We start from the raw sequence: 55,977 nt of genomic DNA on the forward strand, positions 1-55,977 counted from the left end.
GCCCCACGAGGATGTAGACGGCACCGAAGATCGTCGCGACGATGCGGTTGGGTGACGTGCGCATGACGCGCCTCCAATCTCGAGCCCGGTGTCTCCGGGCTCCCAGGTGTTTCGGAGGTTAGCCGCCATCGGATTGGACGGCCCGGGGGTTGCGTCGGCACTGGCGCGCGCGGTATTGGCGATGATCAGGCATTCTCCCAGGCACCCCCGGGCGCGGCACGGCGCTACCCTGGGCGCATGATCATCGAGTTCGACGGCGACGTCTGGCAGTGGGATGCCCGTGAGGACTCGTCGTGGTTCTTCGTCTCGGTGCCGCCAGAATTGAGCGCCGACATCCGCGAGATCCCGCGCCCCGCGCGCGGCTTCGGCTCGGTGCGCGTGCGGGCAACGATCGGCGGGTCGACGTGGTCGACGTCGATCTTTCCGTCTGCGCAGGAGGGCACGTACGTGCTTCCGCTCAAAAGGGCGGTGCGGGATGCCGAGGGCCTCTCGCTCGGCGACGTCGCCCGCGTGCGGCTCGAGATCATCGACGCCTGAGGCCGTCGGCCTCTCATTCTCACGCGCGGGTTCCTCAGGCTGACCTCAAGATCACCGCAGTGGATGCTGTGATCCATGCGCGCTCATGGATACCGAATGCACGTCCGACCAGGTTTTAAGGCGAATCTGGGACGCTGAAGGACTTTCCACAGCGGATGAGAGGCAGTTGACATCTAGATGAGAGACGTCTCATGATCATCTCGGGGAGGGGATCTCACGAGTGGGATTCCCAAGGACCCAGCTCTGGAAGGCTGGGATATCTGGGGAAACAAGGGATATCCGAGCGCGTCAGTGCTGACCTGTTCATTTATTCCACTGGGGAGATACGCACATGCGTGCATCGATTCGCAATTACATCACCGCCGCCAAGAAGCGCCGCGAAGAGACCGGTGAGGGCGGATTCTCGCTCATCGAGCTCATCGTCGTCGTCGTCATCCTCGGCGTTCTGGCCGCCGTGGCCATCCCGATCTTCTCCGGCATTCAGGACCGCGCCGAGGAGAGCTCGCTCGCAACGATCGCCGCAAACGGCGCGTCGCAGGTGGCGTCGGCCGTCGCACTCGGCGAAGACGCGCCGGCTGAAGAGGCCGTTCTCGGCAACCTGTCTGACGACGAGGTGACCGTCACGGTCACGTCGCTCGACGGCACCGACCTCGATAGCATCTGTGTCGAGGCCACCAAGAGCGGCGTTGAGCCGCAGACGGCCGGACCCGGCTGCTAAGCAGCCACACGAACTGACGGGGCCGCGCGGCGACACAGCCGCCGCCGGCTCCGGCCAGAGCCCCTGAGCGGACTGGGGAAGACCGCTCGGGGGTGCAACTTGGGGAAAGTCCCTTCGGGGACAACAGCTCGCACCTGGGGAGGGTGGGCGACATGGGAACGTCGCAGAAGCGGCAGCACGGGGGAGGCGCACGGCGCACCGCCGACGGGGGTTTCAGCCTCGTCGAGATCGTCGTCGCGGTGTTGCTGCTGATGGTGATCTCGCTGGCGGTCGTACCGCTGCTGATCACCGCGACGGCATCGAGTGCGGACAACCGCGATCTGGCCACGGCGAACGCTTTGGCGAACGCCGAGATCGCAGAGATCCGTGCCCGGTTCCCGGACTCGTCCACGACGACGAGCTGCGGCTCCGTGCTCGCATCGACTGGGGGAGTCGATGTGAGCACGGGGCTCACCACCGCCTACGGGTTCGGCGCCTGCCCGGCGCAATACCCGGGCACCGTGACCGTCACGGTCACCGTCCGCGAGGAGCCCGGTTCGCCGGTGCTCACGTCGGTGCCCACCAAGATCCTGGTGAGCACCTCGTGACCGCCGCATCGCGCCGATCGACCGCCGCGCACCGCCGCTCCGCCGGCGCCACGACCGCCGCCTCGACGGGCGAGGGCGGGGCGACGCTGATCGAGCTGATCATGTACGGCGCGCTCACGGCACTGCTGCTCGGCATCCTGGCGGTGCTCTTCACCACCGGGCTGTCATCGGGGGCGGCGGCCACCGAACGCGATCAGGCCACCGGCAAAGCGCAGGTGATCGCGAACTCGGTGCAGACCAGCATCCGCAATTCCACCGACTTCCGCGTCGACGGGCTCGTGCTGCGGGCGCGGGTCGCCACCGGCACGACGTCGGCGCGCTGCGAGGCCTGGGCGCTCACGCCTACCGGCTCGCTCATGCACCGCACCGCGGCGACCGCGATCGCGCTGCCGACCGCGGGCTACTCCGGCTGGACGCAGCTCTCGACCGGCGTCGAGGGCACCGGCCCGGGCGGCGCCGCCTTCACGACGTCGGGCAAGAGCCTGACCCTCACCCTCGCGGTCACGACCGGCGAGTCCACGATTCCGATCTCGGGCGGCACGCTCGCCCAGGCCACGCAGGAAGGAACGACCGCCTCATGCTGGTGAACCGCCTGCGCACCCGCGCCCACACCGCGCGCACCCGCGCGCACGCCCGCCACACCGCTCGCGCCCGCGCCGACGACCAGGGCTCGGCCCTCGTCTCTGTCGTCGTGATCATGCTCGTGCTGAGCCTCGTCGCGATGACCGCGGCGGCCGTCGTCACCGGCACCGCCTCCTCGATCGTGCAGACGCGCGGCGGGGTGCAGGCCAAGGCCGCGGCCGACGCCGGAATCTCGGCCGCGTTGGCCCAGGCACGCCGCACCTCGGACTTCTGCGCGCTGTCGCTGACAGCATCCACCCCCTCGTATTCCGTCACGAGCACATGCACGACCGACCGCGTGACCTTCACCTCGACCGGGCGCGGCACCGACGGCGGAACGACCGTCACCCAGGCCGTGTACGCGTATGAGACGGCGCCCTCGTTCGGCGGCGCCGCCGAGCTGGTGTTCTTCAATCCGGCGGGGGAGAGCGTCTACTTCACCAACCACGTCATGCCCAAGTCGACGGGCCTGACCGCCGTCGAGTTCCCGGCGGGCGGCGGCTTCGAATGCAAGACCGTGATCCCGGGCGATGTGCGCATCAAGGGCTCGTTCCAGGGACAGTCGGGCTGCACCATCACCGGCAGCCTGCACGCGGGCGGGAGCAATCCGTTCGGTGCCTGGTCGGTGTATCTCAACAACAGCGATGTCGTGCAGGGCAGTGTCACCTCGGGCGGCAGCACGGCGATCGGCGGCAGCATCTCGAAGGTCGGCGGCACGCTGACGCTGCCGCAGAGCGCCAAGCTGCAGATCCAGTGGGCGGATGTCACCGCCGCCAAGCCGACGAGCCACGCGAAGGTCGCGAACGGAGCCGCGAACGGCATCCGCTGGCAGCCGAGCGTCACCGCGCCGACCTTCGACCCGTGGTTCGACTACGCCTACAAGGCCGCGGACTGGCCGGGCTACGACATCGTCACCATCACCCCGACGTCGGCGCCGTACAGCTGCAGCACCATCAACGGCAAGACCACGACATTCTGGAACACCTTCGTCACGGGTCTGGCAAAGAACACCGTCGTCGACACGACGGCGTGCACGAACGGCATCGACACGGCATTCGGAGCCGATGCCAAGGCGCAGCTGGGCGTCAACCTCGTGCTCGTGGCCAACAGCTTCTCGTTCGGCAAGTTCACGCTCACGCCCAAGTCCGGGACCGACCCGCAGGCATGGTTCGTCGTGCCCGACCTCGTCGCCGACGGACAGCCCACGTGCGTGCCCGGCCGCACGATCGAGACGGATGCCTACATCGACATCCGGGTGAAGTCCATGGCCTACACCCCCTGCACGCTGCGGGTCGGCAACGGCGGCACCTGGACCGGCTCGATGTACGCCGGCACGCTCGACGACGGCGGCAGCATCAACATCTACGCGCACTCGATGGCGCTGCCCGGACAGTGGGGCGCGGGTCCCGGCGGCTCGGGCGCCACCGGCGGTGGCACCACGACACTCGGCGCCCTCCTCTCGCAGCGGGACATCTCGTGACCGCGCTCGCTCCCGCCACGATCGCCGCCCTCGCAGGGGTCGCGGCCGTGTTCGGTCTGGTGATCGGCTCGTTCCTGAACGTCGTCGTCTCCCGCGTGCCCGCCGGCATCCCGCTGACGCGTGAGAGCCGTTGCCCGGCGTGCGATGCTCCGGTGCGGCCGTGGCAGAACGTGCCGGTGCTGTCGTGGATGCTGCTGCGCGGTCGTTGCGCGACGTGCCGCACCGCGATCTCGGCCCGCTACCCGCTGGTCGAGCTCGCGACGGGCGTCGCGTTCGCGGGCGTCACCGCCGCGACCCTCGCGACCACGACCCTGCCGGCCGCCGCGACCGCTGTGGTGCTCGTCGCCTATCTCTACTTCGTGTCGATCGCGATCGCGCTGACGCTGATCGATCTCGACACGCATCGCCTGCCGAACGCGATCGTGCTGCCGAGTTATCTCGTGGCGGGAGCGCTGTTCGCGCTCGCGTGCCTGCTCGGGGCCGACTGGTCGGCGCTTCTGCGCGCCGGGATCGGTGCCGCGGTGCTGTACGGGTTCTACGCCGTGCTCCGCCTCGTCCGGCCCGACGGCATGGGCGGCGGCGACGTCAAGCTCGCCGGCGTCATCGGTCTGTACCTCGGGTGGCTCGGCTGGGGCGCGCTCGCGGTCGGAGCCTTCGCGGCCTTCGTGCTGGGCGGGGTCTTCGGCCTCGCGCTCATGGGGCTGCAGCGGGCGGGGCGCCGCACGGCGATCCCGTTCGGCCCCTGGATGCTGCTGGGCGCCCTCGGCGGCATCGCCGCGGGTGAGTGGCTGGCGGGGTGGTACACGGGCACGGTCTTCACGACGTGATGCAACAGCGTGCGCGCACCGGGTGGAAGCGGGGCGCGTGCGAGTCGAGGCGGCGGGGGCCGCACTGGGGAATCAAGGGAGGGGACACCATGGCGAGAACGCTCGTGGGACTGGAGATCACCGAAGAGAGCGTGCGCGCGGTCGAGATCACGACCGGACGCACGCCCAAGCTCGTCGCCAGCGGCGAGGTCGCATTGCCGCCCGGAGCCGCGAAGGACTCCGAGGTGCTCGATGTGGATGCTGTCGCCGTCGCGATCCGGCAGCTGTGGAGCCGCGCGGGCATCAAGGGGCGCCGGGTCGTGCTCGGCATCGGCAGCCGGCGCGTGCTCGTGCGCGAGTACACGACGCAGGCGATGCGCCCGGAGCTGCTGCGCCAGGCGCTGCCCTTCCAGGTGCAGGATCTGCTGCCGGTGCCGGCGCACCAGGCGGTGCTGGACTTCTTCCCGGTGTCGGAGCACGACGGCCAGGTCACGGGCCTGCTCGTGGCGGCCGTCGCCGAGACCGTCGAGCAGCTGGTGGCGACGCTCGCCAAGGCGGGACTTCGTACCGACCTCGTCGACCTCGTGCCCTTCGGGCTCGCGCGCCTGGCCGGTCGGCTCTCGCCCGGTGAGAGCGTGGCGATGGTGCACGTGGGCGACCACACCACGCACGTCGTGATCGCCGTCGACGGGGTGCCGCGCTTCGTGCGCGTGATCCCGATCGACGTGCCCACGGCAGCGACCGCCCTGCGCGCTGCGGCCGAGCGCACCGACGCCCCGGCCGCCCTCGATCCCGTCGTCGCCGACCTCGCCCACCGGGTGCGCTCGACGATCGCGTTCTACGGCGATCGCCCCGACGGCACCTCGATCTCCGGCATCCACCTGAGCGGTGCGGGGGCGGCCCTGCCGGGCCTGCGTTCGGCGCTCGTCGGCGGGCTTGACATCACGGTGCACGAGGCGACCATCGGCGATCTCGTCACCCTGGAGCAGGCGCAGGTGCCCGGCGAAAGCGCCCTGAACCTCGTCAGCACCATCGGCGTCGCGCTGGGGGAGGCGGCCTGATGCGCGCTCCGATCCTCGCCACCCCGCGCACGCCGCGGGTCAACCTCATGCCGCGCGCCGAGATCGAGCGCCGCCGCCGCGCGGCCCTCGTGCGCACGTGGGCGTGGGTGCTCGTCGCGGCTCTCGCGGCGGTCGCTGTCACCGCGGGCGCCGCGTTCGTGGTCAAGCTCGCCGCCGACCAGCGGCTGGCGCTCGAGCAGGCGCGCACCGCCGAGCTGCTGACCGAGCTCGCCGCACTCACCGAGGTCAGCTCGGCGCTGACCTCGGTGGGCGAGCTCGGCGCCTTCCGCGCCGACGCGATGGGCACCGACATCCTCTGGCGCGACACCGTCTCGGGCCTTGCCGGCGCGCTGCCGGCGGGCGTCTCGATCACGGGCTTCGACGTCGTCGTCGGCGCGGCACCCGTCGTGGCGGCCGACACCGACAGCGACGTGGCGGCCGACACGGCCGTCGCGAGCGCCGCCGCGAGCGGGCTCACCGGCACGCTCACGCTCACCAGCGCAACGCCGCTCGACATGGCCGGCACGATCCGCGGCCTGCGCGACGTCGCGGGCGTAAAGGCGGTCGATGGCCGCGACGTCACCTCGACCGACACCGACGGCGCGACCGTCTACACCTACCTGCTCGAGCTCGATCTCGACCAGTCCATCTACAGCGGCCGCTACGCCGCGGGGGAGACGGAGTGATGGCCCAGTTCCCGAAGCAGTTCATCAACCTGATCGGCGCGATCCTCGTGATCGCGGTGATCGTCGCCGGCATCCTGCTGCTGGCCGTGCCGCTGTTCGTCAACGCCTCGCAGACGGGTGAGAGCGCGCAGAGCGTCGCGGCCTCCAACGCCGCCTACGCCGTGCGGGTCGCAACGCTCGAGGCCGAGAGCGAGCGGCTCGACGAGATCGAGAGCGACCTCGCCGAGCTGCGCGCCGAGATCCCCGCCGCGAGCGACCTCGACGACGTGTTCGAGCTCGTCGCGACCGCCGCCCAGCAGGCCGGGGTCACCGTCGTCAGCGCCACGGCGTCGACGTCCGAGCCCTGGGCCGCCCGCACCGCGGCGGTCTCGACCGACGCGGCGGTCGCGCCGGACGCCCCCGCCGACGCGCAGGCGCCCGCCGACGGCACGACGGATGCTGCCGCCTCCGGCACCGAGACGTCCGAGACCGCGGGGGGTGCAGCATCCACCGATTCGGGTCGGGTGCAGGTGCCCTTCACGATCATCGTGGAAGCCGCCGACCCCGATGCGGCGGCGCGGTTCCTCGACGCGCTCGCGCAGGGCCCGCGTCTCATCGCCGTCGTCCAGTCGTCGCTCGTCGACGACGCCGAGTCGCCGCGGCTGACCGTCAACGCGCTGACCTTCGTGCAGCCGGGTGCCGCATCCGCGGCGGGGGAGTGAGAGCGATCATGACGCAGACAACCGCCCTCGATCGGCTGATCGAGACCGCCGCGCTCGCCGGGGCCTCCGACATCCATCTCACCGCCGGCCAGGTGCCGCTCATGCGGGTCGACGGTGACCTCGTCGCCGTGCCCGCGCACGCGGAGCCGACCTCGGCCGTGTGGGTCGAATCCGCCGTGCTGGGGTTCATGAGCCCCGACCAGAGCGACCAGTTCTACGCCGCGGGCGAGGTCGACCTCTCGTACGCCGTGCCCGAGGTCGGGCGCCTCCGCGTGAACGTGTTCCGCCAGGCGGGCGAGGTCGCGGCGGCGTTGCGACTGATCCCCAACCGCGTGTTCTCGCTCGAAGAGCTCGGCGCGCCGGCGATCGCCCGCGACCTGGCGCTCAAGCCCCGGGGTCTCGTGCTCGTGACGGGGCCGACCGGGTCGGGCAAGTCGACGACGCTGACGGCGATGGTCGACATCATCAACCGCACGCTGCCGGCCCACATCGTCACGATCGAGGACCCGATCGAGTTCACCCACCGCAGTCGGCGCGCGCTCGTGCACCAGCGCGAGATCGGCTCCGACACGGCGTCGTTCGCCGAGGCGCTGCGGCGGGTGCTGCGGCAGGACCCCGACGTGATCCTCATCGGCGAGCTGCGCGACCGCGAGTCGATCGCGACGGCGCTCTCCGCCGCCGAGACGGGTCACCTGGTGCTCTCGACGCTGCACACGCAGGGCGCGGCGAAGAGCATCAACCGCATCGTGGATGTCTTTCCCTCGCATCAGCAGGATCAGATTCGCACGCAGCTCGGCGACACGCTGCAGGGCATCATCAGCCAGACGCTGCTGCCGGTGGCGCAGGATGCCGGTCGCACGATCGCGACCGAGGTGCTCGTGAACACCCCCGCCGTGGCGAACATGATCCGCGAGGGTCAGGTGGCGCAGCTCTCCTCCGCCATGCAGGCGGGTGCGGGCCTCGGCATGCACACCCTCGATCAGGACCTCAAGCGCCTGGTCGAGAACGGCACCGTCGCCGCGCACGTCGCGCGGGCGATGGCCGCCGATCCGCAGACCCTCGACGACGTGCGCGTGCGCCCCGCGGATCTCGACGCCGAGGCCTGGACGCTCAACGCCGGCGATCGCCAGCTCGAGCAGTGGGGAGCACGTCGATGAGCATCGTGCAGGAGTACAGCTACCGGGCGATCGACGCCGACGGCAGCGCCGTCGTCAAGGGCAGCATCGAGGCGGCGAGCGAGAGCGCCGTCGCGGCCAAGCTGCGCGCCCAGGGCCTGACGACACTCGACGTGTCGCCCGTGCGCAAGACGGGACTGCAGCGCGAGATCACCCTGCCCGGGCGGCAGAAGCGCGTGGGCGTCAAGGCGCTCGCCGTGTTCGCCAAGCAGCTCGCGGGCCTGATCAACGCGGGGCTGCCGCTCATGCGCGCCCTGTCGATCATGATCGAGCAGACCGACGACAGGGCGCTGCAGGCGGCGCTCGTGCTGGCGCAGGCCGATGTGCAGTCGGGGTCGTCGCTCTCGAGCGCGCTCGCCCGGCAGCCGCTGGCGTTCCCGCCGCTGATGGTCAACCTCATCCGGGTCGGCGAGAGCGGCGGGTTCCTCGGTCGCTCGCTCACCTCGGTCGCCAAGACCTACGCGGGCGAGGCGCAGCTGCGCGACAAGATCCGCGCGGCGACGACGTACCCCGTCATCGTGCTCGTGATCGCGGTCGTCGCGCTGCTGGCGATGGTGACCTTCGTCGTGCCGATCTTCGAGGGCATGTTCTCGGGGATGGGCGGGGATCTGCCGCTGCCGACGCTCATCCTGGTGGCGATCAGCGACAACATGATCTGGATCCTGCCGCTGCTCGCCGTGCTCGTCGTGGGTGTCGGCATCTGGTGGCTGCGCGCCAAGGACAGCGACCGGGTGCGCGCGGTGGTCGATCCGCTGAAGCTGCGGATGCCGGTGTTCGGTCCTCTGGCGACCAAGATCGCCGTCGCACGCTTCGCCCGGAGCCTTGCGATGATGCTCGACGCCGGTGTTCCGCTGCTGCAGGCCCTGTCGGTGGTGGGGGAGGCCGCGCACAACAGCGTCGTCGCCCGCGCTGTGCGCGACATCCAGGACTCCGTGCGACAGGGGCGCTCGTTCGCCGCGCCGCTGGCAGCATCCGGGGTGTTCCCGCCGATGGTGGCGCAGATGGTGTCGGTCGGCGAGGAGTCGGGGACCCTCGCCGAGATGCTCGCGAGCATCGCCGATCTCTACGAGGGTGAGGTCGAGACCGCGACCGAGCAGCTGACCTCGACGATCGAGCCGATCCTCATCGTCGTGATCGGCATCCTCATCGGCGGCATGGTCGTCGCCCTCTACATGCCGATCTTCGGCATCTACGGACAGCTCAGCCAGACCGGCTGAGACACAGGATCCGGCGCCCCACCCCCTCCCCCTTCCACGGGGGCGTCCGGATACCCGCCCTCGGCCAGCGCTCCGCGCGGCCGGGGGCGGTTCTTTTGCTTGCTTTGCTTTGCGCGCCCGCTCGCTTGCCGGCTCGTTCTGGTGGGATGGTGTCCCACTTTCTGTCGGCATGGGCGTCGCCAGCCGACAGATTCTGGGACATCCATGCGGGGATGCGGCGCTCGGGGGCCGTGCGCCGGCACGGTGTCCCATTTTCTGTCGGTCTGGGGGCCGCTAGGCGACAGTTATTGGGACATGCAGGGGGCAAGGGGATACCGATATATGAGAGGGCTCTCATTGTTGGGTGAGATGCCTCTCATCTTTGCTCTCATGTTTCCGTCGGTGGGATGCTGCGCCGCGGGCTCTCGGTGGATGTCAGTTCGGGCGCGGCACATGAGGGGTCACCGTTGCTGCCGCGGAAATCCGCGATTCTCCTCAAGGTTTGCTCAAGATATGCCTCAGTGATCATGTTACGGCGGCGTGTCGAATTGACGAACTTGCCTCCTCTGGGTTGACACGAAGATGAGAAGTGTCTAATGATTCTCACCGGAGGGAAGCGCAGGAAGGGCGCCAACTCCGGCCCCGGCGACGGGGTCTCACCCATTCGGCACCACACACGGGAGACCACCATGCGCGCATTCGTCCGCAGCTACATCCAGGCCGAGAAGGCCCGCCGCGAAGAGAACGGCGACAAGGGCTTCTCGCTCATCGAGCTGATCGTCGTCGTTGTCATCCTCGGCGTCCTCGCCGCCGTCGCCATTCCGGTATTCAGCGGTATTCAGCGCAATGCTCAGCAGGCCGCCCTGGATTCAGTGACCGCAAACGGGGCGAGCCAGGCGGCAGCAACTTTCGCGAGTCCCGGAGTGGACGACCCAGCGACCGCGGATGTCGATGAGTCGACCGATCCATCTGACGCAGGGTTCTTCGACAACCTTGAAGCGGGCACGGATCCGGAGATCACCCTGAGCATCAGCGGTTCGACTCTCGACGACTTCTGCGTGACGGGCACGGCAGGGGACCTCGATCCGGCCGAGTCCGGCCCCGGCTGCTAACCCCAAAATCGTCGGGGTGTGCGGCGCCCTCGGGGGAGGATGGCTCGCACACCCCGATTCGTTCCCCCCGGGAGGTTCGCGATGACTCGCAGAATCACCGCCGCGGACGATTCCCCCCGAAGCACGCACCCCCGAGGCACGCACCCCCGAAGCGCGCACCACGCAAGCCGCAGCATCCACACCGATGACGGGTTCAGCATCGTCGAACTCGTGATCGCGATGTTCCTCGTCGCGATCCTCGCCATGGCGGTGCTGCCCCTGCTGGTGCAGGGCACCCGCGCCAGCGCATCCAACACCTCGCTGGTCGCCGCGACCACGTTCGCGGGGGAGCGGCTCGCGTTTTTCCGCGACCAGTTCCCCAGCGACACCCTCACCACCACCTGCACCGCCGTCCAGGCGCACCGGGCCACCGGCATACCGGACCCGGCAGGCAGCGGACTCTCGGCCGACATCCTCGTCTCCGAGTGCCCCGCCGACCTGCCGGGCACGGTCACCGTGACCGCGCGCGTCTACGAAAGCGCAGATCCCACGGCGGTGCTCGCCACCGTCCCCACCCGCATCGTCGTCTCATCCCCCTGATCGGAAAGCCATGAAGCCCCACCCGCACCCGCAGCCAGGGCGCGGCGCGGGCGGCAGCCGAGCGGACGATGCCGGCATCACGATGGTCGAACTCATCATCGGGGCGGCACTCGCGGCCCTGTTCCTCGGCCTGATGGTCTCGATCTTCATCACCGGCATGCGTACCGAGGCCTCGACCCGCGAGCGCGACTCCGCCACCGGGCAGGCGCAGGTCATCACCGAGTCGATCCAGGCATCGGTGCGCAACGCCGACCTCTTCACCATCGACGGGGCCGTGCTGCGGGCACGCGTCGCGACCGGCGCCAGCGACTGGGAGTGCCGCGCGTGGGCGCTGACCCCTGACGGGGCCCTCATGTACACCACGTCGACCGCCGCGATCGGCACCGATCCCGCGGGCTGGGCGGTCATCGCGACGGGCGTCACGGGCACCGAACCCGGCGGGGTGCCGTTCACGGCAGACGGCCTGCTGCTGACGGTCGGACTCTCGGTCGCCGTCGGCGACGAGAGCGTCGCGGTCACGTCGGGCGTCACGGCACAGGCGCTCACCGATACGCAGGCACTGGGGTGCTGGTGATGACCCGCTCCCGCCGCCAGCCCGTGCCGTCGGCCGACGAGCGCGGATCCACTCTCGTCGTCGTCCTCATCATCATGCTGGTGCTGAGCCTCGGCGGCCTCACCGCCGCCACGGTCGTGACCAACACGACAGCATCCCTCGTCGGCAGTCGCTTGAACGCCGAGGCGCGCGCGGCCGCCGACGCGGGATTGGCGGATGCTGTCGCCCACGTCCGCCGCACCGACGTCGTCTGCAACCTCAGCCTCACCAACGCCACCGCCCCCCGCTACGACGTCGCCTCGACGTGCGAGGGCGGTCGCGCAACGTTCGTCTCCACCGGCTACGGCGTGAGCGGCGGAGCGGTCACGCTCTCGGCGGTCTACGACTACAGCGTGGAGAACATCGGCGGCGAGGGCGACATGGTCTTCTTCGGAAAGACGACGTTCACCGACGAGGTGCTGGCCCACACGCTCGATGACGAGCTGCTCTCGATCGTGATCCCGACGGGAGACTTCACCTGCCAGTCCGTGATCCCGGCCAACATCGTGCTGAGCGGAAGCTTCGCCACGAAGGGCGGCTGCGACGTGCAGGGATCGGTTGTGGCCGGCGGCACGCTCGACATGTCGAACGGCGGCGACACCATCCGCGGCACGGTCTCGGTCTCGGGCTCGGGCAGCAACAACATCCAGGGCACGATCGGCGGCGACCTGCTCGCGGGCGGTACCGTCGACTTCGGCTGGAACGCCAAGACCGTGGGGGGCGATGTCGTCACGGCCGGCAGCGCGTACCTCGGCAGCCAGCGCCTGCTCGGGTCGCTGACCCTGCCGCTGAGCGCCACGCTGCAGATGGAGAGCGGCTCGGTGGCGGGGGGCATCAACGAACCGGAGTCCGTGACGACCCCGGCGGCCGCGCCGACCTTCGATCCGTGGTTCGACTACCGCTACCAGCAGTCCGACTGGCAGGGCTTCGACGTGGTGACCCTGACAGATGTCAGAGGCAGCACCGCGGTCGGAACCTGCGGGTACTTCAACGCCAGCCCGGGCACCGGATGGGGGAGTCTCGGCACTCTCACCACTCCGACGATCGTCGACGCACGCGCGTGCAGCGAACTGAGCTCGAACAACGGATCGCACCCCGAGGTGTTCCTGAACACCGATCTTGTGCTGCTGGCGGACGATTTCGACCTCACGATGCTGACCGTCCGCGCGGCGGGCGGGGCCTCCCCGAGTGTGTGGGTCGTCGTCGAAGACACGCTCGCCGACGGCAAGCCGACGTGTGTGCGCGGCAGCGACATCCTGATCAACGGCACGATCATGGCGACGGGGGTCACCGCCATGGCTTACACGCCGTGCATCATCGACGTCGCGGGCATGGGGCACGACGAGTGGAGCGGGGCCTTCTACGGCGGGTCGTTCGACTATGGCGGAGGCCTGTCGTTCTACGGCGACCAGATCCTGCTGCCGAACATGCCCGAGAGCGCGACATCCGTCGGCGCCGAGACCATCGAGGCGCTCGGCACGCTCGTCAGTCAGAGAGACCTCCGATGACCCCCGCCGCTCTCGTATACACGCTCGTGCTCGCGGCCGTCTTCGGCCTCGTCATCGGGTCGTTCCTCAATGTCGTCGTCTATCGCGTGCCCGCGGGCATTCCGCTGACGCGTGAGAGCCGTTGCCCGGCGTGCGATGCTCCGGTGCGGGCGTGGCAGAACGTGCCGGTGCTGTCGTGGATGCTGCTGCGCGGTCGTTGCGCGACGTGCCGCACCGCGATCTCGGCCCGCTACCCGCTGGTCGAGGTCGCGACGGCGCTCGCGTTCCTGGGTGTCGTGTGGGCCGCGACCGAGAGGGTCGCGATCGCGGGCGTGGACGCGTCGAGCATCGGGGTGCTGCTGGCGTACCTGTGGCTGGCTGCCGTCAGCGTCGCGTTGACGCTCATCGACCTCGACACCCAGCGGCTGCCGAATGCCATCGTGCTGCCGAGCTACGTCGTCGCGTTCGGCCTGTTCGCGGTCGCCGCCTCTCTCGGCGCCGACCCCATGGGCCTCGTGCGCGCCGCCGTCGGGGCCGCCGCGATGTACGGGTTCTATGCGCTCCTTCGCCTCATCCGGCCCGACGGCATGGGCGGCGGCGACGTCAAGCTCGCCGGGGTCCTCGGCATGTATCTCGGCTGGGTCGGCTGGGGCGCGCTGGCCGTCGGCGGGTTCGCGGCCTTCGTGCTCGGCGGGTTGTACGGCGTCGCGGTGATCATCGCGCGACGTGCCGGCAGGCGTGACGCGATCCCCTTCGGGCCGTGGATGCTGGCGGGTGCCTGGCTGGGCATCGCCGCCGGCGAACCGCTCGCGCAGGCGTACGTGCGATGGGCGATCGGCGCATGAGGGCGCGGGAGAGGGGAGAGAGCTGATGGCGAAGACCCAGGTTGCACTCGAGATCACCGAGGAGAGCGTTCGCGCCGTCGAGATCTCGACGGGCCGGACGCCCACCGTCGTCGCGGCGGGCGAGGTGCTGCTGCCCCCGGGCTCGGCGAGAGATTCCGAGATCCTCGACCCCGACGCGGTCGCGATCGCGATCAAGCAGCTGTGGGCTCGCGCCGGGATCAAGGGGCGCCGTGTTGTCCTCGCGATCGCGAGCCGTCGCATCCTGGTGCGTGAATACGTCACCCCCGCGATGAAGCCGGAGCTGCTGCGCCAGGCGCTGCCGTTCCAGGTGCAGGACCTGTTGCCGGTACCGGTGACGCAGGCGGTGCTCGACTTCTATCCCACGCTCGAGCACGAGGGCAAGATCCACGGGCTGCTCGTGGCCGCCGTGTCCGAGACGGTCGAGGCGCTCATCTCGACCCTCGGCAAGGCCCGGCTGCGGGTCGACGTGGTGGATCTTGCACCCTTCGGACTCGCGCGGGCGGCGCAACGACTGGCCCCGAGCGAGTGCGTCGCGATGCTGCACCTCGGCGATCACACGAGCTACGTCGTTGTCACCGAGTTCGGGGTGCCGCGTTTCGTGCGCATCATCCCGGCGACGCTTCCCACCGCGGCCGTGCGGGCGAGGACCGCGGCGACGGTCGAGGCGACCGTGGCACCCGTCGAGGCCCCGGTCCGCGAACTCGCTCTCGTGGGCGCTGGCGTCGGCGTGCCCGACGAGGCGGTCGCCCTACCCGCCTCGCTGCCCACCCTCCGCGGCCGCGCGGCGGCGCGGCACGGCGCGATGGACCCGGCCGTGGCCGACATGATGTCGCGGGTGCGCGACACGATCGCCTTCTACGACGCGCGCCCGGGTACCGAGCGGCCCGTGAGCTCCGTGCTCGTCAGCGGTGCCGGCGCCGCCGCACCCGGCATGACAGAAGCGCTGGATGCTGCGCTCGATGTGCCCGTGCGGGCGATCGCGGCGAGCGACCTGCTCCCGTCCGCGGGTGATGCCGCACCCGCCGACGACCTCGCCCGCAACCTGGTGCCGACCATCGGCGTCGTACTCGGGGAGGTGCCCGGATGGGGCCGCGCCTGAGTCCTCGCGCGCGCACCTCGCGGCTCTCGCTCACCCGGGGTGCGGCGACCGCGGCCTCGGCCGCGTCGCCGCGGGTGAATCTTCTTCCCCGCGCCGAGACGGAGCGACGCGAGCGGGCGGCGATGATCCGCCGCTGGGGATGGGGGCTGGTGGGCGCGCTCGCCGCCGTGCTGGTACTGAGCGGCGGCTCCTACGCGCTCACCCTCGCGGCCGAGCAGCGTCTCGCGGCGGCCGGGTCGCGTACCACCGACCTTTTGGCTCAGCTGGCCACGCTGCAGGACGTGCGTCAGGCCCTGGCCACCGAGACGGAGCTGACGGCCTTCCGCGCCGAGGCGATGGCCACCGACTTGCGCTGGGAGGACATGCTCGACACCCTCGTGCGCACACTGCCCCCGGGCGTCACGCTCTCCGGCTTCGATCTCGCCGTGGGAGCCGCGCCCGCGGCGGGTTCGCCCGAGAGCGCCTCCGCGCCCGGCCTGTCGGGTGCGCTCACCCTCGAATCGCCCACGCCGATCGACATCGCCCCCGCGGTGCGCGCGCTGCGCGCGATCCCCGGCGCCCTGTCGGCCGATGCCCGCGAGGTGATGGCCGAGACGGGAGAGGGTGATGCGCGCACGTACACGTATCAGCTCACCCTCGTTCTCGACCAATCGCTCTACACCGGCGTCTACGCCGATCCCGACGAAAGCGCAGGGCAGTGATGGCCAAGCAGCTCATCAATCTCGTCGGCGGGCTCGCCGTCGTCGCGGCGCTCCTGGGCGGGGTGTTCCTCATCGCCCTGCCGCTGTTCTCCGCCGCCGAGAAGGTCTCAGCCGACGCCCAGCGCGTCGAGGGCGACAACATCGTGTTCGATGCGCAGCTGGCCGCGCTGCGGGCCGACGCCGAGCGGTTCGACGAGATCGAAGCCGACGTCGCCGAGCTGCGCGCACAGATCCCCGCCGACACCAGGGCCGACGACGTGTTCGAGATCGTCGGTGCGGCCGCGGCCGAGAGCGGTGTGACGGTCGTGAGCGTCACCGCCGCCGAGGTCGAGGCATGGGCGCCCCGCGTGGGCGGTACCGACGAGGACGGCGCCGCAGAGACGGCACCCGCGCAGGCTCCGGCATCCGACCCCGCGGCCGCGGCGGCACCCGCCCAGACCCCCGCACCCTCCGCCGACGCCGCCGACCCCGCCGCACAGGCGCCGGAGGCGACCGCCGCGAGCCTGCGCACCCAGGTGTCGTTCTCGATCGCCGTCGAGGCGGCCGACCCGGCGCAGGCCGTCGCGTTCGTCGACGCCCTGGGGCGCGGGCCCCGACTGATCGCGATCGTCCACTCCGGCCTGACCGCCACCGACGACGCCTACGACGTGACCGTCAGCGCCCTGACCTTCGTGCGCGCCGACAGCTGAGGAGAGAACGATGACCCCCACGCTCGACCCCATCCTGAACGCCGCGGCGGAGGGACGCGCCTCCGACGTGCACCTCACCGCGGGCGCCGCCGCGCAGATGCGCGTCGACGGCGATCTCGCCCCCGTGCCGGGTTTCGCCGAGCCCCTTCCGGCCGCGTGGCTCGAGGCCGCGATCGACCGCATCCTCTCCCCGGGTCAGCGCGAGGACTTCGCCGCCGCCGGCGAGGTCGACCTCTCCTATACCTCGCCGGGTCTCGGCCGCTTCCGCGTCAACGTATTCCGTCAGGTCGGGCAGATGGCGGTCGCGCTGCGCTTCATCTCGACGACCGTCTCGACGCTCGAGAAGCTCGGTGCCCCCGCCGTCTGTCGCGACCTCGCCCTCAAACCCCGCGGGCTCGTGCTCGTGACGGGACCGACGGGCTCGGGAAAGTCCACGACCCTGACGGCCATGGTCGACATCATCAACACGACCCTGCCCGCCCACATCATCACGGTCGAGGACCCGATCGAGTTCCAGCATCAGAGCAAGCGCTCGCTCATCCACCAGCGCGAGATCGGCAGCGACACGGCCTCGTTCGCCGAGGCACTGCGCCGCATCCTGCGTCAGGACCCCGACGTGATCCTCATCGGCGAGCTGCGCGATCAGGAGTCGATCCACACCGCACTCTCGGCCGCCGAGACGGGTCACCTGGTGCTCTCGACGCTGCACACGCAGGGCGCGGCGAAGAGCATCAACCGCATCGTGGATGTCTTTCCCTCGCATCAGCAGGATCAGATCCGCACGCAGCTCGGCGACACGCTGCAGGGCATCATCAGCCAGAGCCTGCTCCCACTGGCCCAGCGCAAGGGGCGCACGATCGCGACCGAGGTGCTCGTGAACACCCCCGCCGTGGCGAACCTCATCCGCGAGGCGCAGATCGGGCAGCTCTACTCGGCCATGCAGGCCGGGTCGGCGCTCGGCATGCACACCCTCGACCAGGACCTCAAGCGCCTCGTCGAGGCCGGCACCGTCTCGCAGGCCGTCGCCAAGACGTACGCCGCCGACCCCAAGAGCCTCGACGACGTGCGCGTGCGCCCTGCCGATCTCGACGCCGAGGCCTGGTCGATGCACGCGGGCGAGCGGCAGCTCTCGGGCTGGGGCAGCTGATGGCCGTCATCCAGGAGTACACCTACCGGGCCGTCGACCTCTCGGGCGGCGCGGTCGTCAAGGGCACGATGGAGGCCGCGGGTGAGGGCGCCGTCACCTCGAAGCTGCGGGCGCAGGGTCTCACCCCCCTCGAGGTCGCCGCGGTCGCGACGACCGGACTGAACGCCGAACTGCGCATCCCGGGGTTCGAGAAGCGCGTCAAGGTCGCGGAGCTGGCGACGTTCGCCAAGCAGATGGCCGGGCTGACCAACGCGGGTCTGCCGCTCATGCGCACGCTCTCCATCCTCACGGAGCAGACCAGCGACAAGGCGCTGCAGAGCGCCCTCGTCGCCGTGCACGCCGACGTCGAGACGGGGTCGTCGTTCTCCTCGGCGCTGTCGAAGCACCCCAAGGTGTTCCCGCCCCTGCTGGTGAGCATCGTCAAGGTCGGCGAGAGCGGCGGGTTCCTCGGCCAGTCGCTCGCCTCGATCGCCAAGACCTACGCCGGCGAGGCCGAGCTGCAGAACAAGATCAAGACCGCGACGACGTACCCGATGGTCGTGCTCTCGGTCGCGATGCTCGGCGTGCTCGCGATGGTGACCTTCATCGTGCCGATCTTCGAGGGCATGTTCGTCGGCATGGGCTCGGAGCTGCCGCTGCCCACGCAGATCCTCGTCACGCTGTCGAAGAACATGATGTGGATCATCCCGCTGCTCGTCATCGGCGCCGCCGGCGGCTGGGTGTGGTGGCGGCGCAATCGCACGACCGAGCGGGTGCGCCGCGTCGTCGATCCGCTCAAGCTCCGGATGCCGGTGTTCGGCACCCTGATGACCAAGATCGCCGTCGCGCGGTTCGCGCGCAGCCTGTCGATGATGCTCCACGCCGGTGTGCCACTCATCCAGGCGCTCGCCATCGTCGGCGAGGCCTCCAACAACTGGGCTGTCGAGAGGGCGGTGCAGGACATCCAGGAGTCGATCCGACAGGGCCGCTCGTTCTCGGGCCCGCTCGCCAAAGCGGGTGTCTTTCCCCCGATGGTGGCGCAGATGGTGTCGGTGGGGGAGGAGTCGGGAACCCTCGCCGACATGCTCGCGAGCATCGCCGACGTGTACGAGAACGAGGTCGACACCGCGACCGACCAGCTGGCGTCCACGATCGAACCGGTGCTGATCGTCGGCATCGGCATCATCATCGGCGGCATGGTCGTCTCGCTCTACATGCCGATCTTCAGCATCTACGGCGAGATGGGCGGCTGAGCCCCGGCATCCATGATCTGCGCGCAACTCCCGTCTTCCGGCGGGGTGGGGTGGGGTGGGGTGGGGTGGGGTGTCCCACTTTCTGTCGCTGAGGGGGCCCCATGGCGACACAAAGTGGGACACACACGAGCTGGGCGCACCCACAGCGACAGAAAGTGGGACACGCGGGCCGAGTGCGCCCGTGAACCGACTCCAGCGATGCCCGGGCGTCAGGCGGCGACGCGCAGCACCTCGTCGATCGTCGTGAGTCCCTGCGCTACCTTGGCGAAGCCGTCGTTGCGCAGCGACACCATGCCCTCCTCCAGCGCCTGCGCGCGGATCTCGGTGCCCGTGGCGCGGGTCACGACGAGCTGCTCGATGCGCTCCGACAGCGTCATGACCTCGTGCAGCGCGATCCGGCCGCGGTAGCCGGTGTGCGAGCACACGACGCACCCCACCGCGCGGAAGATCTGGGGCGGATGCTGGGGGTCGTACGGGAATCCGAGGGAGTCGAGCACCTCGACGGGCTCGTTCGCCGGCTGACGGCACCGATCGCAGAGGCGGCGCGCGAGGCGCTGCGCGACGACGGCCGAGAGGGCGGTGGCGACGAGGAAGGGTTCGCACCCGATCTCGATCATGCGGGTCACGGCGCTCGGGGCGTCGTTGGTGTGCAGCGTCGAGAGCACGAGGTGGCCGGTCAGCGAGGCCTCGATCGAGATGACGGCGGTCTCGTGGTCGCGGATCTCGCCGACGAGCACCACGTCGGGGTCGCTGCGCAGGATCGACCGCAGCGCCGATCCGAAGGTGAGACCCGCGCGGTTGTTGACCTGCACCTGGTTGACCCCGGCCATGCGGTACTCGACGGGATCCTCGACGGTGATCACGTTGACCCGGGGGTCGGCGACCTCCTGCAGCGCGGTGTACAGCGTCGTGGACTTGCCCGATCCCGTCGGCCCCGTCACCAGCACCATGCCGTGCGGCCGGGTGATGGCGCCGCGAAAGCGCCCGAGATTGTCGGCCGACATGCGCAGGTCGTCGAGCGACATGCGCTGGGCGGAGTTGTCGAGGATGCGCATGACGATCTTCTCGCCCCACACCGTCGGCAGGGTCGCCACGCGCAGGTCGATCTGGCGGCCCTCGTGATGCACCGAGAGGCGGCCGTCCTGCGGCCGGCGGCGCTCGGCGATGTCGATGGCCGACATGATCTTCAGGCGCGAGATGATGCCGTCCTGGATGCCGCGGTCCGCCCGCTGCATCTCGTGCAGCACGCCGTCGATCCGAAAGCGGACCGTCAGCTCGTGCTCGCCCGGCTCGACGTGGATGTCGCTGGCCCGGTCGTTGATGGCCTGGGCGATCAGCAGGTTGACGAAGCGGACGATCGGGGCATCGGCATCCTGCTCGTCGAGGGACTCGGTGAACACCGCGCCCTCGGAGGCGCTGGTCTCGCCGATCTGCTCGGAGAGGTCGCTGAGCTCCTCATCGGAGCGCAGGTAGCGGTCGAAGGCCTGCTGCAGCGCGTCGGCGGCGACGACGACCGGTTCGACGCTCAGATCGGTCAGGCTCGTGACGTCGTCGGTGGCGATGATGTCGGTCGGATCGAGCATGGCCACGGTGAGACGGCCCGAGATGCGCTCGAGCGGAATCAGCCGGTACCTGCGGCACAGGGCGCTCGGTACGAGCGCGACGATCTCGGGGTCGAGGGTCGCATCCTGCAGGTCGACCAGTCGGTGCCCCGTGTGCAGCGCGATGGCCTCGGCCAGCTGCAGCTCGGTGACCAGGCGCCGCTCGACGAGGTGACGCTCGAGCGCCGACGTTTCGCCGAACTGCGCGAGCGCCTCCGACATGTCGGCCGCCCGCACCGCCCCCGTCAGCACCAGCGTTTGAGCGATTCCGCGCACGCGCAGCCCTCCCTCTCTCCCGCGGTCATCCTATCCACGCGAGGTGGCGCCGAGTGTCAACCCCCCGGCGGGGCGGGGACGCAACGGCCTAGCCTGGGGCGATGGCAGAGTCCTCGGCATCCGGCACCCCGATCACCCGCGCCATCGCATGGGCGCTCACGCTCAAGCCCGTGCGCGCCTTCCTGCTCTACAGCGAGCACCGCGGTCCGATGCTCGCCGACAGCATCACCTACCGCATGCTCTTCGCCGTGTTCGCAGCCGTGCTGCTGGGCTTCTCGATCGCGGCCCTGTGGCTCTCCGGCAACCAGGTCGCATGGCAGGCGCTCATCGACGCCGTCAATCAGGTGATCCCGGGCCTCGTCGGCGAGGACGGCCTGGTCGACACGAACGACATCCAGGCCCCGGCGGGCCTGTCGATTGCGGGTGTGATCTCGTCGATCGGTCTTCTCGGCGCGGCGATCGGATCGGTCGGGCAGGCGCGCGCCGCGCTGCGCGCGCTGGCCGATCAGCCCAACACCGACATCTTCGTCGTGTGGGCGCTGCTGCGGAACCTGGGCGTCGCCGTCGGCGTCGCGGTGGCCCTGGGCGCTGCGGCCGCGGCGACGTTCCTCGGCACGGCGCTGGTCGACGTCGTCGCGTCGTGGTTCGGGCTTTCCTCCGACCATCCCTTCGCCTCGTGGGCGACCTGGCTGGTCTCGACGGTGGTCGTCTTCGTGCTCGACGCCGTCGTCGTCGCGGTGCTGTTCGTGGTGCTGTCGGGGGTCAAGGCCTCGCCGCGCGCGCTGATCCCGGGCGCGCTCATCGGCGCCGCCGGCCTGGTCGTGCTGCAGCAGCTGTCGGGGCTGTTCGTCGGCGGCGCCCGATCCAATCCGCTGCTCGCCTCGTTCGCGGCGCTCATCGCGTTGCTGCTGTGGTTCAACCTCTCCAGCCAGGTGGTGCTCATCGCCGCGTCCTATGTGCTCGTCGGCGTCGAAGAGGAGCAGGATCGGGTGCGCGCCCGCCACGGTGCCTCCACGTTCCTGCAGCGGCGCGTCCGCCGCGCCGAGCGCGCCGTCAGATTGGCTGCTGACGAACTCGACCGGGCGAGGCATGATGAGCAGAAGGAGCGTGAGAGCGCACTCGCATCGTCGAAGGAGACGAGCTGATGACAGTGGATGCCGGCACCCGGCAGGTGCCTCAGACCCAGACCCGTCGCATGCCCGCGTATACGGCCGCGGCCGTGCGTGCCGCCGAAGAGACCCTGCTCGCCGCCGGTGAGCCGCTCATGGAGCGGGCCGCCGAGGCGGTCGCCGACGCGGCGCGGGAGCTGCTGGGGGAGCGGCCCGGCCCCGTGCTCGTGCTGGCGGGTCGCGGAAACAACGGGGGCGACGCGCTGTATGCGGCGGCGCAGCTCGCCGCCGAGGGGCGCGACGTCGACCTGCTGCTGACCTCGGACGGGGCGCACAGCGAGGCTCTCGGGGCCGCGCGTCGTGCGGGAGTGACGTGTCGCGGGTTCGATGCGGTCAAGGCGGGCGCATCGGAGTACCGGCTCGTGATCGATGGGATCCTCGGCATCGGCACCTCGGCGAACCCCGCGCTGCGCGGCATCGCGCGCGCGGCCGTCGCCGCTCTGCTGCCCGCGACGTCCGTCGAGGACGGGCCCCGGGTGCTCGCCGTCGACCTGCCGAGCGGCCTGCACCCCGACATCGGCACCGCTGACGACACCGTGCTCGCCGCGGACGTCACCGTCACGATGGGTGCGCTCAAGGCGGGGCTCGTCACCGGGCGCGGTCCCGAACTCGCGGGGCGCATCCGCCTCGTCGACCTCGGCCTGGCTCCGGCGCTCGCCCGTCTGCAGCCGGCGCTCGAGGTGCCGGTCGAGCTGACGGTGACCGGGCGCTGAGCCCCGGCATCCCGGGTCAGCGCGCGTAGCGTGCCGCGAAGGTGGCCAGCAGCCGGCCGGGATGCACGACGGGTTCGGCCCGCACGGCCGCGAGCGTGAGGTCGAGTTCGTCGGCCGCGAAGTACCCGAACCCGGCGTACGCGCGGATGCGCGTCGTGATGCCTTCGACATCGAGCTCGGGGTGGAACTGCGTCGCGTACACGTTGCGCCCCACCCGGAAGGCCTGCACGGGGCAGGCCTCCGACGAGGCCAGCCGTACCGCGTGCGGCGGCAGTGCGTGCGCCGCCTCTTTGTGGCCGACGAAGGCGGCGAACCCGCGCGGCATGTGCGCGAACAGCGGATCGGCGGCTCCGGCATCCGTCAGCTCGACGCGGGTGACGCTGATCGGCTCGGAGTACGTGCGGTCGATCGTCGCGCCCTGGTGCGTGCCGAGCGTACCGATGCCGTAACACGCGCCGAGGAAAGGGAAGTCCCGGGCGACGACCTGGTCGAGAAGGGTGTGCATCTCGGCCTCGACGCGGCGCTGCACGGCCGACTTCGCGTCCGCGGGGTCGGAGGCGTTGAAGGGTCCGCCGCCGACGAAGATGCCGGACAGCTCGTCGAGGTCGAGCTCCGGCATGGGACCCGCCTCGAGGCGGATCCGGTGCAGGTCCCGCTCCTGAAGGCCCGTGAAGCGCAGAAAGAGGCGGTACTCCTCGTCGGCGGGCAGGTCTTCGGCGCGGGTCGCGAGCAGGACGAAGGGCTTCACCGCGCGCGCCTACGACGCATACGTGACAAGGCCCAGCTCGACGTCGCTGACCAGCTGCGGGTGGGTCGGTACGGCGCGCACGGTGTAGCCGAAGGTGCCGGTGACGGCGAGCGGCAGCGTTCCCGTGAACGTCGTCAGCCCGTCGACCGCGGCGCCCTGCGGCTCGAGGCGGATCACCTGGTGCGGGGCGCAGATCGCGTCGTCGGTGTCGGTGTTCCCGTAGACGAGCTGCACGGCGACGTCGTCGACGGAGAGGCCGTCGAGGGCGACCACCGCGCGCACCTCGAGCTCGTCGCCCGCCTGGGCCTGCTGCGGGATGCCGGTGCTGTCGACGTTCGCGATGTGCACCGCGCCCCACGCGGCCCGCACCCGCGTCGTGAACCCGGCGACCTCGCGCGCGAGGGCGAAATCATCGGCCCGCAGCGCCGCGTCGTGCGCCGCGGCGGGGGCGTAGAGCGTCGTGACGTAGTCGCGCACCATCCGGTCGCTCGTCGCCTTGGTGCCCAGCTCCGTGATGGTGTGGCGCACCATCGACAGCCAGCGCGGGGGCATGCCGTCCTCGCGCTCATAGAACGCGGGCACGAGCTGGTGCTCGATCAGGTCGTACATCGCGGCGGCCTCGATGTCGTCGCGCTCCTCGTCCGACGCCGAGGTGTCGGCCGTCGGGATCGCCCAGCCGTTGCGGCCGTCGAACCACTCGTCCCACCACCCGTCGAGGATCGACAGGTTCAGTGCTCCGTTCAGTGCGGCCTTCATGCCCGACGTGCCGCACGCCTCGAGCGGTCGCAGCGGGTTGTTCAGCCACACGTCGCAGCCCGGGTAGAGGGTCTTGGCCAGGGTGATGTCGTAGTCGGGCAGGAAGACGATGCGCCCGCGCACCTTCGGGTCGCGGCTGAAGCGCACGAGCTGCTGGATGAGGATCTTGCCGGAGTCGTCCGCGGGGTGCGATTTGCCCGCCACGACGATCTGCACCGGACGCTCGGGGTCGGTCAGCAGCTTCGTGAGGCGCTCCGGGTCGCGCAGCATGAGCGTGAGGCGCTTGTAGGTGGGTACCCGGCGGGCGAACCCGATCGTGAGAACCTCGGGATCGAGGATCGTGTCCTGGCCGAGCATGCGCCGCGCGTGCTCGACGAGCTCGCCCTTCATCGTCTGCTTGACATCCCACAGCTCGCGGTCCGAGACGAGCGCGGTGTCGGTCCAGTCGTGCGTCTCGACGTGCGCGTCGCCGAAGACCCGCTCGCTGACGGCCTTGAGCGCCGGATGCAGCCACGTCGGGGGGTGTACGCCGTTGGTGATCGAGGTGATCGGCACCTCGTCGGTGTCGACACCGGGCCACAGCTGACCGAACATGCCGCGGCTGACCGAGCCGTGCAGCAGCGAGACGCCGTTGGCGTGCTGGCCGAGATGCAGCCCGAGCACCGCCATGTTGAACACGCCGGGGTCGCCGCCCGGCCAGTCCTCGAGCCCCAGGGCCAGCGCCCGCTGCGGGTCGACGCCGGTGAGCAGGCCGCTCGCGAGGTAGCTGGCGATGAGGTCCTTCGGAAAGCGGTCGATGCCCGCGGGCACGGGGGTGTGCGTGGTGAACACCGTCGGTGCCCGCACCTGCGCCAGTGCAGCCTCGAACGTCAGGCCGTCGTGGGTGATCAGCTCCGACATCCGCTCGATGCCCTGGAACCCGGCGTGACCCTCATTGGTGTGGTACACATCCGGTGTCGGGCGCCCCGAGATACGGCACCACGCGCGCACCGCACGCACGCCGCCGACGCCCAGCAGCAGTTCCTGCAGCAGGCGGTGCTCGCCGCCGCCGCCGTAGAGGCGGTCGGTGACCCGGGCGAGGTCCTCGGTGTTGGAGGGGGTTTCCGAGTCCAGCAGCAGCAGCGGCACCCGACCGATGTCCGCGACCCAGACGCGTGCGTGCAGCACGCGCCCGCCGGGCACCTCGAGGACGATCTCGACCGGCGCGCCGTCGGCCTCGCGCAGCAGGGTCAGGCCGAGCCCGTACGGGTCGAGCAGGGGATAGCTCTCGCGCTGCCATCCGTCGTCGCCGATCGACTGACGGAAGTAGCCGGCGCGGTAGAACAGCCCCACTCCCGTGAGCGGCACGCCGAGGTCGGAGGCGCTCTTGAGGTGATCGCCCGCCAGGATGCCGAGACCGCCCGAGTACTGCGGAAGCGACCCGTCGACCCCGAACTCCGGCGAGAAGTAGGCGATGTGCGCGGGCTTCTCGCCGGTCACGCGCTGATACCAGCGGTCTCCCGTGAGGTAGGCGTCGAGTCGCTCCGCCTCCTCGCGCACGCGCTCGACGAACGCGTCATCGGCGGCGAGGGCATCGAGTCGCTCCTGGCCGAGGGCCCCCAGCATCCGCGCCGGGTTCTCGCCGACCGAGTCCCACAGCCCCGGATCCATCGACGCGAAGAGCGCGTGCGTGGCCCGGCTCCACGACCAGCGCCAGTTGGCGGCGAGCGTGTCGAGCGGGCGGATGCTGTCGGCGAGCACCGGGCGGACCGTGAACGTGCGGATGGCCTTCATGCGACGAATCATAGGGCCCCGGAGTGACGGCGCCGCACCGCGGGTCGACCGGCCCCGCGTCGGCGCTCGGGTCTAGGCTCGGGGCAGGAGGAAAACATGGCTATCGCACGTCTTTCCGGCGGGCCCCTGGACGGTCAGGTGGTGCCCCTCGAGGACCCTCAGCAGGATTCGCTCATCGTCGCCTACAGCGACGGTCAGGTCGTCTACCAGCGCGAGGGAGCGCCCGAGCACACCGGCGCGCACGACGGGCCCACGCAGGCCCGGTTCGTCTTCGTCGAGTCCACGCAAGAGATCGGGCCGACCGACGACTGAGCCGACCCGCTCGATCGAGGTCGAGCGCAAATACGACGTCGATGCCTCGACCCGGGTGCCCGACCTGAGCGGGATGCCGGGGGTCGTCGCCGTCGGCGACCGCGAGGTCCGGCTGCTCGACGCCGTCTACCTCGACACGCGGGGGCTTGCCCTGGCGACGGCCGCGGTGGCGCTGCGGCGCCGGTCCGGCGGTCCCGACGAGGGCTGGCACGTCAAGACCAGCGGGCCCGACGGGCGGCACGAATACGGCTGGCCGCTCGGCGCCGACCCGCTGCCCGACGACCTCGGGTCACTCGTCGTGCCGCCCGCGGTGCGCACCGCGGTCGCGGTGTGGTGCGCCGACGACGACCTGAGCCCGCTCGCGCGCGTGCAGAACGAGCGCCACGCCACCGCGCTCGTCGATGCGGACGGCGCGCTCGTGGCCGAGTTCGTCGATGATCACGTGACCGCGTCCGACCTGCGCGGCGGCACCTCGACCGCATGGCGCGAGTGGGAGGTCGAACTCGGCCCCGCCGCACCCGCGGATCCGGCCTGGCGCGAGCGGTTCTTCACCGCGGTCGACGATGCCGTGACGGCGGTCGGCGGCCGGCAGGCAGCATCCGGCTCGAAGCTCCAGCGCGCCCTCGGCCGCTGACCCGCCGCGCCTGCTCACCCCCCCCGGGGGCTGACCGCGTCAGAAGTTGATCATGTGACCCGCGAGTCCGTGGAAGCCCTCCTGCAGGGCCTCGGACAGCGTCGGGTGCGTGTGCACGTTGCGGGCGAGCTCGAGCGCCGTGAGGTCCCACTTCTGGGCCAGCGTCAGCTCGGGCAGCAGCTCCGACACGTCGGGGCCGATCATGTGCGCGCCCAGCAGCTCGAGGTGCTCGGCGTCCGCGATCAGCTTGACGAACCCGACGGGCTCACCCAGGCCGTGCGCCTTGCCGTTGGCCATGAACGGGAAGGTCGCGACCTTGATCTCGTGGCCCTCGTCCTTGGCCTGCTGCTCGGTCAGACCGAACGACGCGACCTGCGGTGAGCAGAACGTCGCTCGCGGCATCATGCGGTAGTCGCCCAGCGTCATGGTCTCGGCCTTGCCGATGGTCTCGGCGGCGACCACGCCCTGTGCCTCGGCCACGTGGGCCAGCTGCAGCTTGGCGGTCACATCGCCGATGGCGTAGATGTGCGGCACGTTGGTGCGCATGTGGTCATCGATCGCGATGGCACCGCGCTCGGTGAGCTGCACCCCGGTCGACTCGAGACCGAAGCCCTCGACCCGCGGCGCGAAGCCGATCGACATCATGACCTTGTCGGCCTCGATCGATCCGGCCGCGCCGTCCTTGCCCGTGTAGCTGACGACGACCTTGTCGCCCTGGTCGTCGATCTTCTCGACCTTGGTCGAGGTGAGGATGTCGATCTTGTAATTGCGGTACTGCTTCTGGATCTCTTTCGACACGTCGGCGTCTTCGTTGGGAAGCGCCCGGTCGAGGAACTCGATGATCGTGACCTTCACGCCGTAGTTCGACAGGACGTAGGCGAACTCCATGCCGATCGCACCCGCGCCGACGATGACGATCGATCCGGGCAGCTCGGGCGCGAGGATCTGCTCCTCGTAGGTGACGACGTTCTCGCTGAGGGTCACCCCGGGCAGCAGGCGCACGGTCGAGCCGGTCGCGATGATCGCGTTGTCGAACGTGACGGTCTCGCTGCCGCCGTCGGCCTTCGCGACCTGGATCGTGTTCTTGTCGGTGAAGGTGCCTCGGCCGTCGTACTCGGTGACCTTGTTCTTCTTCATCAGGTAGTGGATGCCCTTGACGCGGCCGTCGGCGACGTCGCGGCTGCGGTCCCACGCGGCGCGGTAGTCGAAGGTGACGTCCCCCTGGATGCCGAACAGCTTCGCCTTGTGCGCGAAGATGTGCGCGAGCTCGGCGTTCTTCAGAAGCGCCTTGGAGGGGATGCAGCCGACGTTGAGGCAGACACCACCCCAGTACTTCTCTTCGATGATGGCGGTGGACAGGCCGAGCTGGGCGCTGCGCACGGCCGCGACATACCCGCCGGGGCCGGCTCCGAGGATGACGACATCGTAGTGAGGCATGACTCCCAGCCTAGTCCCGCGCGCGGGTGCATCCGGGCGGGCCGGGGGCGCGGGGGAGGGTGCTCAGTCCTCGCTGCCGCGGCGTCGCGAGATCGCCACCAGCACAGCCACGACGGCCCCCATCACGCCGATCGCGACGACGCCGCCTATGATCCAGAGCGCGACGACCGCGGTGGGCACGCCGTCCTCGGGGATCGGACCCTCGCTCGGTGCGTCGGCCGGTTCGGACTCCTCGCCGACCGAGAACAGCAGCTCGCCCGAGATCGCGTGACCGTCGCTCGACACGACGCGCCACGTCACGGTGTAGGTCCCGACGACGGCCGCATCGGCCGCGATCGCCTGGATCACGGCGTTGTCGACGACCTCGGGCTCGCCCTGCTGCACCTCGGCGCCCTCGGGGTCGACGACGCGCACGATGGTGCCGCCGGGCTCATCGAGGGGCTCGGCGGAGTAGCGCAGCTCGACCTGCGCGGGCGCGGTCTCGAGCACGACGCCGTCCTCGGGGTCGCTGCCGAGCAGGTCGTCGTGGGCGCTCGCGGGCGACGGTGCGAGCATCAGGACGGCGGCGACCGCGGCGATGGCGGCGGCCATGCCGACACGACGGGAGGAGCGGGTGCGGGTGAAGGAGAAGGGCACTCATCGACCCTAACCGGGGCCGTCTTGCCTCACGTCAAGATGTCCGGGAGTGAGTGATGCTTGCCTCACGTGAAATGTCCGCGTAGCTCAGGCGGCGGGGCGGGTGCCCTGGGTGCGGGCGGCGGCGAGTTCGATGAGTTGTTGCTGGATCTGGTTGATCCGTCGGGTGATCCGTGCCGGGTTCAGCTTCGCATGCTCGCGCTCCAGTCGGGCGCGGGTCTTCTCGTCGAGCACACCGGCGTCGAGCAACCGCTGGTAGGGGGTACGTGGCTTGTCGTAGACGCGCTTCTTCCGGCCGGCTGCGGTGTGGGTCCAGTCGATCGCTTTCACGCAGGGCAGCAGATGGTTCTTGCGGGCCATCACGAAATCCCAGAGCTCGTTGAGCAGGGTCATCTCCGCCTCGGTCTCGTAGCGGTAGCGGAACGCGTGTTTGCGGACCCAGTCGCCGTTGCGTTGCTCGACGTGCGCGTTGTCGTTGTGCTTGTAGGGACGCCCCCGGGTGACGGGGATCTCCTTCTTGTCCGCCCAGGCGATCACGCCCCAGTTCATGAACTCGGATCCGTTGTCGAAGTCGAGCCCGGCGACCGGGACGGGCGCGTTCTTCACCATCCATTCCAGGGCGCCGTGCACGTGCACGTAGGCGTTGTTGCGGATCGTGCGCAGCATCGTCCACCCCGCGACCGGGTCGGTGCCGGTCAGGGTGCGCAGGAACTCGCCTTTGAGGGAGTGGCCGCAGTGCGCGACGGTGTCCAGCTCCAGGAACCCCGGGACGGTCAGCGGGGCGTCCATGCTGGTGCGCGTCGGGATCGAAGAGCGCAGGATGTGGGACGGCTTCGTGCCCGAGACCGCGACCGGGTAGGCGGCGTCCTTGTGCGGTTTCAGGTACCGGTCGATCGTCGCGGCGCTCATCGATCGCAACTCGTCCAGCACCTCCGGTGTGACCCGCTGCTCGACCTTGCCGAGCTCACGGAAGCGGACGAGGCGTTCGAGGGTGTCGTCCATGATCGCCGCGAAGTACTTTCCCGACGGCTGCCCGGACAGCCGCCAGACTTCTTGCAGCACCACGAGCGCATCGTAGGAGTACTTCCGCTCACGCGGCTTACGCTGCTGATCGCGCGCGGCACCTTTGCGTGCGTTCGCGGCACGGATCGCGCGGCGCGCGTGATCACGCGTCCAGCCTGTCGCGTGCACAAGCTCGTCCAGCAGCCGGCCCTTCTCTTCCTTGCCTGCTTTCGCATACTCGCGGGCGAACTTCTTCGTGATCTCACGGCGCGCCGCCATCGACAACTCCCTGCTCATCACCCCAGGGAACTACGCGGACATTCCTACGTGAGGCACGCGCAGCCCTTCCCGGACCTTTTAGCTGAGTCTCGTCGGGGGCTGTCGCCCCGGCATCCATCGACGTAGCATGGCGCGTGGCGGGCGGTACCTGCCCGCGACGGTCGACCGAAGGGTGGCGCGGGATGGACGCGATGATGATGGACCAGATGTCCAAGGACATGATGTCGATGGACACGATGGCGGGCATCGACATGGACCTCATGCAGGCCTGTATGGATGCCTGCTCGGCCTGCGAGCAGGCATGCACGGTCTGCTCGGTGCAGACGATGGACGGCCAGATGATGTCGTGCGCACCCATGTGCATGAACTGCGCCGACATGTGCAACACCATGATGCGGTCGATGATGCGCATGTCGGGCATGGACCGCACCTCGATGATGGCGATGCTCGACGCCTGCATCGCCATGTGCCAGGTGTGCATGGACGAGTGCATGACCCACGCCGAGGCCAGCGCCGTCTGCAAGATGTGCGCCGACTCCTGCCGGGCGTGCATGGACGCCTGCATGGCGCTCAAGCAGTCGATGGCTGCGATGGCCTGATCCGTCGGCCGGGTCCGGCCGAGAAGAGTGGATGCTGCGCGTCAGTCGGCGCGCACGTTGAAGCGCTGCGCGCCCCGCGCCAGCACGTGGTAGCGCGGGTGCACCGCCACCGGCTCGCCGACGCGCACGGCGTTCGCGGCTCCCGCGGCGCTGAAGAGCGTGCGCGGTGCCTGATCGAACACATCGCGCACCCGCACGACGCCGGCCGCCGTGTCGACCGACTCGACGATCGCGTCCACCCACTCACCGGGTGTGGCCGCGACGAGGCGTCGCTGGATGAGATGCACGGCGTGGCCGGGCTCGTAGCTCGTGCAGGACGCGCCGATCTCGCACATGCAGACCGCACGCTCACGCACCTGGAGGGGCGACGCGGGACGGTCCTGGTACGACACGGCGGTTCCTTTCGACGACGAGCTTCGATGGATAGAGGCTACGGGCGACCCGACCCGCCCGGCATGCCGGGCTTCACACGACGAAACATGACGGGCATCCGAGGTCGGCCCGGGATCCGCCTCGGTCGGCGGGAGGATCATCGGCTACGCTGGAAGGCCAAGGAGGACAGCGTGTCAGACCCGCAATACCGGCCCGTCGACGGCCTTCGCCGCGAGGCGGACGCCGGCCACTCGCCGACCGACACGACGCAGACGTTCGGGCACGACTCGGACCTCTCCTTCGTCCCGTTCGGCGCCGAGCTCTCGCAGGCCGAACTCGACGCCATCCAGGCGCTCCCCGCGCGCGCAGCGCTGCTGCTCGTGCGGTCGGGCCCCACGGCCGGTGCCCGCTACCTGCTCGACACGGACGTGTCGACCGTGGGGCGGCATCCCGAAGCCGACATCTTCTTCGACGACGTGACGGTGTCGCGCCGTCACGCCGAGATCACCCGTCACGCCGCCGAGTTCGAGATCGTCGATCAGCGCTCGCTGAACGGCACGTACGTCAACGGCGAGCGCGTCGACCGCGCCGTGCTCGTCAACGGCGCCGAGGTGCGCATCGGCAAGTTCCGTCTGACGTTCTTCATCTCGCCCGTCGATCTGCCTCAGGCGGCGAACGACTGATGCCCGCGGCGTCCGCCCGCGGGAGTGCCCCCGCCGCGGGTCTCCTCGGCATAGGTCAGGTGCTCTCCCGACTCACCCCCGAGTTCCCGACGCTGACGTCGTCGAAGCTGCGCTTCCTCGAGGTGCAGGGCATCGTGACCCCCACCCGCACCGAGTCCGGCTACCGCAAGTTCTCCTCCGCAGACGTCGACCGTCTGCGTCTGGCCCTGCAGCTGCAGCGCGACCACTATCTGCCTCTCGGCGTCATCCGCGACTATCTCGAAGAGATCGACGCCGGCCGCGACCCGCTCACCCCGGGGCAGCAGCCGCCGCCGACCATTCACCCGCAGGGACGGCGGTATCGCCGAGACGAGCTGCTGAGCGCATCGGGCGCGGCCCCCCAGCTGCTCAACGAGGCCATCTCCACCGGCATCCTGCCCGCCGCCGAGTCCTACGGCGAGACGAGCGTGACGCTGCTGCGCTCGATCGTCGCGCTCGACCGGCACGGCATCGAGCCCCGGCACGTTCGGGCGCTGCGGCAGAGCGCCGAGCGGGATGTCTCGCTCATCGAGCAGGCGCTGGCGCCGCTGCTGCACCGAACCGATGCATCGTCGCGGGCACGGGCGAGCGAGGTGGGCCCGGAGCTTGCGCGCCGGCTCGACGAGGTGCGTGCGGTCTTCGTGCGCGCGGCGCTGTCTCGGCTGCTCCCGTGAGCGTCGCCGTGCGCGAGCGGTCGTCGGCGTGTCGCGGCGGATGTCGTTGCCGGGTGCCCGGCGGTGACCTAGCGTTAGAGCAGGCGCGATCGAACGAGGCGAGGAGGACGCGATGAACCCTGGTGGACTCGCCGACGAACCCCGCTTCGTCGAAGACCTGCTCTTCACCGACGGCCTGCCCGCCATGGATGACGAGGTCGGCTATCGCGGAGCGGTCGCCGCCCGCGCCGCCGGCATCACCTACCGGCAGCTCGACTACTGGGCGCGTACCGAGCTCGTCCAGCCCACGGTGCGCGGCGCCAGCGGCTCGGGTTCGCAGCGTCTCTACGGGTTCCGCGACATCCTGGTGCTCAAGCTCGTCAAGCGTCTGCTCGACACCGGGATCTCGCTGCAGCAGATCCGCACCGCCGTCGATCAGCTGCGTGCCGCAGGAATCCGCGATCTCGCCGGGACGACCCTCATGAGCGACGGTGCGTCCGTCTACCTCTGCACCTCGAACGACGAGGTCATCGACCTCGTCAGCCGCGGACAGGGCGTGTTCGGCATCGCCGTCGGCAAGGTGCTGCGCGAGGTCGAGTCGACGCTCGTCGAGTTCGACCCGCAGGTTCCCGACGCGATGGACGAGCTCGCGGCTCGTCGCGCCGCGCGCTCGGCCTGACCTCACACCAGGGGTCGCCCTTCGACAGGCTCAGGGCGCGTGACAGGCTCAGGGCGCGTGACTACGCGCGCACCTCACCCGGCACGGGGATCCGGCCCGTGCGCATGACGCGGTCGAGCAGCGCGTCGAAGTCGGCGGCGAGCTCCTGCGCGGAGTCGCCGGGCCAGATGTGCAGCGGCTTGGCCGCGCCCTGTGCCTGCTGCAGAGACGTGCGCTCCGGCAGCTGGGGCGAGAGCACGAGCGGCCCGAACATGTCGCGCAGCTCCTTGATGCGGAACTGGTGCTCGATGGACTGCGGGCGTACGCGGTTGACGACGATGCCGAGCGGTTGGAGGCGGGGGGAGAGCCCGCGGCGGATCTCCTCGATCGCCCGCAGCGCACGGTCGGCGGCGGCGACGGAGAAGAGCCCGGGCTCGGTCACGACGATGACGCGGTCGGAGGCCGCCCAGGCGGTGCGGGTCAGGGCATTGAGCGAGGGAGCGCAGTCGACGAGGACGAGGTCGTAGTCGGCCTCGATCGTCGCGAGCGCCTCCTCGAGCTTCCACACATCGCGCACCGAGGGGTGCGGGCCGTCGAAGTTGATCGCCGACGGACTGCCGATCAGCACGTCGATCGTGCCGGGATGCACCTTCGCCCACCCGCTGGAGGTGATCGCCTGGCGAACGACCTTCTCCTTCGGATTGGCGAGGACGTCGGCGATGTTCAGCCGTCCCGCGACCTGGATGTCCATGCCGGTGGATACGTCGGACTGCGGGTCGAGATCGACCACGAGCGTCCGCACACCGCGGGCGAACGCGGCCGAAGCCAGCCCCAGTGTCACGGTCGTCTTGCCGACCCCACCCTTGAGTGAACTGACGCTGAGTACGTGCACGAGGCTCTACGTTACCGTCCCCTAGGCTGTGATCACACTTTGCCCCGTCGCTCCGCCGCTGTGAGGTCTCATGTTCCGCAAGATCCTGGTCGCGAACCGAGGCGAGATCGCCATCCGAGCATTCCGTGCGGCGTACGAGGTGGGGGCGCGCACCGTCGCGGTCTACCCGTACGAGGATCGCAACTCGCTGCACCGACTGAAGGCCGACGAGGCCTATCAGATCGGCGAACGCGGGCACCCTGTGCGCGCCTATCTCGACGTCGACGAGATCATCCGCGTCGCCCGCGAGTGCGGCGCCGACGCGATCTACCCCGGGTACGGCTTCCTGTCGGAGAACCCCGATCTCGCCGCACGCGCGGCCGAGAACGGCATCACGTTCATCGGGCCCCCGGCCCGCGTTCTCGAGATGGCCGGCAACAAGGTCACCGCCAAGCAGCACGCGATCGCCGCCGGCGTTCCGGTGCTCGCCTCCACCGAGGCGAGCGACGACATCGACCACCTCGTCGCGCAGGCCGAGGGCATCGGCTTCCCGATCTTCGCCAAGGCCGTTGCCGGCGGCGGCGGGCGCGGCATGCGCCGCGTCGAGACCAAAGAGGAGCTCGCTCCCGCCCTCGCCGAGGCGATGCGCGAGGCCGACAGCGCGTTCGGCGATCCGCGCATGTTCCTCGAGCAGGCGGTCGTGCGCCCCCGGCACATCGAGGTGCAGGTCCTCGCCGACGGCACCGGTCACACGGTGCACCTGTTCGAACGGGACTGCTCCGTCCAGCGCCGGCACCAGAAGGTCATCGAGATCGCCCCCGCGCCCAATCTCGACGACACGCTGCGTGAACGACTGCACCGCGACGCGATCGCATTCGCCCGCTCGATCGGCTACGAGAACGCGGGCACCGTCGAGTTCCTCGTCGACACCGCGGGGGAGCGGGCCGGCCAGCACGTCTTCATCGAGATGAACCCGCGCATCCAGGTCGAGCACACGGTCACCGAAGAGGTGACGGATGTCGACCTCGTGCAGTCGCAGATGCGCATCGCCGCGGGGCAGACCCTCGACGAACTCGGTCTCGCGCAGGAGCGCATCCGCCTGCGCGGCGCGGCGCTGCAGTGCCGCATCACGACGGAGGATCCCACGCAGGGGTTCCGGCCCGACACGGGAAAGATCACGACCTACCGCTCGCCGGGCGGGGCGGGCATCCGTCTCGACGGCGGTACGACCGCCGCGGGGTCGCAGGTGAGCCCGCACTTCGACTCGATGCTGGCCAAGCTCACGTGCCGCGGCCGTGATTTTCCCGCCGCCGTCTCGCGCGCCCGACGCGCGCTGGCCGAGTTCCGCATCCGGGGTGTGTCGACCAACATCCGGTTCCTTCAGGCCGTGCTCGATGACCCCGCCTTCGTCGCGGGCGACGTCGCGACCTCTTTCATCGACGAGCGACCCGGTCTGCTGGAGGGACGCGAGTCCAAGGACCGCGGCACGAAGATCCTGAACTGGCTCGTCGACGTCACCGTCAACAAGCCGAACGGTGAGAACCCGCTCTCGATCGACCCGGCGGTCAAGCTTCCGGCGATCGACCTGCAGTCTGCGCCGCCCGCAGGAGCCCGGCAGCGTCTCCTCGAGCTCGGCCCGGCCGGGTTCGCGCGGGCGCTGCGCGAGCAGACCGCGCTGGCGGTCACCGAGACGACCTTCCGCGACGCGCACCAGTCGCTGCTGGCGACGCGCGTGCGCACCCGCGACCTCGTCGCCGCGGCGCCGTACGTCGCGCGCCTGACCCCTCAGCTGCTCTCGGTCGAGGCCTGGGGCGGGGCAACGTACGACGTCGCGCTGCGCTTCCTCGGCGAGGACCCTTGGGAGCGCCTCGAGAAGCTGCGCCAGGCGATGCCGAACATCCCGATCCAGATGCTGCTGCGCGGGCGCAACACGGTGGGGTACACGCCCTACCCGACCGAGGTCACCGATGCGTTCGTGCACGAGGCTGCCGCGTCGGGTGTCGACATCTTCCGCATCTTCGACGCCCTCAACGACGTCGCCCAGATGCGTCCCGCGATCGATGCCGTGCTCGAGACCGGCACGACCATCGCCGAGGTCGCGGTCTGCTACACCGGAGACCTGCTCAACCCGGCCGAGGATCTCTACACCCTCGACTACTACCTGCGCCTGGCCGATCAGATCGTCGGCGCGGGTGCGCACATCCTCGCGATCAAGGACATGGCGGGACTGCTGCGGCCCGCCGCGGCCGCGCGTCTCGTCGAGGCGTTCCGCGCCCGCTTCGACGTGCCGGTGCATGTCCACACCCACGACACGGCCGGCGGTCAGCTGGCGACGCTGCTCGCGGCGAGTGCGGCGGGCGCGGATGCTGTCGATGCGGCATCCGCCCCCCTCGCGGGCACGACGAGCCAGCCCTCCCTGTCGGCCCTCGTCGCCGCGCTCGCTCACACCGAGCGCGACACCGGTCTCGATCTCGCGGCGGTCGCCGACCTCGAGCCGTACTGGGAGGCTGTGCGCGGCATGTACCGGCCGTTCGAGTCGGGGCTTCCGGGGCCGACCGGCCGTGTGTACCGGCACGAGATCCCGGGCGGGCAGCTCTCGAACCTGCGCCAGCAGGCCATCGCGCTCGGACTCGCCGACGATTTCGAGCTGATCGAGGACATGTATGCGGCCGCGAACGACATCCTCGGCCGCATCCCCAAGGTGACGCCGTCCTCCAAGGTGGTCGGCGACCTGGCCCTGCACCTGGCCGCGGTCAAGGCCGACCCCGCCGAGTTCGCCGCGAATCCGCAGAACTACGACATCCCCGACTCGGTCGTGGGCTTCATGGCCGGTGAACTGGGCGACCTGCCCGGCGGCTGGCCCGAGCCCTTCCGCACGTCGGTGCTCGCGGGCCGCGACGTCAAGATCGGGGTCGCCCCCGTGGCGGATGCCGACCGCGCCGCGTTGCAGGGCACCTCGGGCGAGCGCCGCGATGCGCTGAACCGTCTGCTGTTCCCGGCGCCGACGCGGCAGTTCGCGCAGGTGCGCGAGGTGTTCGGCGACGTCTCGCTGCTCGACACCGCCGACTACCTCTACGGCCTGGTCGCGGGTGACGAGCACGTCGTCGAGATCGAGCGGGGTGTACGTCTCTACGTCGGACTCGAGGCCATCGGCGAGCCGGATGCCAAGGGCATGCGCACCGTCATGACCACGCTCAACGGCCAGCTGCGGCCCGTGTTCGTGCGTGATCGCAGCATCGTCGTCGAGACCCGCCAAGCCGAGAAGGCCGACACGTCGCGCCCGGGCCAGGTGGCGGCGCCCTTCTCGGGCGTCGTGACCCTCAAATGCACCGTGGGTGACACCGTGGTGGCGGGCCAGGCGGTCGCGTCGATCGAGGCGATGAAGATGGAGGCGGGCATCACCGCTCCCGTCGACGGGGTGGTCGAACGGCTCGCGATCGGCGGTACGCAGCAGGTCGAGGCGGGGGACCTTTTGGTCGTCATCCGTCCCGCGCATTAGTCTGTGGCGAACCCGAACGCCCTTCTGCTGCACGATCCGGAGTACCTGTGAGCCCGCACGGCAACGACCCGCACGCCGCCGGCGACCGCGACGACGACGCGATCGACGATGTGCAGAGGGTGGGGATGCTGCAGGATCAGCCGGGCGTCGAGACCTCGAGCATCGGCATCCTGGGCCTTGCGACCGCCCACGTGAGCATCGACATGCCGGTCGACGCCGACGAGGACGACGACGATGTGATCGACGAGGACATCCGCGTGTTCGACGAGCTGCTGGCTCCCGCGCCCTCGGGGGACGAGCACTCCGCCGAGTCCGAGGTCGAGGTCGAGGCGCAGGATGAGACTGCCCCCGTCACGGCCGAGGTCGTGCTCGACGAGGCGCCCGCGAGCGACGTCGCGGACGAGGATGCCCTCGTCGAGGACGCGATCATCGAAGAGGCCGAGATGGAGCGGGCGTCGAGCGCCCCGCCCGAGTACGTCGAGGACGACCCCGCGCACCGGGACGACGCCGCACCGGAGTACGCGGAGGAGATCGCCGAGGTCGATGAGGCCACCACCGTCGAACGGGCTTCCCCCCGCGCCGCGGCGCACGACGATACGATGCCGGAGAGTCTCGACGACGAGCACTCCGACAGCGCGGAGGAGGAGCACACCATGCCGGATCCGACCGAGCAGACGCCGGTGCCTGCCGCAGCATCCGCTGTTTCTGCTGCCGCCGGTTCGACCATCGCCACACGGGCTGCGGCCCGCGACGTCGGCCGCACGCCCACCGACGAGACACCCGTGCTGACCTCGCGGCGCATCGGCGAGCTCAGCGAGGGCTCGGTCCGCGAGACGGCCGACCTGCTCACCACCGACAGGCTGCTCGACCCCAGCCACGTCGTGCGCCCGGAGCCCGAAGGCGCCTGGCAGCATCTGCTCTACAGCCTCACGGGCGGCCGCGTGAACCTCGGGGACTCCAAGCGCGCTCGAGCTCGCAAGGACCTCGACCGCCGCATCTCGGCCTCGCTGCCCGGTGGGGGTGCGCGATTCGTCGCGGTGCTCTCGCGCAAGGGCGGCGTCGGCAAGACGACGATCACGACGCTGCTCGGCATGGCCCTCGCCGACGCGCGCGATGACCGCATCATCGCCGTCGACGCCAACCCCGACCGCGGCACGCTCGCGGAGCGCATCTCGCGACGCAGCATCAAGACCGTGCGCGACATGGTGCGCGCCAGCGGCGGACTGCGCGGGTACAACGACGTGTCGGCGATCGTCGCCCGCGACGAGACCCGCCTGGACGTGCTCGCCTCCGACACCGACCCGCACGTGTCCGAGGCCTTCAGCGACGCGGAGTACCGCACCGTCGCCGAGGTCGCGGCGCACTACTACTCGATCGTGCTGACAGACACGGGCACGGGCATCGTGCACTCGGTCATGGGCGCCACCCTCGACCTCTCCGATCAGCTGATCGTCGTCGCCGGCATGAGCATCGACGAGGCCCGCCTGGCCTCCGAGACGCTGACCTGGCTCGAATCCAACGGCCACGAGGCGCAGGTGCGTGAGGCGATCGTCGTGCTCAACACCGCGTCGCCCGGGGCATCGCTCGTGCGCCAGGACGAGGTCGAGGCGCATTTCCGCTCCCGCGTCCGCGATGTCGTGCGCGTGCCTTACGACTCGCAGATCGCCACCGGCGGACCCATCGTCTTCCGCGACCTGCACCCCGCCACGCGCGCCGCGGCGCGTGAGCTGGCGGTGCGTGTCGTCGACGGGCTGCGGGCCCCAGCACAGGTGGCGTGATCGCATGGCCGTGCGCGACATCCGCCTCTTCGGCGACCCGGTGCTCAAGGCGCCGAGCGCCGAGATCGTCGAGATCGACGACGCCGTGCGCGCCCTCGTCGCCGACCTGATCGACACCGTCGCCCTGCCCGGGCGCGCGGGCGTCGCCGCGCCGCAGATCGGCGTCGGGCTGCGCGCGTTCAGCTACAACATCGACGGCGACATCGGCTATGTGCTCAACCCCCGGGTCGTCGAGGTCCGCGGGGAGGCCGAGCCCGTCGACGAGGGCTGCCTCTCGGTGCCCGGCCTCTGGCATCCTGCTCTGCGCCACCCGTGGGCGCGGGTCGAGGGCATCGACCTCGACGGCGAGGTGGTCGTCCTCGAGGGGGAGGGGCTGCTTGCGCAGGCCCTGCAGCACGAGTGCGACCACCTCGACGGGATGCTGTACCTCGAGCGTCTGACGCCGGAGCGGCGCCGTCTGGCGATGCGCGAGGTGCGCGAGTCGAGCTGGTTCTGACGGCTACGGGATCGAGACGTTCGTCGTGTTGACGGGCTCGCTGTAGAGCTCGGTGATCTCGGGGGCGAAGTCCTCGAGGATCACATTGCGCTTGATCGACATCTTCGGCGTCAGGTGGCCGCTCGCTTCGGTCCACTCCGACCCGAGGATCGTGAACTTGCGGATCGACTCGGCGCGCGACACGTGCGAGTTCGCCTCGTCGATGGCGCGCTGCACCTCGGCGCGCACCGCGGGGTTGGTGGCAGCATCCGCCAGGGGCATGTCGCCCGGCAGATTGTTGTTGGCCAGCCACGTGGGCAGCATCTCGGAGTCGAGGGTGATCAGAGCCGAGATGAACGGCTTCTGATCGCCGACCACGACGACCTGACCGACGATCGGGTTGGCGCGAATGGGGTCCTCGAGCGCCGCGGGCGAGACGTTCTTGCCGCCTGCGGTGACGATGATCTCCTTCTTGCGGCCCGTGATGGTGAGGAAGCCCTCGGTGTCGAACGACCCGACATCCCCCGTCTTGAACCAGCCGTCGTCGAACGCCGCGGCCGTGGCCTCGGGGTTGCGCCAGTACTCCTTGAACACGTTGATCCCGCGCACCTCGACCTCGCCGTCCTCGGCGAGACGGATACCGACGCCCGGGAGCGCGGGGCCGACGGTGCCGATCTTGGACTTGGTGGCGAGGTTGACCGAGGCCGGCGCCGTCGTCTCGGTGAGACCGTAGCCCTCGAGGATCACGACGCCGAGGCTGTGGAAGAAGTGGCCCAGACGCGGGCCCAGCGGGGCCGAGCCCGAAACCGCGTACACGACGTTGCCGCCCATCGCGGCGCGCAGCTTGCTGTACACGAGCTTGTCGAACAGGCGGAACTTGAGCTTCAGGCCCAGGGGGACCTTCTTGCCCTCCTGCTCCAGCATCGAGTGCTCGATCGCCGCGTGCGCGGCCGCGCGGAAGATCTTGCCCTTGCCGCCCGCCTCGGCCTTCTGCTCGGCGGAGTTGTAGACCTTCTCGAACACGCGGGGCACGGCCAGCAGATAGGTCGGCTTGAAGCTGCCCAGCGCGGGCAGCAGCTGCTTCGTGTCGGGCTGGTGGCCCGTCTTGACGCCGGCGTGGATGTTGAGGATCGAGATGAAGCGCGCGAAGACGTGGGCGGTGGTGATGAAGAGGAGCGTCGATGCTCCGGGCACCTGCACGACCTCGCTGAGCGCCTTGGCGGAGTTGCGGCACAGCTCGACGAAGTTGCTGTGCGTGAGCACGCAGCCCTTGGGTCGGCCGGTCGAGCCCGACGTGTAGATCAGCGTCGCGATGTCGGCGCCCTTCGCGATGCCGCGCCGGCGTTCGATCTCGCCGTCCGCAACGGCGCGGCCCTGCTCGGTGAGCTTGGCGATCGCGTCGAGCTGCAGCTGCCACACGTCGCGGATGAGCGGCAGGTCACCGCGCACCTCGTCGAGGCGGGCAGCGTGCTCGGGGGACTCGACGATGCACGCGATCGCACCCGAGTCCTGCAGGATCCACTGGATCTGGCTGGGCGAGCTCGTCTCGTACACCGGAACCATGACGGCACCCGCGTAGAAGAGGGCGAAGTCGACGAGCGACCACTCGTAGGTGGTGCGCGCGAGGAACCCCACTTTGTCGCCCGGCTCGATCCCCGCGGCGGCGAAACCCTTGGCGAGGGCGATCACCTGACGATGGAACTCGGCGCTCGTGATGTCACGCCAGCCTGCTCCGTCGGGGACGGCGAACAGGGGACGGTCGGGCGTCTCGCGCACACGATCCTCGAGAAGATCGGTGATGTTGGCGTTCGGGTCGGCGGGCACGATGGCGGGCACTTCGAACTGGACGGCACTCATGATCGGCAGCTCCTTCGATACCGGGCGGTGTTGCAGCTTCGAGACGCAAGTCTACCCTCCGGTGGTACTCAGTCCCACCGGATCGCCGACCCGGCCGCAGGCGCGCCGCCCGACTAGACTTCACGATGGCCCGCGCGCGGCCGTGGAGGGAAGTGGCTGTGCTCTCGGTAGGCATCGACATCGGCGGGACCAAGATCGCGGGCGGCCTGGTCGACGACTCCGGCTCCATCGTCCGCGCTCTCCGCGTCGACACCCCGCTCACCGTGGGGGCGATCGAGTCGGCCGTCGCGCAGATGATCGCGCACCTCGCCGACGGGGAGGATGTCGCTGTCGCGGGCGTGGCGGCCGCCGGATTCATCGACCGTGATCGCTCGACGGTCTACTTCGCGCCCAACATCGCGTGGCGACACGAGCCCCTCCGCGAGCGCCTCGAGGCGCTGTCCGGCACCGCGATCGTCATCGAGAACGACGCCAACGCCGCGGGCTGGGCCGAGTACCGTTTCGGCGCCGGCGAAGGCCTGCGCGATGTCATCATGCTGACCCTCGGCACGGGTGTCGGCGGTGCGATCGTCACGAACGGCGAGCTGTATCGCGGCGGGCACGGCGTGGGGGCGGAGCTCGGACACATGCGCACGGTTCCCGGCGGCATCCAGTGCGGATGCGGCCAGTACGGGTGCCTCGAGCCGTACGGGTCGGGGCGCGCCCTGGCGCGTATCGCGGGCGAGATCGCGGATGCCGAGCCCACAGGCCGCGGTGCGGCCCTGGCCGTCGCCCGAGCCGAGAAGGGCAAGCTCACCGGTCCGGCGATCTCGCGGCTCGTGCTCGGCGACGACCCCGGCGCGCTGGCCGCGCTCGAGCGGGTCGCGGTCGCCGTCGGCGAGGCGTGCGGAAGTCTCTCGGCGATCCTCGATCCCGAGCGCTTCGTCATCGGCGGGGGAGTGTCGCAGCTGGGCGAGCGCCTGCTCGAGCCCATGCGCCGCGCCTACCTCGGCGCCCTGCCCGCGGCCGGATCCCGCCCCGCGGCCGATTTCGCGATCGCTCAGATGGTCAACGACGCGGGAGTGATCGGCGTCGCCGACCTCGCGCGTCGTGGTGCGGCCGGGGGAATGTGATCCGATGTTCTACTGGCTGATGAAGTACGTCGTGATCGGACCGATCCTCAAGGCGATCTTCCGGCCGTGGATCGTGGGTCGCGGCAACGTGCCCGCCGCGGGGGCTGCGATCCTCGCGAGCAACCACCTCTCCTTCATCGACTCGGTGTTCCTGCCGCTGATGATCGACAGGCCGATGTCGTTCCTCGCCAAGAGCGACTACTTCACCGGCAAGGGAATCCGCGGGTGGGCCACGCGTGTCTTCTTCAAAGCCACGGGGCAGCTTCCGATCGACCGCTCGGGCGGAAAGGCGAGCGAGGCGTCGCTGAACACAGGTCTCGGCGTCCTCGCCCGTGACGCCCTGCTCGGGATCTATCCCGAGGGCACCCGCAGCCCCGACGGCAAGCTCTACCGCGGGCGTGTCGGCATCGCGCGCATGGCGCTCGAGGCGCGCGTGCCGGTCGTGCCCGTCGTCATGGTCGACACCGGCCAGATCATGCCGATCGGGCGCCGGCTGCCGAGGGTCGGTCGCATCGGCATCGTGATCGGCGAGCCGCTGGACTTCTCCCGGTTCGCGGGGCTCGAGGGTGATCGCTACGTGCTGCGCTCCGTCACCGACGAGATCATGGTCGCCCTCCAGCGACTCGGCGAGCAGGAGTACGAAGACGTCTACGCCTCGGCGGTGAAGGACCGCCTGGTCACCGCGAAGCGCGCCGCCGCGTGAGGGCACTCGCGCACCGACGCGCCGCGGTAGGGTAGCCGCCCGTTCGTCTCGCGGCAAGCCGACCCGGCTAGACTGAGCGGATGCTTCAGCAGCTCGACCCCCTCGACCACTGGCGGAATCTGCCGATCAAGCAGCAGCCGCAGTGGGCCGATCCCGATGCCGTCGCCGCCGTCTCGGCCGAGATCTCGACTCTGCCTCCGCTGGTGTTCGCCGGCGAGGTTGACAACCTGCGCGACCGACTCGCACGCGCCGCATCCGGGCGGGCGTTCCTGCTCCAGGGCGGCGACTGCGCCGAGACGTTCGCGGGCGCGACGGCCGAGCAGATCCGCAACCGCATCAAGACGGTGCTGCAGATGGCCGTCGTCCTCACGTACGGCGCGTCCATGCCCGTCGTGAAGATGGGGCGCATGGCCGGCCAGTTCGCCAAGCCGCGCTCCAGCGACACCGAGACGCGCGGAGATGTCACGCTGCCCGCCTACCGCGGCGACATCGTCAACGGATACGACTTCACGGCGGCATCCCGTCAGCCCGACCCGCAGCGACTGCTGAAGGGGTACCACACGGCCGCGTCGACGATCAATCTGATCCGCGCGTTCACGCAGGGAGGCTTCGCGGACCTCCGCGAGGTGCACTCCTGGAACAAGGGTTTCGCGCAGAACCCCGCCAACCAGCAGTACGAGCGCCTGGCGGGCGAGATCGACCGCGCCATCAAGTTCATGGAGGCGGCGGGCGCGGACTTCGACGAACTGCGCCGCGTCGAGTTCTACACCGGCCACGAGGGCCTGCTCATGGACTACGAGCGCCCGATGACCCGCATCGATTCGCGCACGGGCACGCCGTACAACACCTCCGCGCACTTCGTGTGGATCGGCGAGCGCACGCGCGAGCTCGACGGCGCGCACGTCGATTACTTCTCGAAGATCCGCAACCCCATCGGGGTCAAGCTCGGGCCCACCACCTCGCCCGAGACGACCCTCGAGCTGATCGACAAGCTCGACCCCGAGCGCGAGCCCGGACGACTGACGTTCATCACGCGCATGGGCGCCGGCAAGATCCGCGACGCGCTGCCGCCGCTGCTCGAGGCCGTCCGCGACTCGGGTGCCACTCCGCTCTGGGTGACCGATCCGATGCACGGCAACGGCATCACGACCCCTACGGGCTACAAGACGCGTCGCTTCGACGACGTCGTCGACGAGGTGCGGGGCTTCTTCGAGGCTCACCGCTCCGTCGGCACGTTCCCGGGCGGCATCCACGTCGAACTCACCGGCGACGATGTCACCGAGTGCCTCGGTGGGTCCGAGATGATCGACGAGGCCACCCTGGCGACGCGCTACGAGTCGCTGTGCGACCCGCGCCTGAACCACATGCAGTCGCTCGAGCTGGCCTTCCTCGTCGCTGAGGAGCTCGAGAAGCGCTGACCCTGCGCGGGCGCCGGCTCTGCGTGTGCGCCGACGCTGCGCGGGCACCAGCGCTGCGCGGGCGCCGGCGCTTCGCGGGATGCTGCGCACCAGCATCCCGTCACGTATCGCTGCCCGCGCGAGTCGGCACGAACTGCCGCGCGTGCGGCGCGTGCGCGACCGTTTCTGCCGAGTCGGTCATCTCGGCCTGGGGATAACCGCGATCCGTTCCGGGCACGCGGGCAGAGTCGGGGGATGGCCACATCACGCCCGCTGCCGGAGGGCTTCTTCGCGTCGGAACCTTTTCGCATCTCCTCGGCGCGCGCCGCCGGTATCGGACCGGGTCGCCTGCGGGGGCGCGACCTCACCGCGCCTTTTCACGGGGTGCGGGTGGGGGATCGCGGCGATGACGGGTTCTGGGAGAGATGTCAGGCGCTTCAGTGTGTGCTCAGCCCGAATCAGGTGTTCAGTCACGTGACGGCGGCGCGGATCCGCGGCATGCCCCTGTGTCGGTGGCCATGGAAAACTGCCCGTAGGCGGTCACGAGACCTGCCCGTAGGTGGCCAGGAGAACTGCCCGTTGGTGGCCATGAGTTCTGCCCACGTCTGATGGTTCCGCCCCGCGCGTCGTCGCGATGGTGGGGCCCCTTCCCGGTTCGATGACGGGTGCTTAGGTCGTCGTCGCCCGGGAAGGGGCTGTGTTGAAGTCTGACGGAGAAGTCATGGAGATTCTGGAAGCGTTCGATGCGACGGGGTCGTATCGGGCTGCGGGGCAGCTCGCGGGTTGCTCTCATCACACGGTCGCCGCGTATGTCGCGGCGCGGGACGCGGGCCGGCCTGTCGGCGCTGCGGCGCGCAGGCCGCGCGTCATCGACGAGTTCCTGCCGAAGGTCGAGGAGTTGGTCGAGAAGACGAAGGGCAAGGTTCGGGCCGACAAGGTCCACGAGGTGCTGACCTCGATCGGGTTCGAAGGGTCGGAGCGGTCGACCAGGCGGGCGGTCGCTGCGGTGAAGGCGTCGTGGCGGGCGGGGAACCGTCGGGTGCATCGGCCGTGGGTCACCGAGCCGGGGCTGTGGTTGCAGTACGACTTCGGCGACGGGCCCGTGGTCGGCGGGGTGAAGACGGTGCTGTTCGTCGCCTGGCTCGCGTTCAGTCGGTTCCGGGTGGTGATCCCGATCCGCGACAAGACCCTCCCGAGCGTGTTCGCCGCGTTGGATCGGACGTTCCGGGCGGTCGGGGGCGCGCCGACGTATGTCCTCACCGACAACGAGAAGACGGTCACCACGATGCATATCGCGGGGGTCCCGGTCCGCAACGCGCAGACGGTGTCGTTCGCCGCGCATTACGGGGTCACGGTGCTGACCTGTCAGCCCGCGGACCCGGCCTCGAAGGGTGGCGCGGAAGCGTCGGTGAAGCTCGCGAAAGCGGACCTGGTGCCCACCGATGCGAACCTCCGCGACCAGTACGCCTCATTCGGCGAACTCGAGGCGGCCTGCGACGCGTTCATGGACGACGTCAACGGGCGGGAGCACCGGGTGACCAAGCGGCGCCCGGTCGAGATGCTCGCTGAGGAGCAGCAGCGGCTGCACCCGGTCCCGGGTCGTGCTCACACCATCGCGTTCGGAGTGTCCCGGCGGGTCGGGGAGAACACGCCGATGGTCGCGTTCGAGAACGGGCAGTATTCCGTCCCGCACCTGCTGATGGGCGCGGAGGTGTTCGTCCGTGTCCAGGGCGCCGCTGACTCCGAGCGGGTCGTGATCGTCCACCACGGCATCGACGGGCCCGTCGAGGTCGCCCGACACGACCGCGCCCGCCCCGGGACCCCCAGGATCGACGACGCCCACTTCCCCGCCCAGCCGGGGGTGAAGGTTCCCGGCGACTACACGATCAAGGCCCGCAGCACCGAGGAGGCGGAGTTCCTCGGTATCGGTCACGGCGCCGCGGCCTGGCTGCTCGAGGCCGCAGCGGCCGGGACGCAGCGGATGAACCAGAAGATGCGGGAAGCCGTCCAGCTCGCCCGGATCCACGGGATCGAGGTCGTCGACGAAACCCTCGGCACCGCAGCCGCGTATGGCCGGTTCGATACCGGTGATCTCACGTCGATCCTCGGCAGCCGGATCACCGCGACGCCGGCGAGAGCGGCGTCGGAGACCCGGTCGCTCGCGCAGGGCACGTCCGGGTGGGCCGCGATCGGCCAGCCGCGGGGTGTGATCGTCCCCGTCGTCGAGATCATCGCGACGGACGAGGAGGACGAGCTGTGAGCGTCGCGACCCCTGCCGCCCCGCCGATCCCGGCCGAGTTGGAGCAGACCATGCGGCAGCTGAAGATGCCCTACGCCCGCGGCATCGCACCCGACGTGTTCGCGACCGCAAGGGCACAACGCTGGGAACCCGCGGAGGTTGTCAAAGCACTCCTCGACGCCGAGATCGCCGGCCGGTCCCGGTCCATGCTCGCCGCCCGCCGCAAGGCCGCCGGGTTCCCCACCGGGAAGACCTTCGACTCCTGGGACCAGTCCCTGTCGACGATCCCGGCGCCGACCCAGCAGGCGTTGCGGACCCTGGAATGGGTGCACCGGCGGGAGAACCTCGTGATCTGCGGGCCCGCCGGGACAGGGAAGACGTTCTTCCTCGAAGCGCTCGGCCAGCACGCCGTCGAACAAGGCCTCCGCGTCGCGTGGTTCCGGCTCGAGGACCTCGGCGCGCTGATCCGCGCGCACCGCGTCGACGACACCGTCACCCGCACCGTCGCCCGGATCCTCCGCGCCGACCTCGTCGTCGTTGACGACATCGGTCTACTCGGCGTCGGCGACGACGCCGCGGAAGGCCTCTACCGGCTCGTCGACGCCGCCTACGAGAAACGATCGATCGCGATCAGCTCGAACCTGCACCCCTCCGGGTTCGACGAGCTCATGCCCAAGACCCTCGCGACCGCGACCGTCGACCGGCTCCTCCACCATGCCCACCTCGCGCAGACCACCGGCGAGTCCATCCGCCTCGCGCAGGCCCTCGCCGGCACGGGGGTGACCCCCATGACCTGACCCGGCGGGACTGCCTCACGCGGCCAGGGCCACCACAACCCGGTGGGCAGAACTCCTGGCCGCGAATGGGCAGTTCCACTGGCCACCAGCGGGCACTTCCGCTGGCCGCCTATGGGCAATTCCTACTGGCCGTTGACACCCCTGCCGCCGCAGGCACTGTCCGACGAGTGGTTCGACGTGCTGACCTTCGGGCCCGGGCGGATGCGCCGGCCGAGGGTGCACGGACGTCAGACGCTCGAGTCGGCCGACGTCGACGCCCGCTTCGGAATCCATGTCGTGTCGCCGCTGCACACCTGGAGTCAGCTTGCCGAGCTGGGTGCGAGGGGATGCTGCACGCCGACCTCGGCTATCCACGCGAGCGGTTGCTGTTCGAGTACCAGGGCGACGAGCACCGCACGTCACGCCGGCGGTGGCTCCGGGATCTGACCCGGCGCCAACTGTTCGAGGACGCCGGGTACCGCGTGATCGAGGTCGGCGCCGACGACGTGGACGATCCCGCGCCGCTCGTCGGCCGCGTGCGGAGGGCGCTCGGGGCCGGGTGACGCGCGAGTCGGCACGATCTGCTCGCGATGCGGCTCGGGGTGGGGGTCAGGCTCGACGTTTCGTGCCGACTCGCGAGGGCGGCGGACGGCTCACAACGCGACCGTCGCGCCGGTCGGGATGCTGGCCGCCGAGCCGGTGGGATCAGCCGGACGCCGCGACGTTCTAGGTGCGTGGGTCAGATCCTTCCGTTAACGCGCCGGGGTGAATCCGGTGGATAGCGCGGGGTGCTGGGAGAATCGATTCATGACGGTGACTGCCAGCCTGGAGGGTCTGTTCGAGGTCGAGCCGGGTGAGGCGCGGGCGCCGGGATCGGCTGCACCGGCGGGTGCGGGCAAGACGTTCCGTGGGTATGACCAGGGGCAGTGTTTCCTGCTCCCGCCGAGTCTGGATGACTGGCTGGACGAGGATGATGAGGCCCGGTTCATCTCCGAGGTCGTCGAAGAGCTCTTGGATCTGACGCCGGTCTACGCGTCGTACGCGTCCGCCTCGGGTGCGCCTCCGTATGACCCGCGGATGATGTTGAAGCTGCTGCTGTTCGCGTACGCGACGGGCGTGACCTCGTCTCGTGAGTTGGAGCGGCGCTGCAAGCGCGATATCGCCTTCCGGTGGCTGTCGGGCAACCAGGCGCCCGACTACCGGTCGCTGGCCCGGTTTCGTCGGCGTCACCTGGATGCCCTGCCGGGGTTGTTCCTGCAGGTGCTGCGGGTCTGCGCGGAGGCGGGGCTGGTGCGGTTGGGGCGGGTCGCGCTGGATGGCACGAAGCTGGCTGCGAACGCGTCGCGGCATAAGGCGATGAGCTATGACCGGATCGTGCCGAAGATCGATCAGCTCCAAGCCGAGGTCGCTGCGCTGCTCGCCGAGGCGGAGGCGGTCGATGAGGCCGAGGATCAGCAGTTCGGCCAGGACCGGCGCGGGGACGAGGTCGCCCCGGAGCTGGCCCGCCGTGAGGGGCGCCTGGCAAAACTACGTGCCGCGAAGGACGCGATCGAGGCCGACGCCGCCGAGAAGGCGGCAGCCGTGGCGCGGAAGAAGGCCGACGCCGCCGGTCAGCCCCCTGAGCAGGCCGACGCGGCCGTCGCGACTGCGGTGGACACGGCGGCGCCGAAGCCGAAAGCGCAACGCAATTTCACCGATCCTGAGGCGCGGATGATGAAGACGGTCCGCGGCTTCGATTACGCGTTCAACGCGCAGGCCGTTGTCGATGAGGGCCACCAGATCGTGTTGAGCGCCGAGGTCACCCAGCAGGCCACCGATATCCAGCAGTTCGTCCCGATGGCCGAGCAGACCCTACGGAACCTCGACGCGGCAGGAATCGAGCGTTCCCCAGAGGTCGTCCTCGCTGACGCGGGCTACTGCTCGGAAGCCAACCTCGAAGCCGCCGACGATCTGGACGCACAGGTGTTGATCGCGACGGGACGGCAACGTCACGGCGAGAGCTTCCCTACCGCCGGCGCCCCGGACCCGGCCCCAGAGGACGCGAGCCGGCGGGAGCGGATGGCGCACGCGCTGCGCACCGAGCAGGGCCGCACCGACTACGCGCGCCGCAAAGCCATCGTTGAACCCGCGTTCGGGCAGATGAAGACCCGGCAAAACGCCGGACAGCTCCGGCTACGCGGACTCGCCGGCGCCCAAGGCGAATGGCTACTCCACACGATCTGCCACAACCTCCGCAAGCTCCGCGTCGCTACAGCCGCCGGGCTGGCGCCCGCATAGGCCTCCCCAGGGGTCCCTGGGCGTCACAGCACGCACCGACAGTCGCCACGAGCCCCTCGCCGTGCGATCCCGCACGCTCTCACACCGCAACGGCCCGCCCGTTCCCGTTCGCGACCGTCAGCGCGCGATGCCAGAGTCAACGCCGCGCGCCACGCCACCCGATTCTGACCCGCGCACCTAGAGGCCGAAGTCGGTGATCTCGACTACGGTGCCGGGGATATGATCCTCGCCGGGTTCGGGTGCTGTTCCGCGCACGCGATATATGTCCCAGAGCCCGATCGTGTCTGGGATCGCGACGTTTCCGCGGAACCCCGCGTCATCGAGTTCGATGAGGGCCTCTCTGATGGTCAGGCCTGACACGTCCGGGACAGGAATCGGCTGCGGACCGAGCGAGACCACGAGCGTGACGACGTCACCCGGGCGCCAGTTGCGGCCCTCGGGCTGACCGCGGATGCCGATGACATCACCCTCGGCGAAGTCGTCGGAGTACTCTTCGGCGAGCGTGTCGGAGACCTGCAGCTGCACACCCTGCAGGGTGGAGGTCGCGTTGCCGATGCTCATCCCGGTGACATCGGGGACGCCGCCGAGCGAGACCGTCAGCACGACCGTGTCGCCCTCGAGCACCGTGCCGCCGCCCGAGATGTCGACGGCGTCACCCCCCGCCGCGGGCTGGAGCAGCGCGAAGAGCACCGTGCCGGCACCCGCGTCGGCGAACTCGGTGGCGGACTCGCCGACGGCCACGTCGATGGAGGACAGAAGCTGGCGCGCGGCGTCTTCGGAGAGCCCCGCGAGCGGGTCGAGCTGGTGCGGCTGCGGACCGAGCGAGAGCACCACGGCGACCTCGGCGTCCTTGTCGACGCGAGCGCCGGCGACGGGGTCGGTGCGGATCGCCAGGCCCGCGGCGACATCGCGGCTGTGCTCTCCGGCGCCCTGGGTGGCGACGAGGGTCTGCTCGGCCAGTGCCGCCTGCGCCTGTTCGAAGGTCATGCCGGACACATCGGGCACGCCGACCAGCGACCCCGGTCCCGACCCGAACCACCAGCCCGCGCCGCCCGCGAGAGCGGCCAGCAGCACGACGATGATCGCAAGCCATGCGCCGCGCGCGCGGCGACGCGACACGCGCCGGCGCAGGCGGGTGGCGTTGTCGGTGTCGACGTTCGTGACCACGCCCGCCGTCGGCACGGGCCCCGCGGGCATGACCTTGGTCAGATCGCCGGAGTCGACGGCATCCATCGGGATGACGCCCGTCGTCGCGCGCGCGGGCGCGGGCGTCACGCCGATCTCACGCTCGATCTCGCGCAGGCGCTCGAGCATCTGCGCGGCGTCGAGGGGGCGGTCATCCGGTACCTTCTCGGTCGCCCACAGCACGAGCTCGTCGAGCTGCTCCGGAACCTGCGGGTTCTTGACGCTCGGACGCGGCACCGTGTCGGTCGCGTGCCGGTAGGCGATCTGCATGGGCTGCTCGCCCTTGTACGGCTGGTCGCCCACGAGCATCTCGTACAGCATGATGCCGAGGGCGTAGATGTCGCTGCGGGCGTCGGCCTGGCCGCGGGTGACCAGCTCGGGCGCGAGGTAGGCGATCGTGCCCAGGAGCATCTGTCCGGTCGCGGTGTTGGCGGTCGTCGCTCGCGCGAGCCCGAAGTCGCCGATCTTGATGCGGCCGTCCTCGGCCAGCAGGATGTTCTCGGGTTTGACGTCGCGGTGCACGATGCCGGCGCGGTGCGCGGCGGCGAGGCCCGAGAGCGTCGCGTCCATGATGCTGATCGTCTGCGCCACGGAGAGGCGCTTCTGCTCGCGCAGCAGCTCGCGCAGCGTGATGCCCGGCAGGTACTCCATGACCAGGTACGCGATGCCGTCGTCCTGACCCTGGTCGAAGACGTTGACCACGTGCGGGTCCGCGAGCCGCGCGGCCGCTCGGGCCTCCTGGATGAACCGGCTCTGGAACACCGCGTCATCGCTGAGGTGCCCGTGCATGACCTTGAGGGCGACCCGCCGCTCCAGCCGCAGGTCGGTGGCGACATAGACGGTCGCCATGCCGCCCCGCGCGATGCGTGCGCGCACCCGGTATCGACCGTCGACGAGCCGCCCGATCAGGGGGTCGGCTTGCTGGCTGGTCGTCACGTGAGAAGTCTACGGATGCCGCTCCCCGGCACCGGCAGCGGCTCACCCTCCGCGGATCACGGTTTGATCGCACATCGGCGCGGCGGCGTGCCGCAGCAAGGGATCAGCCGTACGTCGCGATCCACTCGTAGGCGGCGGCCTCCCACTGCCCGTACCGCTCCGGGAACGCGGAGCGCTGCACCGCCTGCGCGGCGTCGGAGAATCCCATCGACTCCCAGCCGGAGACATCGAGCAGCCCGCGGGTGGTGCTGCCGTTGGGGTCGGCCGGCCCGCCGTAGAAGACGCGGATCGACCGGTCGGCGTCCCGCACCTGCTCGGGTGTGCCCCAGCCCATGCTCGGGCGCTGCTGGTACAGCCCGAGCGAGTCGCGGTCGCCCCAGTCCAGGTTGCGGATCCAGGACTCGACCATCGCCGTCGCGAGCGCGATGGCGATGCCGCGGTCCGAGACGCCGAGCTCGCGCCCGATCGAGATGATCAGCGCGGCGCCGGCGGCCTGCTCGGCATCGAGCGCGCTCGAGACAGCCGCAGTCGCGGGCGCCGGTGCCGGGGTCGGCGCAGCCGCCGGTTCTGCGGCGCCGGGGATCGAGACCTGCTGCCCGGGGTAGATGATCGAGCCGCCGCCGAGGCCGTTGGCATCGAACAGCGCCTGCAGCGATACCCCGTGCGCGGCCGCGATGCCCGAGAGCGTGTCGCCGCTGACGATCGTGTGGGTCGCGGCGGCGGGCGCGGGGGCCGCGACGGGCGCGGGCGCCGGGGCGGGAGCGGGGGCGACGGATGCTGCCGCCACCGCACCGGGGATCGACACGACCTGCCCGGGGTAGATCACGGTGCCCCAGCCCATGCCGTTGGCATCGAACAGTGCCTGCAGCGAGACGCCGAAGCGCGCCGCGATTGTGGAGAGCGTGTCGCCGCCGGCGACGGTGTGCGAGAGCGCGACCGGAACGGGCGCCGGGGCCGGCTCGGGTGCCGCTGCGGGGGCGGGTGACTGCGGGGTCAGGGTGATTACGTCGCCCGGGCGGATGAGGGATGACCAGGTGAGGCCGTTCCAGGCCAGCACGTCGGCGGTGCGCAGGCCGAAGCGGGACGCGATCGTCGACACCGTGTCGCCGGGCGACACGGTGTAGTCGGTCGGCGGAACGCTCAACGGCACGGATCGCCACGCGGAGCGCAGGGAGCGATCGCTGGGCTCGGCCGCGTCGGCGGGCGCCGCCACGAGGGTTGCGGCGAGTGTGCCGACGAGAGCGGCCGGCACAGCGACCTGAGCGCGCGCGGAGCGCAGAGCGTGGGGGAGCAGTCGCACGGATCTTCCCCTTCCTGTGAGACTTCTGACACGCTGTCACGGCTGATAACGAAAGTCAACAAAAGTGGTATGTGCGGCCTGTGGTGCAGATGAGGTCTATGTGATTCCCCGACGGCCGTGAGCCGACCGCGCCGGGCGTGCCATAGTGGCAGGGTGACCGAAGAGCAGTCCTGGATCTCCGCCACAGAATGGCTCACCATCCCCGCCGTCGCCGAGGCGATCGGCGAGACCCCCAGTCGTGTGCGTCGTCTTCTCGACGACCACCACCTCATCGCCCTCCGCCGGGACGGTGTGATCAGCATCCCCTCGGTGTTCCTTCTCGAGGGGCGCCCGCTCGCCTCGCTGCGCGGCACGATCATCGTGCTGATGGATGCGGGGTTCACCCCCGAGGAGGTCGTCGAGTGGCTGCTCAGCCCCGAGGACACGATCGGCACGCCGCCCATCGAGGCGCTGCGCGCCGGGCGCAAGAGCGAGGTCCGCAGGATCTCCCAGACCCTCGCCTGAGGTCCGCCTGCGGGGCTCGTCAGGACTGGCGCCGCACCGCCGCGTCGGCGAGGTCGCGCAGGGCGCCGACGGCGGCGTTCCCGAGTGGAGCTCCGGCGAGGGCGCGGTCGGCCTCCCGCGCGTAGGTCGAGATGTGCCGCTCGACCTCGTCGAGGGCTCCGCTGTCGCGGATCGCCCCCTGCAGCATCCCGATCTGCGCATCGTCGAGCGCCGGATCGCCGAGCAGCTCGTCGAGCGTGCGGCGGGCGGGAGCGGGCAGTGCCTGCCGAGCGAGTGCGATGAGGGCCGTGCGCTTGCCCTCGCGCAGATCGTCCCCCGCCGGCTTTCCCGTCACCTGTGCGTCGCCGAAGACCCCGAGCACGTCATCGCGCAGCTGGAAGGCCATGCCCAGGGGGTGACCGAAGTCGCGCAGCGCGGCATCCTGCGTCGCATCCGCCCCGGCGAGCGCGGCGCCGATCAGCAGGGGCTGCTGCACGGAGTACCGGGCCGACTTGTAGGAGGCGACCATGAGCGCGCGGTCGAGCTGTTCGTCGTCCGAGACCGTTCGGGCGGAGACCTCGGCGGCGATGTCGAGGTACTGACCCAGCGTCACGTCGCGCCGCATCTGGGCGTAGCGTGCCCTGGCGGTGCGAGCGTGATGAGGGTCGATGTCGGCGACGCCGTCTTCGAAGAGGTCGTCGCTCCACGCCACGAGCAGGTCTCCGAGCAGGATCGCCGCCGATCGCCCGTACGCCGCGGGCTCGCCCGCCCATCCCGCAGCGATGTGCTGGGCCTCGAGGGCGCGGTGGGCGGCGGGTCGTCCGCGGCGGGTGTCGGAATTGTCGATGATGTCGTCGTGCACGAGCGCCGCCGCATGGAAGATCTCCAGGGCGGATGCTGCCGCGACGATATCGGCCGGAAGGTCGGTACGCGCGCCGGCCGCATCCGCCACGCAGCGCCACCCCCAGTAGCAGAAGGAGGCGCGCAGGCGCTTGCCTCCCTGCAGGGCGGAGGCTGCGGCATCCAGCAGGGGGCGTCCCGCCGCGCCGATGTCGGACGCCTCCTCGACGCGGTCGAGCACGAAGCTCTCCAGTCGCTGTGAAACCGCCGCGATCGCGTCTGGGGAACCGTGCACAGGCCCGTCTTGCCTCACGTCAAGATGTCCGGGAGTGAGTGATGCTTGCCTCACGTGAAATGTCCGCGTAGCTCAGGCGGCGGGGCGGGTGCCCTGGGTGCGGGCGGCGGCGAGTTCGATGAGTTGTTGCTGGATCTGGTTGATCCGTCGGGTGATCCGTGCCGGGTTCAGCTTCGCATGCTCGCGCTCCAGTCGGGCGCGGGTCTTCTCGTCGAGCACACCGGCGTCGAGCAACCGCTGGTAGGGGGTACGTGGCTTGTCGTAGACGCGCTTCTTCCGGCCGGCTGCGGTGTGGGTCCAGTCGATCGCTTTCACGCAGGGCAGCAGATGGTTCTTGCGGGCCATCACGAAATCCCAGAGCTCGTTGAGCAGGGTCATCTCCGCCTCGGTCTCGTAGCGGTAGCGGAACGCGTGTTTGCGGACCCAGTCGCCGTTGCGTTGCTCGACGTGCGCGTTGTCGTTGTGCTTGTAGGGACGCCCCCGGGTGACGGGGATCTCCTTCTTGTCCGCCCAGGCGATCACGCCCCAGTTCATGAACTCGGATCCGTTGTCGAAGTCGAGCC

54 protein-coding genes (2 of these 54 cut by a window edge) are annotated in these 55,977 nt (G+C 70.3%); 40 read left to right on the forward strand and 14 right to left on the reverse strand.

The features are described 5' to 3' along the window. Positions 1-64, reverse strand: the 5' end (the start) of a protein-coding gene (locus AB2L57_RS08145; protein WP_292812720.1) for a DUF4383 domain-containing protein. Its footprint begins 350 nt before the window's first position; 64 of the gene's 414 nt are visible here — the first part of the coding sequence; its start codon is at positions 62-64; its stop codon lies off the left edge, out of view. Positions 65-237: 173 nt separating this feature from the next. On the opposite strand from AB2L57_RS08145, the gene AB2L57_RS08150 reads away from it, so the two are divergent. The 21 genes from AB2L57_RS08150 to AB2L57_RS08250 all read left to right on the forward strand — a co-directional run bounded on the left by AB2L57_RS08150 (position 238) and on the right by AB2L57_RS08250 (position 19,072). Continuing rightward, the gene (locus tag AB2L57_RS08150) at positions 238-537 is read left to right on the forward strand and encodes a DUF1905 domain-containing protein (protein WP_409048532.1); all 300 of its coding nucleotides are present in this window, start codon (positions 238-240) and stop codon (positions 535-537) included. Positions 538-868: 331 nt separating this feature from the next. Continuing rightward, complete coding sequence (locus AB2L57_RS08155; protein ID WP_409048533.1) at positions 869-1,255, forward strand: prepilin-type N-terminal cleavage/methylation domain-containing protein; 387 nt, start codon at positions 869-871, stop codon at positions 1,253-1,255. A 152-nt stretch (positions 1,256-1,407) separates the two neighbouring features. After that, complete coding sequence (locus tag AB2L57_RS08160) at positions 1,408-1,842, forward strand: hypothetical protein (RefSeq protein WP_409048534.1); 435 nt, start codon at positions 1,408-1,410, stop codon at positions 1,840-1,842. Then, on the forward strand, positions 1,839-2,429 hold the full coding sequence (locus AB2L57_RS08165; RefSeq protein WP_409048535.1) for a hypothetical protein: 591 nt from the start codon (positions 1,839-1,841) through the stop codon (positions 2,427-2,429). Before AB2L57_RS08160 ends, AB2L57_RS08165 begins: the two co-directional genes overlap by 4 nt. Continuing rightward, a complete protein-coding gene (locus AB2L57_RS08170) occupies positions 2,420-3,943 on the forward strand; it encodes a hypothetical protein (RefSeq protein ID WP_409048536.1) in 1,524 nt (507 codons plus the stop codon). Before AB2L57_RS08165 ends, AB2L57_RS08170 begins: the two co-directional genes overlap by 10 nt. After that, positions 3,940-4,770: a prepilin peptidase gene (locus AB2L57_RS08175; RefSeq protein WP_409048537.1), complete on the forward strand. Its 831-nt coding sequence runs from the start codon at positions 3,940-3,942 to the stop codon at positions 4,768-4,770. Before AB2L57_RS08170 ends, AB2L57_RS08175 begins: the two co-directional genes overlap by 4 nt. 89 nt (positions 4,771-4,859) lie before the next feature. Beyond that, complete coding sequence (gene pilM, locus AB2L57_RS08180) at positions 4,860-5,810, forward strand: type IV pilus biogenesis protein PilM (RefSeq protein ID WP_409048538.1); 951 nt, start codon at positions 4,860-4,862, stop codon at positions 5,808-5,810. Then, on the forward strand, positions 5,810-6,496 hold the full coding sequence (locus AB2L57_RS08185) for a hypothetical protein (RefSeq protein ID WP_409048539.1): 687 nt from the start codon (positions 5,810-5,812) through the stop codon (positions 6,494-6,496). The genes pilM (AB2L57_RS08180) and AB2L57_RS08185 overlap by 1 nt, the downstream gene beginning before the upstream one ends. Then, positions 6,496-7,197: a hypothetical protein gene (locus AB2L57_RS08190; protein ID WP_409048540.1), complete on the forward strand. Its 702-nt coding sequence runs from the start codon at positions 6,496-6,498 to the stop codon at positions 7,195-7,197. The genes AB2L57_RS08185 and AB2L57_RS08190 overlap by 1 nt, the downstream gene beginning before the upstream one ends. Positions 7,198-7,205: 8 nt before the next feature. Then, positions 7,206-8,354, forward strand: coding sequence for a type IV pilus twitching motility protein PilT (locus tag AB2L57_RS08195; RefSeq protein ID WP_292812698.1), 1,149 nt, complete (start codon positions 7,206-7,208; stop codon positions 8,352-8,354). Then, positions 8,351-9,589 carry a type II secretion system F family protein gene (locus AB2L57_RS08200; protein ID WP_409048541.1) on the forward strand — a complete coding sequence of 413 codons (1,239 nt, stop codon included), beginning with the start codon at positions 8,351-8,353 and terminating at the stop codon, positions 9,587-9,589. Before AB2L57_RS08195 ends, AB2L57_RS08200 begins: the two co-directional genes overlap by 4 nt. 668 nt (positions 9,590-10,257) lie before the next feature. Then, a complete protein-coding gene (locus AB2L57_RS08205; RefSeq protein ID WP_409048542.1) occupies positions 10,258-10,680 on the forward strand; it encodes a prepilin-type N-terminal cleavage/methylation domain-containing protein in 423 nt (140 codons plus the stop codon). Positions 10,681-10,761: 81 nt separating this feature from the next. After that, positions 10,762-11,259: a type II secretion system protein gene (locus tag AB2L57_RS08210; protein WP_409048543.1), complete on the forward strand. Its 498-nt coding sequence runs from the start codon at positions 10,762-10,764 to the stop codon at positions 11,257-11,259. A 10-nt stretch (positions 11,260-11,269) separates the two neighbouring features. Then, on the forward strand, positions 11,270-11,833 hold the full coding sequence (locus tag AB2L57_RS08215) for a hypothetical protein (protein ID WP_409048544.1): 564 nt from the start codon (positions 11,270-11,272) through the stop codon (positions 11,831-11,833). Next, positions 11,833-13,359: a hypothetical protein gene (locus AB2L57_RS08220; RefSeq protein ID WP_409048545.1), complete on the forward strand. Its 1,527-nt coding sequence runs from the start codon at positions 11,833-11,835 to the stop codon at positions 13,357-13,359. Before AB2L57_RS08215 ends, AB2L57_RS08220 begins: the two co-directional genes overlap by 1 nt. Then, positions 13,356-14,183 carry a prepilin peptidase gene (locus AB2L57_RS08225; protein WP_409048546.1) on the forward strand — a complete coding sequence of 276 codons (828 nt, stop codon included), beginning with the start codon at positions 13,356-13,358 and terminating at the stop codon, positions 14,181-14,183. Before AB2L57_RS08220 ends, AB2L57_RS08225 begins: the two co-directional genes overlap by 4 nt. A 25-nt stretch (positions 14,184-14,208) precedes the next feature. Then, positions 14,209-15,303: a pilus assembly protein PilM gene (gene pilM / locus AB2L57_RS08230; RefSeq protein ID WP_409048547.1), complete on the forward strand. Its 1,095-nt coding sequence runs from the start codon at positions 14,209-14,211 to the stop codon at positions 15,301-15,303. Beyond that, positions 15,288-16,004, forward strand: coding sequence for a PilN domain-containing protein (locus AB2L57_RS08235; RefSeq protein WP_409048548.1), 717 nt, complete (start codon positions 15,288-15,290; stop codon positions 16,002-16,004). The genes pilM (AB2L57_RS08230) and AB2L57_RS08235 overlap by 16 nt, the downstream gene beginning before the upstream one ends. After that, a complete protein-coding gene (locus tag AB2L57_RS08240; RefSeq protein ID WP_409048549.1) occupies positions 16,004-16,693 on the forward strand; it encodes a hypothetical protein in 690 nt (229 codons plus the stop codon). The genes AB2L57_RS08235 and AB2L57_RS08240 overlap by 1 nt, the downstream gene beginning before the upstream one ends. A gap of 10 nt (positions 16,694-16,703) precedes the next feature. Then, positions 16,704-17,840: a type IV pilus twitching motility protein PilT gene (locus AB2L57_RS08245; protein ID WP_292812678.1), complete on the forward strand. Its 1,137-nt coding sequence runs from the start codon at positions 16,704-16,706 to the stop codon at positions 17,838-17,840. Continuing rightward, positions 17,840-19,072 (forward strand): type II secretion system F family protein, encoded by a 1,233-nt coding sequence (locus AB2L57_RS08250; protein ID WP_292812676.1) that lies wholly within the window; start codon positions 17,840-17,842, stop codon positions 19,070-19,072. Before AB2L57_RS08245 ends, AB2L57_RS08250 begins: the two co-directional genes overlap by 1 nt. A 209-nt stretch (positions 19,073-19,281) precedes the next feature. On the opposite strand, the gene AB2L57_RS08255 is transcribed toward AB2L57_RS08250, so the two are convergent. Then, positions 19,282-20,949 carry a GspE/PulE family protein gene (locus tag AB2L57_RS08255; protein ID WP_292812674.1) on the reverse strand — a complete coding sequence of 556 codons (1,668 nt, stop codon included), beginning with the start codon at positions 20,947-20,949 and terminating at the stop codon, positions 19,282-19,284. 101 nt (positions 20,950-21,050) lie between these two features. On the opposite strand from AB2L57_RS08255, the gene AB2L57_RS08260 reads away from it, so the two are divergent. Both AB2L57_RS08260 and AB2L57_RS08265 read left to right on the forward strand, forming a co-directional pair. Beyond that, entirely contained in the window at positions 21,051-22,094 is a 1,044-nt protein-coding gene (locus tag AB2L57_RS08260) for a YhjD/YihY/BrkB family envelope integrity protein (RefSeq protein ID WP_409048550.1), read from the forward strand. Continuing rightward, positions 22,094-22,831: an NAD(P)H-hydrate epimerase gene (locus AB2L57_RS08265; protein WP_409048551.1), complete on the forward strand. Its 738-nt coding sequence runs from the start codon at positions 22,094-22,096 to the stop codon at positions 22,829-22,831. The genes AB2L57_RS08260 and AB2L57_RS08265 overlap by 1 nt, the downstream gene beginning before the upstream one ends. Positions 22,832-22,847: 16 nt before the next feature. On the opposite strand, the gene AB2L57_RS08270 is transcribed toward AB2L57_RS08265, so the two are convergent. Beyond that, positions 22,848-23,579 (reverse strand): glutamine amidotransferase, encoded by a 732-nt coding sequence (locus AB2L57_RS08270; protein ID WP_409048552.1) that lies wholly within the window; start codon positions 23,577-23,579, stop codon positions 22,848-22,850. 9 nt (positions 23,580-23,588) lie between these two features. Further along, positions 23,589-26,108, reverse strand: a complete 2,520-nt coding sequence (glgP, locus tag AB2L57_RS08275; RefSeq protein WP_409048553.1) for an alpha-glucan family phosphorylase — start codon at positions 26,106-26,108, stop codon at positions 23,589-23,591. Positions 26,109-26,204: 96 nt separating this feature from the next. Here glgP and AB2L57_RS08280 point away from each other — a divergent pair, with 96 nt between their 5' ends. Then, positions 26,205-26,420, forward strand: a complete 216-nt coding sequence (locus AB2L57_RS08280; RefSeq protein ID WP_409048554.1) for a response regulator — start codon at positions 26,205-26,207, stop codon at positions 26,418-26,420. Positions 26,421-26,433: 13 nt separating this feature from the next. Continuing rightward, positions 26,434-27,054, forward strand: coding sequence for a CYTH domain-containing protein (locus AB2L57_RS08285; protein WP_409048605.1), 621 nt, complete (start codon positions 26,434-26,436; stop codon positions 27,052-27,054). Between the two features lie 39 nt (positions 27,055-27,093). On the opposite strand, the gene lpdA is transcribed toward AB2L57_RS08285, so the two are convergent. The 3 genes from lpdA to AB2L57_RS08300 all read right to left on the reverse strand — a co-directional run bounded on the left by lpdA (position 27,094) and on the right by AB2L57_RS08300 (position 30,426). Beyond that, positions 27,094-28,491: a dihydrolipoyl dehydrogenase gene (gene lpdA, locus AB2L57_RS08290; RefSeq protein ID WP_409048555.1), complete on the reverse strand. Its 1,398-nt coding sequence runs from the start codon at positions 28,489-28,491 to the stop codon at positions 27,094-27,096. 63 nt (positions 28,492-28,554) lie between these two features. After that, complete coding sequence (locus AB2L57_RS08295; protein ID WP_409048556.1) at positions 28,555-29,127, reverse strand: copper resistance protein CopC; 573 nt, start codon at positions 29,125-29,127, stop codon at positions 28,555-28,557. A gap of 87 nt (positions 29,128-29,214) precedes the next feature. Beyond that, positions 29,215-30,426 carry an integrase gene (locus AB2L57_RS08300; RefSeq protein ID WP_409046856.1) on the reverse strand — a complete coding sequence of 404 codons (1,212 nt, stop codon included), beginning with the start codon at positions 30,424-30,426 and terminating at the stop codon, positions 29,215-29,217. A gap of 164 nt (positions 30,427-30,590) precedes the next feature. Between AB2L57_RS08300 and AB2L57_RS08305 the strand changes: the two genes are divergently transcribed. Continuing rightward, positions 30,591-31,007 carry a hypothetical protein gene (locus AB2L57_RS08305; protein WP_292812655.1) on the forward strand — a complete coding sequence of 139 codons (417 nt, stop codon included), beginning with the start codon at positions 30,591-30,593 and terminating at the stop codon, positions 31,005-31,007. Positions 31,008-31,048: 41 nt separating this feature from the next. Here the strand turns inward: AB2L57_RS08305 and AB2L57_RS08310 are convergent, their stop codons facing one another. Then, positions 31,049-31,399, reverse strand: coding sequence for a hypothetical protein (locus AB2L57_RS08310; protein ID WP_409048557.1), 351 nt, complete (start codon positions 31,397-31,399; stop codon positions 31,049-31,051). A 171-nt stretch (positions 31,400-31,570) separates the two neighbouring features. Between AB2L57_RS08310 and AB2L57_RS08315 the strand changes: the two genes are divergently transcribed. From AB2L57_RS08315 to AB2L57_RS08325, 3 genes are all read left to right on the forward strand, one after another. Beyond that, on the forward strand, positions 31,571-32,062 hold the full coding sequence (locus AB2L57_RS08315) for an FHA domain-containing protein (protein ID WP_292812651.1): 492 nt from the start codon (positions 31,571-31,573) through the stop codon (positions 32,060-32,062). Continuing rightward, positions 32,062-32,754 carry a MerR family transcriptional regulator gene (locus AB2L57_RS08320; RefSeq protein ID WP_409048558.1) on the forward strand — a complete coding sequence of 231 codons (693 nt, stop codon included), beginning with the start codon at positions 32,062-32,064 and terminating at the stop codon, positions 32,752-32,754. Before AB2L57_RS08315 ends, AB2L57_RS08320 begins: the two co-directional genes overlap by 1 nt. A gap of 112 nt (positions 32,755-32,866) precedes the next feature. Further along, positions 32,867-33,412 carry a MerR family transcriptional regulator gene (locus AB2L57_RS08325; RefSeq protein WP_409048559.1) on the forward strand — a complete coding sequence of 182 codons (546 nt, stop codon included), beginning with the start codon at positions 32,867-32,869 and terminating at the stop codon, positions 33,410-33,412. A 61-nt stretch (positions 33,413-33,473) separates the two neighbouring features. Here the strand turns inward: AB2L57_RS08325 and AB2L57_RS08330 are convergent, their stop codons facing one another. Next, positions 33,474-34,283, reverse strand: coding sequence for a ParA family protein (locus AB2L57_RS08330; RefSeq protein WP_292811617.1), 810 nt, complete (start codon positions 34,281-34,283; stop codon positions 33,474-33,476). 70 nt (positions 34,284-34,353) lie between these two features. Here AB2L57_RS08330 and AB2L57_RS08335 point away from each other — a divergent pair, with 70 nt between their 5' ends. The 3 genes from AB2L57_RS08335 to AB2L57_RS08345 are packed head-to-tail and all read left to right on the forward strand — an operon-like array spanning position 34,354 to position 40,035. After that, complete coding sequence (locus tag AB2L57_RS08335) at positions 34,354-37,761, forward strand: pyruvate carboxylase (protein ID WP_409048560.1); 3,408 nt, start codon at positions 34,354-34,356, stop codon at positions 37,759-37,761. A gap of 47 nt (positions 37,762-37,808) precedes the next feature. After that, a complete protein-coding gene (locus tag AB2L57_RS08340; RefSeq protein ID WP_409048561.1) occupies positions 37,809-39,539 on the forward strand; it encodes an AAA family ATPase in 1,731 nt (576 codons plus the stop codon). 4 nt (positions 39,540-39,543) lie between these two features. Further along, a complete protein-coding gene (locus AB2L57_RS08345) occupies positions 39,544-40,035 on the forward strand; it encodes a peptide deformylase (protein ID WP_292811621.1) in 492 nt (163 codons plus the stop codon). A gap of 3 nt (positions 40,036-40,038) precedes the next feature. Here the strand turns inward: AB2L57_RS08345 and AB2L57_RS08350 are convergent, their stop codons facing one another. Further along, entirely contained in the window at positions 40,039-41,871 is a 1,833-nt protein-coding gene (locus AB2L57_RS08350) for an AMP-dependent synthetase/ligase (RefSeq protein WP_409048562.1), read from the reverse strand. A gap of 158 nt (positions 41,872-42,029) precedes the next feature. Between AB2L57_RS08350 and AB2L57_RS08355 the strand changes: the two genes are divergently transcribed. From AB2L57_RS08355 to AB2L57_RS08385, 7 genes are all read left to right on the forward strand, one after another. Next, a complete protein-coding gene (locus tag AB2L57_RS08355; protein ID WP_409048563.1) occupies positions 42,030-42,983 on the forward strand; it encodes an ROK family glucokinase in 954 nt (317 codons plus the stop codon). Positions 42,984-42,987: 4 nt separating this feature from the next. After that, positions 42,988-43,686, forward strand: coding sequence for a 1-acyl-sn-glycerol-3-phosphate acyltransferase (locus AB2L57_RS08360; protein ID WP_292811628.1), 699 nt, complete (start codon positions 42,988-42,990; stop codon positions 43,684-43,686). Between the two features lie 80 nt (positions 43,687-43,766). Further along, positions 43,767-45,104 carry a class II 3-deoxy-7-phosphoheptulonate synthase gene (locus tag AB2L57_RS08365; protein WP_292811630.1) on the forward strand — a complete coding sequence of 446 codons (1,338 nt, stop codon included), beginning with the start codon at positions 43,767-43,769 and terminating at the stop codon, positions 45,102-45,104. Between the two features lie 679 nt (positions 45,105-45,783). Further along, positions 45,784-47,343: an IS21 family transposase gene (gene istA / locus AB2L57_RS08370; RefSeq protein ID WP_409046926.1), complete on the forward strand. Its 1,560-nt coding sequence runs from the start codon at positions 45,784-45,786 to the stop codon at positions 47,341-47,343. Then, positions 47,340-48,119: an IS21-like element helper ATPase IstB gene (gene istB / locus AB2L57_RS08375; protein ID WP_198159083.1), complete on the forward strand. Its 780-nt coding sequence runs from the start codon at positions 47,340-47,342 to the stop codon at positions 48,117-48,119. Before istA ends, istB begins: the two co-directional genes overlap by 4 nt. 326 nt (positions 48,120-48,445) lie before the next feature. After that, complete coding sequence (locus AB2L57_RS08380) at positions 48,446-48,661, forward strand: hypothetical protein (protein ID WP_409048564.1); 216 nt, start codon at positions 48,446-48,448, stop codon at positions 48,659-48,661. 271 nt (positions 48,662-48,932) lie between these two features. Beyond that, a complete protein-coding gene (locus AB2L57_RS08385; protein WP_081766114.1) occupies positions 48,933-50,375 on the forward strand; it encodes an IS1182 family transposase in 1,443 nt (480 codons plus the stop codon). A gap of 177 nt (positions 50,376-50,552) precedes the next feature. Here the strand turns inward: AB2L57_RS08385 and pknB are convergent, their stop codons facing one another. Together pknB and AB2L57_RS08395 are read right to left on the reverse strand one after the other, a co-directional pair. Further along, positions 50,553-52,496: a Stk1 family PASTA domain-containing Ser/Thr kinase gene (gene pknB, locus AB2L57_RS08390; RefSeq protein ID WP_409048565.1), complete on the reverse strand. Its 1,944-nt coding sequence runs from the start codon at positions 52,494-52,496 to the stop codon at positions 50,553-50,555. 103 nt (positions 52,497-52,599) lie between these two features. Further along, positions 52,600-53,796, reverse strand: coding sequence for a LysM peptidoglycan-binding domain-containing protein (locus AB2L57_RS08395; protein ID WP_292811636.1), 1,197 nt, complete (start codon positions 53,794-53,796; stop codon positions 52,600-52,602). Positions 53,797-53,949: 153 nt separating this feature from the next. Here AB2L57_RS08395 and AB2L57_RS08400 point away from each other — a divergent pair, with 153 nt between their 5' ends. After that, entirely contained in the window at positions 53,950-54,300 is a 351-nt protein-coding gene (locus tag AB2L57_RS08400; RefSeq protein WP_292811638.1) for an Rv2175c family DNA-binding protein, read from the forward strand. Between the two features lie 19 nt (positions 54,301-54,319). Here the strand turns inward: AB2L57_RS08400 and AB2L57_RS08405 are convergent, their stop codons facing one another. After that, positions 54,320-55,414, reverse strand: coding sequence for a polyprenyl synthetase family protein (locus AB2L57_RS08405; protein ID WP_292811641.1), 1,095 nt, complete (start codon positions 55,412-55,414; stop codon positions 54,320-54,322). Between the two features lie 72 nt (positions 55,415-55,486). Further along, a protein-coding gene (locus AB2L57_RS08410) for a hypothetical protein (protein WP_409048566.1) crosses the window boundary here: on the reverse strand, positions 55,487-55,977 show its 3' portion. It continues 211 nt past the right edge of the window; 491 of the gene's 702 nt are visible here — the last part of the coding sequence; its start codon lies beyond the right edge, outside the window; the stop codon is at positions 55,487-55,489.

It is taken from the genome of Microbacterium sp. HA-8, from assembly GCF_046111165.1.
Lineage (GTDB): Bacteria > Actinomycetota > Actinomycetes > Actinomycetales > Microbacteriaceae > Microbacterium.

What these genes read in the sequence shown, in the direction of transcription:
- AB2L57_RS08240 (WP_409048549.1), top strand. Translation starts at nt 16,004, where the DNA reads ATGGCCAAGCAGCTCATCAATCTCGTCGGCGGGCTCGCCGTCGTCGCG.
- AB2L57_RS08360 (WP_292811628.1), top strand. Translation starts at nt 42,988, where the DNA reads ATGTTCTACTGGCTGATGAAGTACGTCGTGATCGGACCGATCCTCAAG.
- AB2L57_RS08195 (WP_292812698.1), top strand. Translation starts at nt 7,206, where the DNA reads ATGACGCAGACAACCGCCCTCGATCGGCTGATCGAGACCGCCGCGCTC.
- AB2L57_RS08185 (WP_409048539.1), top strand. Translation starts at nt 5,810, where the DNA reads ATGCGCGCTCCGATCCTCGCCACCCCGCGCACGCCGCGGGTCAACCTC.
- AB2L57_RS08205 (WP_409048542.1), top strand. Translation starts at nt 10,258, where the DNA reads ATGCGCGCATTCGTCCGCAGCTACATCCAGGCCGAGAAGGCCCGCCGC.
- lpdA (WP_409048555.1), bottom strand. Translation starts at nt 28,491, where the DNA reads ATGCCTCACTACGATGTCGTCATCCTCGGAGCCGGCCCCGGCGGGTAT.
- AB2L57_RS08220 (WP_409048545.1), top strand. Translation starts at nt 11,833, where the DNA reads ATGACCCGCTCCCGCCGCCAGCCCGTGCCGTCGGCCGACGAGCGCGGA.
- AB2L57_RS08190 (WP_409048540.1), top strand. Translation starts at nt 6,496, where the DNA reads ATGGCCCAGTTCCCGAAGCAGTTCATCAACCTGATCGGCGCGATCCTC.
- glgP (WP_409048553.1), bottom strand. Translation starts at nt 26,108, where the DNA reads ATGAAGGCCATCCGCACGTTCACGGTCCGCCCGGTGCTCGCCGACAGC.
- AB2L57_RS08265 (WP_409048551.1), top strand. Translation starts at nt 22,094, where the DNA reads ATGACAGTGGATGCCGGCACCCGGCAGGTGCCTCAGACCCAGACCCGT.
- AB2L57_RS08225 (WP_409048546.1), top strand. Translation starts at nt 13,356, where the DNA reads ATGACCCCCGCCGCTCTCGTATACACGCTCGTGCTCGCGGCCGTCTTC.
- AB2L57_RS08325 (WP_409048559.1), top strand. Translation starts at nt 32,867, where the DNA reads ATGAACCCTGGTGGACTCGCCGACGAACCCCGCTTCGTCGAAGACCTG.
- pilM (WP_409048538.1), top strand. Translation starts at nt 4,860, where the DNA reads ATGGCGAGAACGCTCGTGGGACTGGAGATCACCGAAGAGAGCGTGCGC.
- AB2L57_RS08335 (WP_409048560.1), top strand. Translation starts at nt 34,354, where the DNA reads ATGTTCCGCAAGATCCTGGTCGCGAACCGAGGCGAGATCGCCATCCGA.
- AB2L57_RS08200 (WP_409048541.1), top strand. Translation starts at nt 8,351, where the DNA reads ATGAGCATCGTGCAGGAGTACAGCTACCGGGCGATCGACGCCGACGGC.
- AB2L57_RS08260 (WP_409048550.1), top strand. Translation starts at nt 21,051, where the DNA reads ATGGCAGAGTCCTCGGCATCCGGCACCCCGATCACCCGCGCCATCGCA.
- AB2L57_RS08280 (WP_409048554.1), top strand. Translation starts at nt 26,205, where the DNA reads ATGGCTATCGCACGTCTTTCCGGCGGGCCCCTGGACGGTCAGGTGGTG.
- AB2L57_RS08250 (WP_292812676.1), top strand. Translation starts at nt 17,840, where the DNA reads ATGGCCGTCATCCAGGAGTACACCTACCGGGCCGTCGACCTCTCGGGC.
- AB2L57_RS08350 (WP_409048562.1), bottom strand. Translation starts at nt 41,871, where the DNA reads ATGAGTGCCGTCCAGTTCGAAGTGCCCGCCATCGTGCCCGCCGACCCG.
- AB2L57_RS08235 (WP_409048548.1), top strand. Translation starts at nt 15,288, where the DNA reads ATGGGGCCGCGCCTGAGTCCTCGCGCGCGCACCTCGCGGCTCTCGCTC.
- AB2L57_RS08150 (WP_409048532.1), top strand. Translation starts at nt 238, where the DNA reads ATGATCATCGAGTTCGACGGCGACGTCTGGCAGTGGGATGCCCGTGAG.
- AB2L57_RS08345 (WP_292811621.1), top strand. Translation starts at nt 39,544, where the DNA reads ATGGCCGTGCGCGACATCCGCCTCTTCGGCGACCCGGTGCTCAAGGCG.
- AB2L57_RS08365 (WP_292811630.1), top strand. Translation starts at nt 43,767, where the DNA reads ATGCTTCAGCAGCTCGACCCCCTCGACCACTGGCGGAATCTGCCGATC.
- AB2L57_RS08160 (WP_409048534.1), top strand. Translation starts at nt 1,408, where the DNA reads ATGGGAACGTCGCAGAAGCGGCAGCACGGGGGAGGCGCACGGCGCACC.
- AB2L57_RS08210 (WP_409048543.1), top strand. Translation starts at nt 10,762, where the DNA reads ATGACTCGCAGAATCACCGCCGCGGACGATTCCCCCCGAAGCACGCAC.
- AB2L57_RS08320 (WP_409048558.1), top strand. Translation starts at nt 32,062, where the DNA reads ATGCCCGCGGCGTCCGCCCGCGGGAGTGCCCCCGCCGCGGGTCTCCTC.
- AB2L57_RS08215 (WP_409048544.1), top strand. Translation starts at nt 11,270, where the DNA reads ATGAAGCCCCACCCGCACCCGCAGCCAGGGCGCGGCGCGGGCGGCAGC.
- AB2L57_RS08300 (WP_409046856.1), bottom strand. Translation starts at nt 30,426, where the DNA reads ATGAGCAGGGAGTTGTCGATGGCGGCGCGCCGTGAGATCACGAAGAAG.
- pilM (WP_409048547.1), top strand. Translation starts at nt 14,209, where the DNA reads ATGGCGAAGACCCAGGTTGCACTCGAGATCACCGAGGAGAGCGTTCGC.
- AB2L57_RS08305 (WP_292812655.1), top strand. Translation starts at nt 30,591, where the DNA reads ATGGACGCGATGATGATGGACCAGATGTCCAAGGACATGATGTCGATG.
- AB2L57_RS08155 (WP_409048533.1), top strand. Translation starts at nt 869, where the DNA reads ATGCGTGCATCGATTCGCAATTACATCACCGCCGCCAAGAAGCGCCGC.
- AB2L57_RS08380 (WP_409048564.1), top strand. Translation starts at nt 48,446, where the DNA reads ATGCTGCACGCCGACCTCGGCTATCCACGCGAGCGGTTGCTGTTCGAG.
- AB2L57_RS08245 (WP_292812678.1), top strand. Translation starts at nt 16,704, where the DNA reads ATGACCCCCACGCTCGACCCCATCCTGAACGCCGCGGCGGAGGGACGC.
- AB2L57_RS08170 (WP_409048536.1), top strand. Translation starts at nt 2,420, where the DNA reads ATGCTGGTGAACCGCCTGCGCACCCGCGCCCACACCGCGCGCACCCGC.